At 52.5% G+C, this 57,671-nt stretch carries 54 protein-coding genes, 2 tRNA genes and 1 other annotated feature (1 of these 57 only partly in view); of the genes, 3 read left to right on the top strand and 53 right to left on the bottom strand.

What is annotated here, in order from left to right; translation table 11 throughout:
• On the bottom strand, positions 1-818 hold the start of the coding sequence (locus HGKM_RS04620; RefSeq protein ID WP_019134174.1) for an ABC transporter ATP-binding protein. Its footprint begins 1,090 nt before the window's first position; only the first 818 of its 1,908 coding nucleotides appear in the window; it begins with the start codon at positions 816-818; its stop codon lies beyond the left edge, outside the window.
• Positions 808-2,559 carry an ABC transporter ATP-binding protein gene (locus HGKM_RS04615; RefSeq protein ID WP_019134173.1) on the bottom strand — a complete coding sequence of 584 codons (1,752 nt, stop codon included), beginning with the start codon at positions 2,557-2,559 and terminating at the stop codon, positions 808-810. The genes HGKM_RS04620 and HGKM_RS04615 overlap by 11 nt, the downstream gene beginning before the upstream one ends.
• Positions 2,560-2,720: 161 nt before the next feature.
• Between HGKM_RS04615 and HGKM_RS09055 the strand changes: the two genes are divergently transcribed.
• Entirely contained in the window at positions 2,721-3,794 is a 1,074-nt protein-coding gene (locus HGKM_RS09055) for a Maf family protein (protein WP_019134172.1), read from the top strand.
• Positions 3,795-3,828: 34 nt separating this feature from the next.
• On the opposite strand, the gene pepV is transcribed toward HGKM_RS09055, so the two are convergent.
• The 26 genes from pepV to HGKM_RS04480 form a co-directional block, all read right to left on the bottom strand.
• Positions 3,829-5,199: a dipeptidase PepV gene (gene pepV, locus HGKM_RS04605; protein ID WP_019134171.1), complete on the bottom strand. Its 1,371-nt coding sequence runs from the start codon at positions 5,197-5,199 to the stop codon at positions 3,829-3,831.
• A 47-nt stretch (positions 5,200-5,246) separates the two neighbouring features.
• Positions 5,247-6,443: a dicarboxylate/amino acid:cation symporter gene (locus HGKM_RS04600; RefSeq protein ID WP_019134170.1), complete on the bottom strand. Its 1,197-nt coding sequence runs from the start codon at positions 6,441-6,443 to the stop codon at positions 5,247-5,249.
• 123 nt (positions 6,444-6,566) lie between these two features.
• Positions 6,567-7,766, bottom strand: coding sequence for a coenzyme F420-0:L-glutamate ligase (locus HGKM_RS04595; RefSeq protein WP_019134169.1), 1,200 nt, complete (start codon positions 7,764-7,766; stop codon positions 6,567-6,569).
• Between the two features lie 28 nt (positions 7,767-7,794).
• Complete coding sequence (locus HGKM_RS04590; protein ID WP_019134168.1) at positions 7,795-9,303, bottom strand: IMP dehydrogenase; 1,509 nt, start codon at positions 9,301-9,303, stop codon at positions 7,795-7,797.
• Between the two features lie 17 nt (positions 9,304-9,320).
• A complete protein-coding gene (obgE, locus tag HGKM_RS04585; RefSeq protein WP_019134167.1) occupies positions 9,321-10,595 on the bottom strand; it encodes a GTPase ObgE in 1,275 nt (424 codons plus the stop codon).
• Positions 10,596-10,680: 85 nt separating this feature from the next.
• On the bottom strand, positions 10,681-10,971 hold the full coding sequence (rpmA, locus tag HGKM_RS04580; protein ID WP_019134166.1) for a 50S ribosomal protein L27: 291 nt from the start codon (positions 10,969-10,971) through the stop codon (positions 10,681-10,683).
• 1 nt (position 10,972) lies between these two features.
• Entirely contained in the window at positions 10,973-11,320 is a 348-nt protein-coding gene (locus tag HGKM_RS04575) for a ribosomal-processing cysteine protease Prp (protein ID WP_019134165.1), read from the bottom strand.
• Positions 11,320-11,628: a 50S ribosomal protein L21 gene (gene rplU / locus HGKM_RS04570; protein WP_019134164.1), complete on the bottom strand. Its 309-nt coding sequence runs from the start codon at positions 11,626-11,628 to the stop codon at positions 11,320-11,322. The genes HGKM_RS04575 and rplU overlap by 1 nt, the downstream gene beginning before the upstream one ends.
• Before the next feature lie 8 nt (positions 11,629-11,636).
• Positions 11,637-11,721, bottom strand: a sequence feature (ribosomal protein L21 leader region).
• 34 nt (positions 11,722-11,755) lie between these two features.
• A complete protein-coding gene (locus tag HGKM_RS04565) occupies positions 11,756-15,118 on the bottom strand; it encodes a penicillin-binding transpeptidase domain-containing protein (RefSeq protein WP_019134163.1) in 3,363 nt (1,120 codons plus the stop codon).
• Positions 15,119-15,153: 35 nt separating this feature from the next.
• Positions 15,154-15,654, bottom strand: a complete 501-nt coding sequence (mreD, locus tag HGKM_RS04560) for a rod shape-determining protein MreD (protein ID WP_019134162.1) — start codon at positions 15,652-15,654, stop codon at positions 15,154-15,156.
• Positions 15,647-16,561, bottom strand: a complete 915-nt coding sequence (gene mreC / locus HGKM_RS04555) for a rod shape-determining protein MreC (RefSeq protein ID WP_019134161.1) — start codon at positions 16,559-16,561, stop codon at positions 15,647-15,649. Before mreC ends, mreD begins: the two co-directional genes overlap by 8 nt.
• On the bottom strand, positions 16,548-17,579 hold the full coding sequence (gene mreB / locus HGKM_RS04550) for a rod shape-determining protein (protein WP_019134160.1): 1,032 nt from the start codon (positions 17,577-17,579) through the stop codon (positions 16,548-16,550). Before mreB ends, mreC begins: the two co-directional genes overlap by 14 nt.
• A 168-nt stretch (positions 17,580-17,747) precedes the next feature.
• Positions 17,748-18,443 (bottom strand): RadC family protein, encoded by a 696-nt coding sequence (gene radC, locus HGKM_RS04545; protein ID WP_019134159.1) that lies wholly within the window; start codon positions 18,441-18,443, stop codon positions 17,748-17,750.
• 30 nt (positions 18,444-18,473) lie between these two features.
• Entirely contained in the window at positions 18,474-18,980 is a 507-nt protein-coding gene (locus HGKM_RS04540; protein ID WP_019134158.1) for a Gx transporter family protein, read from the bottom strand.
• Between the two features lie 9 nt (positions 18,981-18,989).
• The gene (locus HGKM_RS08550) at positions 18,990-19,280 is read right to left on the bottom strand and encodes a NusG domain II-containing protein (RefSeq protein WP_081585134.1); all 291 of its coding nucleotides are present in this window, start codon (positions 19,278-19,280) and stop codon (positions 18,990-18,992) included.
• A 238-nt stretch (positions 19,281-19,518) separates the two neighbouring features.
• Positions 19,519-20,376 carry an RnfABCDGE type electron transport complex subunit B gene (locus HGKM_RS04530; protein ID WP_081585133.1) on the bottom strand — a complete coding sequence of 286 codons (858 nt, stop codon included), beginning with the start codon at positions 20,374-20,376 and terminating at the stop codon, positions 19,519-19,521.
• Between the two features lie 10 nt (positions 20,377-20,386).
• Positions 20,387-20,965 (bottom strand): electron transport complex protein RnfA, encoded by a 579-nt coding sequence (locus HGKM_RS04525; protein WP_019134154.1) that lies wholly within the window; start codon positions 20,963-20,965, stop codon positions 20,387-20,389.
• Complete coding sequence (gene rsxE / locus HGKM_RS04520; protein ID WP_019134153.1) at positions 20,965-21,615, bottom strand: electron transport complex subunit RsxE; 651 nt, start codon at positions 21,613-21,615, stop codon at positions 20,965-20,967. Before rsxE ends, HGKM_RS04525 begins: the two co-directional genes overlap by 1 nt.
• Positions 21,615-22,184, bottom strand: coding sequence for an RnfABCDGE type electron transport complex subunit G (locus tag HGKM_RS04515; RefSeq protein ID WP_019134152.1), 570 nt, complete (start codon positions 22,182-22,184; stop codon positions 21,615-21,617). The genes rsxE and HGKM_RS04515 overlap by 1 nt, the downstream gene beginning before the upstream one ends.
• Entirely contained in the window at positions 22,177-23,178 is a 1,002-nt protein-coding gene (locus HGKM_RS04510; protein WP_019134151.1) for an RnfABCDGE type electron transport complex subunit D, read from the bottom strand. Before HGKM_RS04510 ends, HGKM_RS04515 begins: the two co-directional genes overlap by 8 nt.
• 11 nt (positions 23,179-23,189) lie before the next feature.
• Positions 23,190-24,521: an electron transport complex subunit RsxC gene (rsxC, locus tag HGKM_RS04505; RefSeq protein ID WP_034578982.1), complete on the bottom strand. Its 1,332-nt coding sequence runs from the start codon at positions 24,519-24,521 to the stop codon at positions 23,190-23,192.
• A gap of 76 nt (positions 24,522-24,597) precedes the next feature.
• Positions 24,598-24,682, bottom strand: a tRNA-Leu gene (locus HGKM_RS04500).
• A gap of 224 nt (positions 24,683-24,906) precedes the next feature.
• Positions 24,907-25,566, bottom strand: coding sequence for a lytic transglycosylase domain-containing protein (locus tag HGKM_RS04495; RefSeq protein ID WP_019134149.1), 660 nt, complete (start codon positions 25,564-25,566; stop codon positions 24,907-24,909).
• Entirely contained in the window at positions 25,553-26,191 is a 639-nt protein-coding gene (gene coaE, locus HGKM_RS04490) for a dephospho-CoA kinase (protein ID WP_019134148.1), read from the bottom strand. Before coaE ends, HGKM_RS04495 begins: the two co-directional genes overlap by 14 nt.
• Positions 26,178-28,835 (bottom strand): DNA polymerase I, encoded by a 2,658-nt coding sequence (polA, locus tag HGKM_RS04485; RefSeq protein ID WP_019134147.1) that lies wholly within the window; start codon positions 28,833-28,835, stop codon positions 26,178-26,180. Before polA ends, coaE begins: the two co-directional genes overlap by 14 nt.
• Before the next feature lie 44 nt (positions 28,836-28,879).
• Positions 28,880-28,964 (bottom strand) — tRNA-Leu (locus HGKM_RS04480).
• A gap of 239 nt (positions 28,965-29,203) precedes the next feature.
• Between HGKM_RS04480 and HGKM_RS04475 the strand changes: the two genes are divergently transcribed.
• On the top strand, positions 29,204-31,066 hold the full coding sequence (locus HGKM_RS04475; protein WP_019134146.1) for an ATP-dependent helicase: 1,863 nt from the start codon (positions 29,204-29,206) through the stop codon (positions 31,064-31,066).
• On the opposite strand, the gene HGKM_RS04470 is transcribed toward HGKM_RS04475, so the two are convergent.
• From HGKM_RS04470 to gltA, 13 genes are all read right to left on the bottom strand, one after another.
• The gene (locus tag HGKM_RS04470) at positions 31,063-31,620 is read right to left on the bottom strand and encodes a metallophosphoesterase family protein (protein WP_019134145.1); all 558 of its coding nucleotides are present in this window, start codon (positions 31,618-31,620) and stop codon (positions 31,063-31,065) included. The genes HGKM_RS04475 and HGKM_RS04470 overlap by 4 nt on opposite strands.
• Positions 31,621-31,676: 56 nt before the next feature.
• A complete protein-coding gene (locus HGKM_RS04465; RefSeq protein ID WP_034579612.1) occupies positions 31,677-32,372 on the bottom strand; it encodes a pseudouridine synthase in 696 nt (231 codons plus the stop codon).
• A 68-nt stretch (positions 32,373-32,440) separates the two neighbouring features.
• The gene (locus HGKM_RS04460; protein WP_019134143.1) at positions 32,441-33,139 is read right to left on the bottom strand and encodes a response regulator transcription factor; all 699 of its coding nucleotides are present in this window, start codon (positions 33,137-33,139) and stop codon (positions 32,441-32,443) included.
• Positions 33,140-33,184: 45 nt separating this feature from the next.
• The gene (locus HGKM_RS04455; RefSeq protein ID WP_019134142.1) at positions 33,185-33,685 is read right to left on the bottom strand and encodes an ECF-type sigma factor; all 501 of its coding nucleotides are present in this window, start codon (positions 33,683-33,685) and stop codon (positions 33,185-33,187) included.
• Positions 33,686-33,980: 295 nt separating this feature from the next.
• The gene (gene groL, locus HGKM_RS04450) at positions 33,981-35,603 is read right to left on the bottom strand and encodes a chaperonin GroEL (protein WP_019134141.1); all 1,623 of its coding nucleotides are present in this window, start codon (positions 35,601-35,603) and stop codon (positions 33,981-33,983) included.
• Between the two features lie 40 nt (positions 35,604-35,643).
• On the bottom strand, positions 35,644-35,919 hold the full coding sequence (locus HGKM_RS04445; RefSeq protein ID WP_019134140.1) for a co-chaperone GroES: 276 nt from the start codon (positions 35,917-35,919) through the stop codon (positions 35,644-35,646).
• Between the two features lie 189 nt (positions 35,920-36,108).
• A complete protein-coding gene (gene srtB / locus HGKM_RS04440; protein WP_019134138.1) occupies positions 36,109-36,873 on the bottom strand; it encodes a class B sortase in 765 nt (254 codons plus the stop codon).
• A 35-nt stretch (positions 36,874-36,908) separates the two neighbouring features.
• Positions 36,909-37,640, bottom strand: a complete 732-nt coding sequence (locus HGKM_RS04435) for a hypothetical protein (protein ID WP_019134137.1) — start codon at positions 37,638-37,640, stop codon at positions 36,909-36,911.
• 81 nt (positions 37,641-37,721) lie between these two features.
• Positions 37,722-39,488: an oligoendopeptidase F gene (gene pepF, locus HGKM_RS04430; protein ID WP_019134136.1), complete on the bottom strand. Its 1,767-nt coding sequence runs from the start codon at positions 39,486-39,488 to the stop codon at positions 37,722-37,724.
• Between the two features lie 94 nt (positions 39,489-39,582).
• The gene (gene mutY, locus HGKM_RS04425) at positions 39,583-40,704 is read right to left on the bottom strand and encodes an A/G-specific adenine glycosylase (protein WP_019134135.1); all 1,122 of its coding nucleotides are present in this window, start codon (positions 40,702-40,704) and stop codon (positions 39,583-39,585) included.
• 57 nt (positions 40,705-40,761) lie between these two features.
• Positions 40,762-41,961 (bottom strand): FHA domain-containing protein, encoded by a 1,200-nt coding sequence (locus HGKM_RS09050; protein ID WP_019134134.1) that lies wholly within the window; start codon positions 41,959-41,961, stop codon positions 40,762-40,764.
• Positions 41,918-42,994: a P-loop NTPase family protein gene (locus HGKM_RS04415; RefSeq protein WP_019134133.1), complete on the bottom strand. Its 1,077-nt coding sequence runs from the start codon at positions 42,992-42,994 to the stop codon at positions 41,918-41,920. Before HGKM_RS04415 ends, HGKM_RS09050 begins: the two co-directional genes overlap by 44 nt.
• Before the next feature lie 141 nt (positions 42,995-43,135).
• Positions 43,136-45,436, bottom strand: a complete 2,301-nt coding sequence (gltA, locus tag HGKM_RS04410; RefSeq protein WP_019134132.1) for an NADPH-dependent glutamate synthase — start codon at positions 45,434-45,436, stop codon at positions 43,136-43,138.
• A gap of 276 nt (positions 45,437-45,712) precedes the next feature.
• Between gltA and HGKM_RS04405 the strand changes: the two genes are divergently transcribed.
• Entirely contained in the window at positions 45,713-46,393 is a 681-nt protein-coding gene (locus HGKM_RS04405) for a TVP38/TMEM64 family protein (protein WP_172634692.1), read from the top strand.
• A 39-nt stretch (positions 46,394-46,432) separates the two neighbouring features.
• Here the strand turns inward: HGKM_RS04405 and msrB are convergent, their stop codons facing one another.
• The 12 genes from msrB to HGKM_RS04345 all read right to left on the bottom strand — a co-directional run.
• Positions 46,433-47,416 (bottom strand): peptide-methionine (R)-S-oxide reductase MsrB, encoded by a 984-nt coding sequence (gene msrB / locus HGKM_RS04400; protein WP_019134130.1) that lies wholly within the window; start codon positions 47,414-47,416, stop codon positions 46,433-46,435.
• Positions 47,417-47,427: 11 nt separating this feature from the next.
• Positions 47,428-47,895, bottom strand: coding sequence for an SsrA-binding protein SmpB (smpB, locus tag HGKM_RS04395; protein WP_019134129.1), 468 nt, complete (start codon positions 47,893-47,895; stop codon positions 47,428-47,430).
• 6 nt (positions 47,896-47,901) lie between these two features.
• Positions 47,902-50,424: a ribonuclease R gene (rnr, locus tag HGKM_RS04390; protein WP_019134128.1), complete on the bottom strand. Its 2,523-nt coding sequence runs from the start codon at positions 50,422-50,424 to the stop codon at positions 47,902-47,904.
• Positions 50,425-50,598: 174 nt separating this feature from the next.
• Positions 50,599-50,823: a preprotein translocase subunit SecG gene (gene secG / locus HGKM_RS04385; protein ID WP_019134127.1), complete on the bottom strand. Its 225-nt coding sequence runs from the start codon at positions 50,821-50,823 to the stop codon at positions 50,599-50,601.
• Between the two features lie 71 nt (positions 50,824-50,894).
• Positions 50,895-51,530, bottom strand: a complete 636-nt coding sequence (locus HGKM_RS04380; RefSeq protein ID WP_019134126.1) for a helix-hairpin-helix domain-containing protein — start codon at positions 51,528-51,530, stop codon at positions 50,895-50,897.
• A gap of 18 nt (positions 51,531-51,548) precedes the next feature.
• Positions 51,549-51,920 carry a ribosome silencing factor gene (gene rsfS, locus HGKM_RS04375; protein ID WP_019134125.1) on the bottom strand — a complete coding sequence of 124 codons (372 nt, stop codon included), beginning with the start codon at positions 51,918-51,920 and terminating at the stop codon, positions 51,549-51,551.
• 13 nt (positions 51,921-51,933) lie between these two features.
• On the bottom strand, positions 51,934-52,485 hold the full coding sequence (gene yqeK, locus HGKM_RS04370) for a bis(5'-nucleosyl)-tetraphosphatase (symmetrical) YqeK (protein ID WP_172634691.1): 552 nt from the start codon (positions 52,483-52,485) through the stop codon (positions 51,934-51,936).
• A 79-nt stretch (positions 52,486-52,564) separates the two neighbouring features.
• Complete coding sequence (nadD, locus tag HGKM_RS04365; RefSeq protein WP_034578977.1) at positions 52,565-53,173, bottom strand: nicotinate (nicotinamide) nucleotide adenylyltransferase; 609 nt, start codon at positions 53,171-53,173, stop codon at positions 52,565-52,567.
• An 8-nt stretch (positions 53,174-53,181) separates the two neighbouring features.
• A complete protein-coding gene (locus tag HGKM_RS04360; RefSeq protein WP_019134122.1) occupies positions 53,182-53,472 on the bottom strand; it encodes a YhbY family RNA-binding protein in 291 nt (96 codons plus the stop codon).
• A gap of 100 nt (positions 53,473-53,572) precedes the next feature.
• Positions 53,573-54,448, bottom strand: coding sequence for a hypothetical protein (locus HGKM_RS04355; protein ID WP_019134121.1), 876 nt, complete (start codon positions 54,446-54,448; stop codon positions 53,573-53,575).
• Positions 54,441-55,499: a TadE/TadG family type IV pilus assembly protein gene (locus HGKM_RS04350; protein ID WP_019134120.1), complete on the bottom strand. Its 1,059-nt coding sequence runs from the start codon at positions 55,497-55,499 to the stop codon at positions 54,441-54,443. The genes HGKM_RS04355 and HGKM_RS04350 overlap by 8 nt, the downstream gene beginning before the upstream one ends.
• Positions 55,496-57,671, bottom strand: a 2,176-nt coding sequence (locus HGKM_RS04345) for a DUF5702 domain-containing protein (RefSeq protein ID WP_172634690.1), incomplete at its 5' end; no start/stop codon positions are given. The genes HGKM_RS04350 and HGKM_RS04345, both read right to left, overlap by 4 nt.

Raw genomic sequence — 57,671 nt, 5'->3', positions numbered from 1 at the left:
ATGACGTTGCCGATATTCATGATGATGGGCCCCAAGGCATTGGCGTAGCCATTCGCCTTGGAGGAAACCTCAAAGAGGGCTTGGTTCTTCTCCTCCATCTTCTGAATGGCCTGGTCCTCATGGTTGAAGACTTTGACCACTTTTTGCCCGGTCATGTACTCCTGGAGAAAGCCTTCTATGTCCCCCAACTTTTTCTGTTTTTCACGGAAGAAGCGGGCCGATCCCCCGGCCACCTTACGGGTGACCAGGAACATGACCCCCACACCGATAGAGACCAGGAGGGTCATGGGAAGGGAGTAGTAGATCATGATGGCAAAGAGGGTCAGGACGATGGCTCCGGCTCGAACCATGGAGGGAAGACCGCCGGAGACCAGCATCCGGAGGGTCTGAACATCGTTGGTATAGTAGGACATGATATCCCCATGCTTGTTCTGGTCGAAGAAGGACAAGGGGAGGTCCTGCATGTGGTTGAACATCCGCTGGCGGAGGGAGTGGAGGAAATGCTGGGTGACCAGGTTCATAGCCTGAGTCTGGAAGGTGATGAGGATGACCGAAAGGAGGTAGAGGGCAACCAGGACAGCCAGAAGAGGGAAGATAGCCTCTTTGGCCTGGTCCCAGGACCGGTTGCCGGTGGCTAAAAAGTCTGTGAGAACGGCCAGGATCTTCTGCTGGAAGATAGCGGGAAGGGCCGTGATGACCGAAGAGAGGATGGTGGAAATGAAGACCAAGGGGAGGAGGATGGGGGCCCCCCGAAAGAGGTCTTTCAGTAGTCGGCGGAGGATCCGGGGATTGGCCTGTTTTTTCGTTTTATTGGACATGGACCCCACCTCCTTGCTTTTCATAGGTTTCCCGATAGGATGGGACCTTCTTCAAGAGCTCCTCATGGCTTCCCATAGCCAGGATCTTTCCGGACTGCATAACGATGATCCGGTCAGCATCCTTGACTGAAGAGATTCGCTGGGCAATAAAGATTTTCGTTGTCCCCGGAAGGGATTCCTTGAGGGACTTTTGGATCAGGGCATCCGTCTTGGTATCGACGGCGGATGTGGAGTCATCAAAGATGAGGATCTTGGGCTTTTTCAAGAGGGCCCGGGCAATAGTCAGACGCTGGCGCTGACCGCCGGAGACGTTGGTTCCCCCCTGTTCGATGTAGGTTTGATAGCCCTCAGGGAAGGACCGGATGAAGGCATCCGCCTGGGCCAACTTGGCCGCCCACTCCACTTCTTCGTCGCTGGCCCGGGGATTGCCCCAGCGGATGTTATCAGCGATGGTCCCGGAGAAAAGGACATTCTTTTGGAGAACCAAGACGGCCTGGTCCCGGAGGCTTTCCAGGTCGTAGTCCCGAACATCCCTTCCCCCGACTTCGATGGAACCCCGGCTGACATCGTAGAGGCGGGGAATAAGCTGGACCAAGCTGGATTTCCCGGACCCGGTTCCTCCCAGGATTCCCACGGTCATACCCGACTCAATCCTGAAGTCAAGGTCGGAGAGGGTGTAGGCTTCCGCCTCCTCCGAATACTTGAAGGAAACCCGATGGAAGGCGACTGAACCGTCAGCAAGCTCTTTAGCCCCACCCTCCGGAGAATGGAGGCTGGACTCTTCCGCCAGGATTTCGTTGATCCGGCGAACGGATTCGGCCGACATGGTCAGGAGGACAAAGACCATGGAAAGGAACATGAGCTGGATCATGATCTGCATCCCGTAGGTCAACATGGCGGACATTTGTCCGACGTTGAGGTCGACCCCACCGGAGGAAACCACCATTTGGGAACCAACGGCGAAGATGAAGAGCATGTTGAAGTAGATGGCCATCTGCATAACCGGGGAAGAAAAGTTCACGATGGTGTCGGCCTTGGTGAAGATCTTCATCATATCCTCTGAAAAGCCTTTGAACTTCTCCTTCTCATAATCCCCCCGGGCATAGGCCTTGACCTCTCTGGCAGCCTGAACATTCTCCCCGACCACCCGGTTAATCACGTCAAACTGACGGAAGCCCTTTCGGAAATAGGGCATGGCAAACTTGATGATGAGGAAGAAGGCAACCGCTAAAAAGGGAATGATGATTAAAAAAGAATAGGCCAGGGACCCGGCCATCCGGAAGGCCATGATGAAGGCAAAGATAATGACCAGGGGGGCTCGGACGGACTCCCGGATTAAGATCATAAAGGACATCATGACATTGTCGATGTCGGTCGTCAGTCGGGTGATCAGGGAGGGGGTGGAGAATTTATCGATATTGCCGAAAGAATAAGTCTGGATCTTTCGGAAGAGGTCTCCTCGAAGGTTCTTGGCAAAGCCGGATGAGGCCTTGGCTGAGGTAAAGCCGGCTAGGCCCCCCGCCGTCAGAGAGAGTCCGGCCATAACCAGGAGAAGGAGGCCGGTCCGGGATACGGCCCCCATGTCCATATTCTGTCCCTGGAGATTATTGATGAGCTGGGCGGTAATGAAGGGAATCAGGGCATTGAAAACAGCCTCGAGAATAATAAAAAAAACAGTCAAGAGGCTCAAGGTCTTGTATTCCCTTAATGAGCCTAAAATATTTTTTCCACCTTTGATCATATCAACCTCAACGTTCTATGCTTTTCTAAACAGGATAAGGACAAAAGAATTACCTTCTACATACCCCGGCCGGGGATTCAAAAACAAGAGGGCTTTCTTGGGTTACAATAAATAAAGACGATTCCAAGCCATAAGAGTTCATAAAAAAGGGGGTTCCTCTCATGCATGGCATTTTTGACTATATTCATGGCGGCCACCTGGATGACTTTGACCGGGTGGTTGTCTGCAGCCAATCTCACCGGCGGAGGGAGCTTTTGGCCTACCTCAAGCCCATCTGTCGGAGCCTGGATCTGGATGAGCGGACCATTGAAGACCGCTATATGACCCTCTACCGGTCCGACCCCTTTACTCACCGGGTGGGGAAGACGGCCTGCGAGCTGGCCGGAGCTAAATGTGGCCTGGGCGATGGGCCGGAAGAAGAGGGCGGGGCTCTGGCCGGAAGCCTCTACATTGGGGCCGACACCATGGTGGTCATGGATGAGAAAATCCTCCACAAACCCCGGGACCTTGAAGAAGCGGAAACCATGTTCCGGTCCTATTTCGGCCGAACCCACCATGTGGTAACCGGAGTCTGCCTCCGGACCATTTCAGGATTCCAGTCCTTTTATGCCATTACCGCCGTCTCCTTTGTCCCCTACTATCCGGCCCTGGAAGCCGCCATCCGGGACTACCTGACCCATGGCCGGGTCCTCGATAAGGCAGGGGGCTACGGGATCCAGGACCTGGACCCCCGCTTTGTCGCCTCCATTGAAGGGGACATCCAAACCGTGATCGGCCTTCCCCTAGCCGAGGTCGCCCGGCGAATCGCTCCTTATTCCCTCGATCCCGAGCCCGAGGACTTCATATCCTTGGATGACTTCACCCGGATGGTACAGGACCTGGTGGATGACCTTCCCCCCTCCTTTTTCGAGGGCCTGAACGGGCTGGTTCAAATCCACCCGGAAGTCAAATACCATCCTGAAGCACGGGATGATGACCTCTGCATCATGGGCGAGTACGTCCGGGATAAGTTGGGCCGGCGGATCAAGCTTTACTACGGGTCCTTTCGGACCCTCTATCCGGGCTGGTCGGGTCCGGCCTTAAAGGACCGGGTGAATGAAGTCCTGGTCCATGAGTTCCGCCACCACCTGGAAGCCCGGGCTGAACTTCGGGACTTGGAAGTGGAGGATGAGGCCTTCCTCCGTGACTATCGGACCAACCATCACTACACCATCATCCATAGGCCGGAAAACTAACGACCCTTTAGAAAGGATAGGCTCAGGTCCGGTTTTAGACTGTCTCCTGACCAAGGGCCAGCATGGCCTGGCCAACTATGGTCAGGGATTTCATGAGCTTTTTCACCTCAACCCTTTCATTGGGCTGGTGTTCCAGGGGGGTGTCACCCGGGAAATTGGGGCCGAAGGCAACCATATTCGGGAAGACCTTGGCATAGGTCCCCCCGCCGATGGCCAGGGGCTCTGAGAGGTCGCCCGTCATGGCCCGGTAGACGCCCAGGAGGCGTTGGATGAGGTCCGAGTCCTTGGGAACATAGAGAGGGTCATTGGTCTCCCGGTCCAGGACTTGGAGGCCATGGGCCAGGCTGGCGGATTCCAGGGCTTCCTTGACCTTATCATGGTCCCCGTTTTTGGGATAGCGGATGTCCAGGCCAAAGGAAAGTCGTCCTTCTTCCAAGCGGAGGGTTCCCAAGTTGACAGAGGTCTCCCCGGTCTCAGGATCCTGGAAGTGGATGCCTAGGCCCTGGCCCTTGGTCTCCCGTCCAATTTTCTCCAAGATAAAGGAAGAGACCTTGGCAAAGTCTCCCCCAATTTGAATTTCCTCCACTGCCTCGAGAAGGGTGACCAGGGCATTTTTCCCCAGCTCGGGCATGGATCCGTGGGCCCCTGCCCCCTTGGCTTCGATGATGGTCTTCCCTTCTTCCTGGCGGACGGAAACTTCATCTGTTTCCCTGATTTTCCAATTTCCTTCCAGGACCAGGCGGGCGGAATCCGGAACGACGTTAAGAGCCCGGCCGGCTTCAAAGGCCAGAACCGGGATCTCCCCTTGGTGGAAGTTCGGACTTCCGATGTGGACATGGGTGGTTCCTTTTTCAAAGAAGATCAGGGGGAAGTCGGCGTCGGGGGTGAAGCCCATAACCGGCATCTCCTGGCCGGACTCCACATAGTGGCGGACGCAGCGGGACCCGCTTTCTTCATTGGTCCCAAAGATAACTCGGATCCGACGGTCTGTGGCCAGGCCCAAGTCTTTGATGGCTTTTAGAGCATAGAGGGCGCCGATAGCCATTCCCTTGTCATCAGCGGTTCCCCGCCCGTAGATTTCTCCATCAACGACTTCTCCTAAGAAGGGGTCATGGTCCCACTTGCCGTTTACGGGGACGACATCCAGGTGACCAAGGACAGCTACCATGTCATCGCCTTCCCCATATTCCGCATAGCCCACCATGTCATCCACATTGTGGGCTTCAAAGCCCATGGACCGGGCCAAATCCAAGGCATACTCCAAAGCCTTCTTGGGTCCCGGTCCGAAGGGTGCTCCCTCTTCGGGAGCACCCATGACGGAGTTGATTTTTACTGCTCCCCCGATTCCTTTCAAGACCTCGTCTTCCATAAATAGGATTTTTTCCGTTAATTTCTCTTGAATCATTCGGTTTCCCTTTCTAAAAGGCCCGGCTCCAGCCGAACCGCTTCCATCTACTTTACTGCCGCTTCTTTATTCTCCCCTTCCCGGCCCGGAACCTTCTTGAACAGTCCGGTGACCATGAGGGCGATAGCCCCGTCCCCGGTGACATTGCAGGCGGTCCCGAAGGAATCCTGGAGGGCGAAGATGGAGAGCATAAGAGCTGTTCCGTTGTTATCAAAGCCCAGGACGGAGATGATGAGCCCCAAGGAAGCGACAACCGTCCCTCCCGGAACGCCGGGAGCGGCTATGGCGAAAATGCCGAGGAGGCAGGCGAAAGTGACCATGGTCATGGGGTCCGGCAGATGGCCATATAAGATCTGGGAGACGGTCATGACGAAGAAGGTCTCCGTCAAAACGGACCCACAAAGGTGGGTGTTGCAGCAGAGGGGGATGCAGAAGTCCCGGATTTCCGGGTCCAGGGTCTTGGCCTTAGCCGCGGACTTTAAGGCAACAGGGAGGGTAGCGGCTGAGGACATGGTCCCTAAGGCGGTGACATAGGCCGGCGGATAATGGCGAAGGACCTCCATAGGGTTGGTCCGAGAAAAGGCTCCCCCAATACTGTAAAGAAGGGTAAGCCAAATATAGTGGCCCACAATGACGATCAGGATGATCTTGAAGAAGATGGGGAGCTCTTTGATGATGACCCCCTCATAGGCCAGGCTGGCGAAGGTGGTGAAGATATAGATAGGAAGAACGGGAACGACCACATTTTCTACGATCTTCAAGACCATGTCATTAAAATCTTCCAGAAGCTTGGTCCAGGACTCCGACCGGGTCCAGATGACCGAGAGGCCGATGAGGACGGAGGTAATCAGGGCCGTCATAACAGGCATGATGGGGGTGAACTTGAGTTCGAGGAGGGCCTCCGGGAGGGCACGGCCCGACCCCACCTCCGAAACGATGTTGAGGTTCGGGATAATCAGGTAGCCGGCGGCCATGGAGAAGAGGGCGGCCCCGACTGAAGATAGGTAGCAGATGATGAGGGTCACGGTCAGGACCTTGCCTGCGCTGTGACGGAGGGAGATGATAGCCGGGGCAATAAAGCCCAGGATGATCAGGGGGACCATGTAGCCGATGAAGTCCCCGAGGATGTTCTTGGCTGTCAAAATGACCAGGATGATGCCTTCTGAAGCATAGGTCCCGACGAGTACGCCGGCCACAATGCCCAAAATAAGCTTAAAAACAAGGGTTTGGGTAATTCTTTTCATGATGTCCTCTCTTCCTTTTTCTCCCGGGTCCGGTCGGGAAAGGATAGTCGCTGAGTGTACAGAAAACCCTTTGCTTGCCCGGAGCTGCCCGGCTTCCACAAAGGGTTGGAATTTTACAGGAAACTAATCTTCAAGGCCTGTGGTAAAGTTATCGAAATAGCCTTGGATGAAGACAACCGGGGTCCCCTTGTCACCGGAGCCGGAAACGAGGTCAGCGAGCGAACCCAGGAGGTCAGTCAGGTGACGGGGGGTGGTTCCTTCGGATTCCATGGCCCCCTTCAGGTCCTTGTCCTTGGCCTCGATTTTCTTGGCGATGGCCTGGCGGAGTTCTTCGCCCTTAAGGTCAGCGAAGTCGTTGTCAGCCAGGTACTTGAGCTTGAGCTCATTGGGGAGGCCGGAAAGGCCATGAGTAAATCCGGGTGAGACGACCGGGTCAGCAAATTCCCAGATCCCGCCGCGGGGATCCTTGAATCCTCCGTCTCCATAGATCATGACCTCGATATTCTTCCCGGTCACTTCCTTTAATTGGTCGGCCAGGCCGTCAACGAAGTTTTGGCAGTCTCTGGGGAAGAGTTTGACCTTCTCCTCGGAAGCCTTGTTCGAGCCCAAGAGGCCATACTCTTCATTGCAACCCGACCCGTCCACCGGTTGGGTCATGATATCATCCAGGCCATAAACGACTTTGGCCCCGGCTGCCTTGAGCCGGCGCTTGGATCTTTCCTTGGTGTGGATGTCGCAGGTGATCACCTGGTCGGTGTATTCCAGAAGGGCCTTGGGTTGGTTGGCCAGGAAGATGACCAATTCGCAGTCCTCAGCCTCCACGATATCCCGATAGAATTTGATGTAGTCCACGCCGGTGAAGGGGTGGCCCACCTCGCCGAAAATTTTATAAAAGTCCTCTTCAGAAAGGATGTCATTATAGGGGTCCAGGCCGGCCTCGTCCATCTCCTCTACAGTGATGAGCTGGTTCCCCACCTCATCCGAGGGATAGGTCATCTGGAGGTAGATCTTGTCCATGGCCCGGGCAATGGCCTTCAGGTTCATAGAAAAGCGGTTGCGAGAGAAGATGGGGTTGAAGAGCCCGACGACGCCACCGGGGAACTTCTTACGGATATCCTGTGCGATTTGGTCCACGCTGGCATAGTTTCCCTGAGCCCGAGCAACAATGGCTTCGGTCATGCAAAGGACGTCCCGGTCATGGAAGGAAAATCCCCCTTCTTTGCTGGCTGCTTGGAGTGATTCGACCACCATGCTGGCAAGGTCATCCCCCTCCCGGATAATCGGGGTCCGGATCCCCCTTGCCACAGTACCGATCATTCTCATTGGTGATTCCTCCTTATATGTTTTTACTTTAGTTATATTTCAGCGAAGAGGCGTTCTTGGTCAGAACGTCGTGGGCTCCGCCCTCCACGATAGAAGTCGAAGAGACCAGGGTGAGCTTAGCCTTTTCATGAAGTTCCTCAAGGTTGAGGGCACCGCAATTGCACATGGTCGCCTTGACCTTGGCCAATGAGGCATCCACGTTATCCTTCAGGGTGCCGGCGTAGGGAACATAGGAGTCCACACCTTCTTCAAACTTTAGCCCCTGCTTTCCGCCCAAATCATAGCGCTCCCAGTTCCGGGCGCGGGCAGATCCTTCTCCCCAATACTCCTTCATCATAGTCCCGTTGATATTGATTTTCGCGGTTGGGGACTCATCGAAGCGGGCAAAATACCGGCCCAACATGCAGAAATCCGCCCCCATGGCCAGGGCCAGGGTGATGTGGTGGTCATAGACGATACCCCCGTCCGAGCAGATGGGGACATAAATCCCGGTTTCTTCAAAGTACTTGTTCCGCTCACGGGCCACATCGATGACAGCGGTGGCCTGTCCACGGCCGATCCCCTTGGTTTCCCGGGTGATGCAGATGGACCCGCCGCCGATCCCGATTTTAACGAAGTCAGCACCGCAGTCGGCGAGGAAGCGGAAGCCTTCCCCATCCACTACGTTGCCGGCCCCGACCTTGACCTTATCGCCATATTCCTGGCGGATCCATTCAATGGTCAGCTTCTGCCATTCGGAGAAGCCTTCGGAGGAGTCGATGCAGAGGACGTCTGCCCCGGCTTCCACCAGGGCAGGAACTCTTTCCTTGTAGTCCCGGGTATTAATTCCTGCCCCCACCAGAAGTCTTTTATGTTCGTCTAAAAGCTCATTGGGGTTTTCCTTGTGGCGGTCATAGTCCTTGCGGAAGACGAAGGCGACCAATCGGTCCTCTTTATCGATAATGGGCAGGGCATTGAGCTTCTTATCCCAAAGAATATTGTTGGCTTCGGAAAGAGTGATTCCCTCCTGGCCAAAAACCAGCTGATTGAAGGGGGTCATGAAGGTCTCCACTTTTTCCGTCCCATCCATCCGGGAGAGTCGGTAGTCTCTGGAGGTGACAATCCCCACTAACTTTCCATGCTGGGTCCCATCCTCCGTCACCGCCATGGTGGAGTGGCCGGTCTTTTCTTTAAGAGCCAGGACATCCTCCAGGGTGGAGTCAGGGGAAATGTTGGAATCGGAGGGGACGAAACCGGCCTTATAATCCTTGACCGACTTGATCATCCGGGCCTGACTTTCAATGGACTGAGACCCGTAAATGAAGGAGAGGCCTCCTTGACCTGCCAGGGCGATGGCCAGGGTGTCGTTGGAAACCGACTGCATGATAGCTGAGACCATAGGAATGCGTAGAGAAAGAGCCGGTTCTTCGCCCTTCTTGAAGCGGACCAGGGGGGTGGTTAAATCCACCCGATCGGGAATATTTTCGCTGGACGAATAGCCCGGAATCAGCAAATATTCATGAAATGTGCGTGATGGTTCGGTTAGGTAGATTGCCATATTTCCTCCTTCTTGCTTTACAGCCAATCAAACTGAAATCCTTCCACATCAATCGTATCATTTTCTGTGGGATTTTTTTCTCGAATTTGGTCCATGACCCCCATATCCTCCAGGCGACGTTCAAAGAAGCGAACGGACCCTTCGTCGGTGATGATGAGGCGTCGGACCAGATCTTTCACCGGTTCCCCGGTGACAAAAATTGTATCCTCCTTCCGCTCCACCGTAATGCCCTCATCCCGCTTGAAGAACTGGTTGACGTCCACCAGGTCCTCATCAAAGGAAGCCAGGGTTCGGGGGAGGCCCTCCAAGGCATCGGCAATGGCGTATTTGAGCTCTTTAATGCCTTGGGTGGTCGCTGCGGAAAGGGGGAGGATCCGGGCGGATGTCTCCCCGATTTCCCCTTTGAAACGGGTCAAGCCCTCTTCCCCACCGGGCAGGTCCATCTTGTTGGCTACAATGATCTTGACCCGGTCAGGAAGGGCTTCGTTATAGGAAGCCAGTTCCTCTTGAATGAGGAGGTAGTCCTGGTAGGGGTCCCTTCCCTCAGATCCGGCCATGTCCAGGACATGGACTAAAACCCGGGTTCGCTCGATGTGGCGAAGGAAGTCATCCCCCAGGCCCGCCCCGGATGAGGCTCCTTCCACCAAGCCGGGAATATCCGCCAGGACAAAGGAAAGGTCGTGGTCGATATCCACCACGCCCAAGTTGGGTGAAAGGGTGGTGAAGTGGTAGTTGGCAATCTTGGGCCGGGCATTGGAGAGGATGGAGAGGATGGTGGACTTTCCCACATTGGGCAAGCCTACCAGTCCCACATCCGCAATGAGCTTGACTTCCAAAACTACGCCCAACTCCTGGCCATGCTGGCCGGGGATGGCGAATCGGGGAGCCTGGCGAACGGAATTCTTGAAATGGGTATTCCCCTTTCCTCCCCGTCCGCCTTTGACGGCCAGGAAGGTCTCTCCGTCTTCGGTCAGGTCGGCGATGGGAAGGAGGGATTCTTTTTCCCGGATGACCGTACCGACCGGGACCTTGAGGTAAAGGTCCTGGCCCGACTTTCCGGCCATCTTCTTTCCCATTCCGTTCATGCCCGACTCCGCCTTGTAGGTCCTCTTATACTTAAAGTCCAGGAGGGTGGCGACATTGTTATCGGCCATAAAATATATGGATCCTCCCCTCCCTCCGTCACCCCCGTCGGGGCCTCCAGAAGGAATGAAGGCTTCCCTCCTCCAGGAGATAGCGCCATCGCCTCCCCTTCCCGCCTTCAGTTGTATGCTTGCTTTGTCAATAAACATAGGCCCTCCTCTTTGGTCAGGGTCTGGGAACAATTAAGAAAAGGAGCCGCCAAGGCGACTCCTTTCATCCTCTGCCCGGTTCGGCTTAGGCAGTGGCAACTTCTTCAATGGGGTAGACGGATACTGTCTTCTTCTTTCCGGCTGTCTCAAAGCGGACAATGCCGGGAGCAACAGCAAAGAGGGTGTCATCCCCGCCCCGCTTTACGCCCAGTCCGGGATGGATCCGGGTGCCGCGTTGGCGAACAATGATCTGACCGGGCTTGACGACAACGCCGTCATGCTTCTTGACGCCCAGGCGCTTGGATTGGGAATCACGGCCGTTTTTGGATGAAGAAACTCCCTTCTTCGAAGAGAAAAGTTGAAGATAAAATTTCATCTTAAAGGTCCTTTCTATATTGAATGTTAATAGATTCAGGGTGCTCTTTGGCCAGCTCTTTCATATTGAAATGGAAGGCCTCCAAAGCAAAATTACTGTATGGGATGGTGGATTGACCTTCCTTGTCAGAGAGGAAGACATCCATCTTTCCTTCTTCAAACTCGACCCTTATCCCTTCCAGTCCAAGGACTTCCTGGAGGGCATTCACCGTTCCGATGGCAAGGGTGGAAGCGGCACAGCAGACGAGGTCTTGACCATGGGGACCGGCGTCCGCATGTCCCCTCATCTGAAAGCCCCGGTAGGTCCTCCGGGAGGAGGTCGGGTCGGAGAAGAATGTCAGCCGGATCATTAGCCCTGGATTTGATCGATGGAGATCAGGGTGTAGGGCTGACGGTGACCCTGTTTTCTCTTATAACCTTTTTTCGCCTTAAATTTGCCGACAATGACTTTCTTTGCCTTATCCTGGGCCTTGATCGTGGCTTCGACCTTGGCTCCTTCAAGGAAGGGCTTACCCACTTTCAGGCTGTCGCCCCCGATGACCAAAACCTGGTCCAGGGCAATCTTGTCGCCCACTTCGCCCTTGACCTTTTCAATCCGCAGGACTTGGCCTTCCTCAACTTGGTATTGCTTACCACCGGTTTTAATAACTGCGTACATAGCTTTCTCCGTTCTGTTAGACTCGCCAATGGAGGTATTGAGGAGAAATCTCTCAATTTACTGGAAACCTCTTCTGAGCGGTTACACATCAAGTAATTATAGCAGAATTTCCCTCGGTGGACAAGGCCTATTCTGCAAGGTTGGGGCTTTCTTCACTATCCCCCGGTTTCACCTCCTGGACATCAATGTTCCTGGCCTTCATGGGCTCATAGGTGGAATAGCCTGAATAGGCAGCTGGATTATAGGATTCGTTGGAGGGGTCGGCCTTCAGGTAGGCAGCCGCATGGTCCCTGAGGATGGGGACGGCGTTGACGGAAGAGTCCCCTACCGGGTAGAAAATGACCGTGGCAATCTTGGGGTCTTCAAAAGGAGCAAAGCCCATGATCCAACAATAAGGGGCGTAGTATCGCCCTGTCCTGGGGTCGATCTGCTCCCGGGTGGCTGTCCCGGTCTTGTGGGCCAGGTGGAAGGGGACCGTGTTATTGACCCGGTAGAAGCTGGCCGAAGCCTGCCTCATCCCTTCCTGGACCTCTTTAAAGACCTGGGCAGGAATCTTCGCTTCCTGCTTCTTGGGCGATTGCTTGTATACCATGGTCTTGTTGTCAGAACCTCGAATTTCCCGCACCAGGGTGAAATCATAGGACTGACCCAGGTTGGCTATGGTCTGATCCACCTTAAGCATGGTCACAGGAGAATAAGCGTTCTGGCCCTGGCCGATCATGGTGTTGACTGAGTCAGCCGAAGTCCATTGAATCTGGTTGAAATAGGAATACTTCAGGATGTCGGCCAGGCCCTCCCTTTCCCCTTCCAAGGGGGTCATGGGGTCATAGCCCAGTTCATCCAAACGCTCAATGACGGCATTTCTTGAAATGGGTTTTTCCTCATCCAACCAAGCCAGAATCCGCTGGCTGTCTTCTTTAATGATGGATGGATTCTTCTTTAATCCCTCCTTTTTGTAATTGGCCAGGTTGGCATCCAAAAACCGGCGAAGAAGGGTCTTGGACAAGGCTACCTTCTTATCCTTTGAAGGAATGGATGAAGGGGCCTCTCGGGGGATGTTGATTTCCAGCCCGGACGGCCGGTCCATCCCCAATTCCCTGGCGGTCTGCCCCAGCTCATCAATCTCCAGCTTGAAATCGGGGGCAGCATTGCCCTTGGGATCGTAGCCCAGGCCAAGAACGTAAAAGTAGTAGTTGCAGGATTCCCGGAGAGCCGAATAAAGATTCATGGGGCCGTGGGACCCTCCCTGGTGGAAGATCCAGCAGCGGAAGCGCTGGTCCCCGATATCCATATAGCCGGTGCAGTTGACTGTCGCACGGGGGTTTAAGCCGTGCTCCACGCTGGAAATCCCCACAACAGACTTAAAGATGGATCCCGGCTGGACAGCAGATTGTGTGGTTAGGTTGAGGAGGGGCTTAGGCTTGTTTTCATCCGGGTTTTCCTCATCATTCAACCTCTTCCAGTCGGATTGGGAAATCCCGGTGACGAAGAAGTTGGGGTCATAGTCCGGATAGGAGACCATGGAAAGAAGCTCACCTGTCTTGGGGTCAACAGAAATGGAGGAGCCGGAATTCAAACTGGAGGACCGGGTGATTCCGCTGTAGTTCCCCCATGGGGATTGGTAGGTCAGGCCGTGCTTGATGGAGATGAGACCGTTTTTGATGATCTCCTCCGACTGACGCTGGAAGTTGGCGTCAATGGTCAGGTAGAGGTTGTTTCCGGCCTTGGGTTCCGTCCGAGAGAGGGTCTCCGTCCGGTTCCCATTGGAATCGATCATGACCACCTGCTTGCCGTTGACCCCGTGGAGGGTGTCCTCAAAGGCCTCCTCCACCCCGGTCTTTCCCACCAGCTCATTGGGCTGGTATTTCTTCTCTTTGATGAACTTCTGTACTTCGGCCTCGCTGGCGATTTTCCCAATGTAACCCAGGACGTGGGAGGCCAGGCTGCCGTTAGGATAGAAGCGGATGGATTCCCGGGAGACCATGATCCCGGTCAGGTCAGGGATATTCTCCTGGATCTTTGCCACAGCTCTGGGGGAAAGCTCATAACAAAGGTTGACCGGGGTGTAGGCGTAGTCCGCCTGCCAGATGATCCGGCCTTCCGTGACCAGCTTCCCGTAGTCCCAAATGGCATCGCCGGTGGTAGGCAGGCTTCTTTTCTCCAAAAGGGTGGGAAAAGCCATCTCCGGCCCCATGTCCTCCAGCTTGTAGCGCTTGAGGAAGTCGGCATGGTCTTTTTCCAATCCATAAGTCCATTTTTTAATATCGATGCCCGGATAGAGACCCGCTCCGAAGAGAGCATCCTGGGCCAGGCCCTTGAAGTGATCGTCGACGATGAGGTCTTCCAAAAGATTATGGGCCTTGGCCAAGCGGATGAGCCGGTCCAGGGGCTTTTCTTCCGTATCCTCGGTTTTTTCATATTCGATCGATACCGACTTGGCATCCGGCTGGATTCGGTAGTTGAGGTTGAGGGACTTCTCCAAGGGGGTCAGTTGGTTGATTAGGGCTTCTGCAGGAATTTCAAAATTATTCTCCTCCCCTACCGCCATGGAAGTCAGGAAGTCCTTCAAGGCTGAAGCCATGACCATGGTGGTAAAGTCCTCCTTGGCCGTAGAGGTCTCCGTCACCCGGGGAAAGCGCTGGTGGAAGATCCCCTTCTTTCGGAGGAGGGCTTCTTTATAGGTGAAGGCATAGGGAGACAGGGTCAGTTTCCCCTCCGCCTTTTTTTCTTGCATAAGTTCAAAGGCCATTTTTCGGGCGGCAGGATGGCCCATGATTTGGGTCAAAATGGTGGGATTTTCCTTGACCATATCGGACAGGAAGGCCATGGGGTCGTCGGAATTCTTAATCTTCCCTGCCTCTACAAATTGGTCATACTTGGGGTTTTCCTTGTCAAAAACCAGCCGGTTTCCCTCTCCTTCAGCTATGTGCAAGGGCAGGGCATGCCCCTTGAGGGAAAAGGCCTTGAGGGCACGGTCTGCAATGGAAACCCGGTAAGTCCCCTCCTTACCCTTGTATTGATAGACCTTTTTCAGCCACTCGTCGGTCAGTCCCTTATCAATCATGGTCTTTTCCGCCAGGCTTTGGGGGGTCATGGATTCTTTAAAGTAATCCTCGGGATCCTTGTAGCAGAAAATATAAGAGGAAAGGGGGAATTCATCTAAATAATCCACCCCATCCCCGTCCATATAAAGGACCAGCTGGGAGAGGGTTTGGTTCCTCTCTTCTTTATCCAGGTCCAAGAACTCATCCTTGTAGGACTGGACCGCATAGGAGATCCGAGTTCCTGCCAAGAGGACCCCATTTCGGTCATAGATATTCCCTCTAGGCGCGGTAATTTGGATTTCCTTGGTCCGCTTAGAAGCGGAAATCTTCCGATAGTAGTCCCCATTCAGGATCATGAGGTCGAAAAGTTTCCAGACCAGGGCACCCATGAGGATGAAAAGGAGAGCAATAATGATATTGGAGCGAACATTGCGGGTCTTTTTCATGGTTACAACCTAACTAATTGCGGGATCCGTCGGAATTAAAGGCCGGTAAATTTCCGGATAGGACGGGAGGGAATGGCCCGTGATAAGGCAAATAGGACCAGGAGGTAAAGGATGCCGTTTAAGAGGCATTCGGCCAGCAGGGGACCCTTCCAGTAGTGAATATAGGTAAAGGGGATCCGAAGGACCAGGTAGATCAGGCTGGAGATGAGCCAGCGGAAAAGCGTAGCCAGGACTGTCACTAAAAGGCCGGTTGGGAGCCGGTTGGCAGTGTTTTTCATGGACTTGCCCACCAAGCTTCCCAGGAGAAAGTAGATGAGGGCTTGAACACCGAGGACGGGGGCGAACATAATATCTTCCAGAAGGCCCAGGCCCAGACCGGTGTAGCCCGCCCATACCGGCCCATAAAAGATGGCCAGGACGATAGTCAAGGGGATATTGATATTGGGGCTGGCTCCCAAGATTTCCAGGCGAGAGAGAATGGTTGCCTGGAGAATCTGGCTTACCAGGATCACCAAAACAAAGCGTTTTTTATTCATTGTTGCCTCCTTGGTCGCCGGAAACGGGCTTGTCAGCAGAGGGCTCTCCCTCTCCGGTATGGATGGGGTCCTCCGGATGGAAGACCAAGAGGTCATAGAGGCGGTTAAAATCGATGACGGACCGGATGGCCACATTTTTAGTCAATCCGTCTTTAGCCGTTTCCACCTTGGAAACCTTGCCCACATAGATGCCCCGGGGATAAACGCCTCCCATGCCGGAGCTGACCACCGCTTCCCCTTCTTTGACCGGGGTGGAGGGGTCCAAAAGATAGCCGAAAAAGGATTCGGCATCCCGGGAATTGATGATCCCGTAGCCAGTGGATTCGGCAAAAAGAACGGAAACATTGTTGGCCTGGTCCATCAGAGAAGAGACCTTGGCATAGTTGGGGCCGACTTCCACCACCTTGCCCACCAATCCTGCTGAAGAATAGCCGTCTTCCGTTTTCACCCCTTCGATGACCACATCTCCCTCCCTAATCCCTGACACCATCCCTTTGTTGATGGTGAAGCGGACAAAGTGATTAGAGGGGTCCATGCCGGAGACATGGGCAGCCACCATCTTATCCGGATTCAGGGCACGTAGGCGGGCCGATTCCTTGAGAACCTCAGAATCCGCCACCACACTGCCCAGGCGCTGAACCTTTTCCTCTAGGGCCTTGTTTTCCTTCACCAGCTGGTCAATTTTGGCCTGGCTGGCCCGGTCCCCAAAGACCCGGTCATAGAGGTCCTGGGCGGACTGGGAGACGGTATAGAAGACGGAATTAACCGGTGAGATCACTGTATTGAGGATCTTGGATGGGAGGGCGGAAGTCTGGGGGTTTCTCTGGGAAAAGAGAATTAAGAGGATAAGAAGACCTAAGGTGATGATAAAAGAATAGGACTTCTTTTTTCTTTTATATCGAATCATTTTTCTTCCCCTTTAGGTCTTTATCCAGCTTTTTCATGATAATCAGAGAGCCTTGGATGGCGTCTTCTGAAGGCGTCTTGGAAATATGGACCGGCATGAGGAGGGTCTCCTGGAGGTAGTCGCCGATCCCGTCGAGGAGGGCCAGCCCCCCGGTCAGGTGGATACCCCGGCTGATCACGTCAGAGGCCACTTCCGGCGGAGTCTTCTCCACTGTCCGACGGATGGTGTCGATGAGGTCGCCGGCATAGGCAACCAAGTCCTCATAAAGATCCGAGGCATAGATATCCACCGACCGGGGCATGCCGGAGAGGGCATCCCGGCCACCCACTTCCATAGCCGTGGTCTGCTTTTCCTTGCGGAAGGAAGCGATCCCGTTTTTAATATTCTCTGCCGTATTATCTCCAATGATGAGGTTATAGCTTTCCTTAAGACGGTTCTTAATCCGGTTGTCCAGGTCTTCCCCACCTTTCATGAGGAGTTCAGAGGTGATGACTCCGTAGCCCGTGACGATGGCGGACTCGGCCGTGCCTGCCCCCAGGTCCACGATCAAGGCGGCCTGGCTGGGCCGGTCGGGGTCGATCAGGCGGGCCCCATAAGCAGAGGCCACGGGCTCCTCAATTAAAATGACATCCCGGGAGCCTGACTGGAGGACAGCGTCCTGGAGGGCCCTCTGCTCCACGTCGGTGGCCCCTGAAGGGATGGAGATAGCTACCCGGGGGGCGACCATGGAGATGCCCGGGCTGGCCTTGCGGATATAGTATTCCAGCAGGGCCTGGGTCAGTTCAAAATCGGAAATCACTCCGTCCCGGAGGGGGCGGATGGCGATGACATTGTCCGGCGACTTCCCGATCAGGTCCTTAGCGGCCTGTCCCACGGTAATCACTTCTTTTTTATCCAGGTCCAGGGCAACAACCGTCGGCTCGCGGAGGATGATTCCCTTATCAATCCTGGCGACCAGGGTGTTGGCTGAACCCATATCGATGGCGATATCGGGTGCTAGGATGCGAAAGTATTTCATAAATGGTGACTCCCCTATCTTTTCCTCAATCATCCGGGGCCGGTCGGCCCGACCCTGTGACGTTCTTATTATTGTATCTCATATCTTCCCTTTTATTGTAATGGATTGAGGAGATCCTGTGTTTCTTTCAGCAAAAAATCCAGACCTTGGCCTGGATCTTTTGGTCTTTTATAAGATTTTTCTTTCCTTCATGGAAACATAGGCCTTTTCTCCGATGACCATATGGTCGATGAGGGGGATCCCTACGATGTCGCCGACTTCCCGGAGGCGCTTGGTGATAGAGATATCCTCCCAGGAAGGCTCCGGGTCCCCCGAGGGGTGGTTGTGGGCGACCAGGATGGCGTTGGCCCCGGACCGGATGGCCCCTCGAAAAACCTCCCTGGGATGGACCAGGGTCTGGGTCAGGGTGCCCAGGGAAATGAGACTCTGGCGGAAGGGGCGATTTTGGGCATCCAAATAGAGGCAGATGAAACGCTCCTGCTTTTCCCCCTGAAAGAGGGTGGACAGGTAGTTGAAGACGGTCCGTGGGCTGGAGAGGGACATGGCCTGGAAGGACCGGGCAGAGGTCAGCCGCTTGCCGAGTTCCAAACCGGCAATGATCCGGCAGGCCTTGGTCCGACCCACTCCGTCGAAGTCGGTCAGCTCTTCCACCGTGGCGGTCAGGATCCAGGTCCTCAGCTTGTCCCGCCTCAAGATGGCGTCCGCCACCTCCAGAGCGTTTCGGGAAGGAGTCCCGGATCCGATCAGGATGGCCAGGAGTTCCTCATCAGAAAGGGCTTCTTTCCCCCGTCCTACCAGCTTTTCCATAGGACGGTCGTGGCTGGGATATTCTTTAATGGTTAAATTCCGTGATTTTTCCTTCATTTGGGCTTCCTCCTCAAGGAGGAGCCGGAACTAGTATGACCGGTAGACTTTCATCAGATGGCCGGTCACCTGGCGGGCAGCCAGGCCGATAAAGAGGCCGGAAGCCGCTCCCACCAGGGTCATGATGGGAAGGTAGTAGAAGATGGACGAATTTTCCAGGACAAAGGAAGCCACCAGGACCTGGCCCAGGTTATGGCTAAAGGCCCCCAGCTCACTGACCCCTACCAGGGATAGCGGGGGGACCAGGAAGCGGATAGCCAGGCTCATGACCAGGGAAGACAGGACGGAACCCGCCAGAGAGTAGAAAAAAGAGGTCACTGCCCCTGTCAGTAACATAAGGAGAAAGGACTTGAGGATGGCAATGGTAAAGCCTTCTTTGGGCCCAAAGGCGGCGATGGCCGTCAGGATGACCAGGTTGGATAGGCCCAACTTGGCGCCGGGTATGCCTACCGGGACGGGAAAATAGTGCTCGAATAAAGAAATCACCAGGGCCAAGGAGGTCAGGAGGGCCACAAAGACCATTTTTCTTATTTTCATGAAGGCCTCCTAATGCAAGATGATATCCGGATGGTCAGGATTGCCTTCCGGTCCCTTCGATTTCACTTCCACGACAAATCGGTTGGGGAGGCAGACGATCATGGCTCCCGGCCGGGAAATCTTTCCCTGGCGCATGCATAGCTTGTCCGGGCAGTCCGCCTCGGAAACGAAGGCTTGGCCATGATCAATTTGGATGATGTTGGTCCCGAATTCAGTTCGGTAGGTATATGTTTTTTTTCTTTGTTTTGGTCTAAAGGAATTTCGTCCACCAGCTTTCCATCCACCTGGACAGACAGCCATCGCTGGTCAAGGTCCCGGCTCCGGAAGATGGGTTCAATGAGAAAAAAGAGGCTCCCCCCCACTAAGAGCAAGATGAGGAGAAGGTCCGCTTTCGTCATCCAGTGTTCTTTTTTCATAATTATCCCCACTTTCTGACTCATTCTAGCAAAGGAAAGCCTCCCTTTCAAGAAAGGGAGGCGGGCCAAAAAGTCCAAAAAAATCCCTTCTTCGCAAGGAAGAAGGGATTTTTCTTTATCTCTTATTTGCTGGCTACTTCCACTTCGGATTCATCCTCGGGAATGACCGCATTGACGTCCGGATGGGGATCCAGGACAATGCACTTGCCGGGGCACTTGTCTGCAGCGGTTTGAGCTTTTTCCATGTCATAGCCTTCATGGAAGCTGGGCCGGGCCAGCTTGCCCTCCATGACGAACTCCTCGGGAGCCTGTCGGGTGCAGAGTGAGCAACCGATGCAGCCGATGGAGCAGTTTCCGGAAACTGGCTTGCCGAATTCGGGGTTGGAGCACTTAACCAAAGCCGGTGCATGGTAGGGAACCAGGTTGATGATGTGCTTGGGGCAAGTGTTGATGCACTTCATGCAGGCCACACACTTTTCCTGATCGATGGTGGCAAGGCCGTTGACCATCTTAATGGCTCCGTAATCACAGACCTTCTGGCAGGTTCTGCAGCCCAGGCAGCCGTAGAGGCAGGACTTGCAGCCCCCATATGACTTGGTCATGACCCGGCAATCGTCCACGCCGGAATAGTCGAAGAGTTCACGGGTGTGGTCCTTGTCCCCCTGGCAGAGGACGGAGGCCACCATCCGCTGGGAGGCGGAAGCATCCGTTCCCATGATGGCAGCAATAGCGGCAGCCGACTTCTCTCCGCCGACAGGGCATCCGTTAACGGGAGCCTTGCCCGTAGCAATGGCTTCCGCCATATTGTCGCAACCGGGATAGCCGCAGGCACCACAGTTGGCTCCGGGAAGAGCTTCCCGGACCTGGGTGATCTTGGGATCCACCTCAATATAGGTGAGTTTTGAAACAACCCCCAGCATTATAGCAAAGAGAGCACCGAGGATGGACATGATTATAACTGGCTGAATTAATTGATCCATTGTCTCCTCCTTATCCAAACATTCCGGAGAATCCGGAGAAGGCGATGGACATCAGGCCCAAGGTGATCATGGCCATAGGAACATTGCGGAAGGCCTTGGGGATTTGGTCGTTAATGTCATAGCGCTCACGGATTGCAGCGAGAAGGACGATGGCCATGAAGAAACCGATGGCGGCGGAGAGACCGGAGAAGATGGTTTCAATGAGGCCGTAACCGGTTTGAACGTTCAATAGGGCAACACCCAGAACCATGCAGTTGGTCGTAATCAAGGGGAGGTAGATGCCCAGGGCGCCATAGAGGCCCGGTGCAGACTTCTTCAGGAACATCTCAACGATTTGAACCAGGGTTGCAATCACCAAAATAAAGGCGATGGTCCGGAGGTAGATCAGGTTGGGTTGAAGAAGATAAGTATCAATCAACCAGGTGATGGCCGATGCAAAGGTCACCACAAAGGTGACCGCCATCCCCATACCCAGGGCGGATTCCACCTTATTGGTGACACCGATGGAGGGGCAGATCCCAAGGAACTGGGCGAAAACATAGTTATTAATGAAAATCGTCGAGAAGACAATCATAGGAATATTTTGCATTATGCTTCTCCTCTCTCAATGGCCGACAGGTCCGGTTCTACCGGCTTGGCCAGTTCCTCTTCTCTTCTCTTCTGCCGGTTATAGGTTGTCAGGGCAATAAAGATGCCCAGGATGATGTAGGCAGAAGCGGGTTGTTGGAAGAAGGGCAGGACATAGTCTTCGGGAATGAATGACATGCCGAAGAAGGACCCGTTGCCCAACAACTCACGGACAATGGCGACAGCGGTGATGACCAAGGTATAGCCAAAGCCGTTGCCCAGACCATCGATCAGAGAATCCACCACACCATTTTTGTAGGCGAAGGCTTCTGCCCGGCCCAAAATAATGCAGTTTACAACGATCAGGGGCAGGAAAATCCCCAGGGCATTATAAAGGTCGGGAACAAAGGCATGGAGGGCCATCTCCAGGATGGTAACAAAGGAGGCCACAACCACGATAAAGGAAGGGATACGAATTTCATCAGGAATAAAATTACGGAGGAGGGAAATAACCACGTTGGAAGCGGTCAAAACCAAGAGGAGGGAGATTCCCATACCCAGGGCGTTGATGGCTTCTGTGGATACAGCGAGAACGGAGCAAAGGCCGATCAGCTGAACCAGAACGGGGTTGTTTTTCAGGATACCGTCGGTAAATAATGTCTTTTTACTCATTACTTAGCCTCACTTCCACTCAATTGACCCAGGACCCGGGAGACTTCATTCATCCCCCCCAGAACAGCATTGGTGGTCTTGGTCGCACCGGAAAGGCCAGGAATAGTTGATTCGCCGGCACTTTCACCGCGCTTGATTTCACCCGTCAGAATGGAACCGACCATGGCTTGGGCATAGGCGTCATCCGCAACAGCGGCACCAAAGCCCTTGGTCTCTGTTTGGCTGATAACTTGGAAGCCTGTTACTGCTCCATCCGTTGTTACTCCAACAACATAAGTAACCGGGCCGTCATAACCACTTGGGGATTCCACGTTGAAAATATAACCCTTAGTTTCTCCCCCAACCTTGGCTTCCTGGATGTCAAGAATGTGCTTGTTGAGAAGAGAATCATCGCCAACCGGCTGGACCTCTTCCGCATCCGGAAAGACCTTTTTGTAGGCCGCGATGGTTTCTTGTTTTTGCCGTTCAGCGATGACCGGAGCCGTCTGGGAGTTGGTATAAGCAAGGATCAGGGTCGCCACTGCACAAATAATAAGGAGTCGAATGGCATATTGAATAGACTTATTCATCTTTCACCCTCCCAAATGTTTTATTCTTTACGAACTTGTCAATCAGCGGTGTGGCAACGTTCATTAAGAGAATAGCGTAGGATACACCTTCCGGGTAGCCTCCGAAGTTTCGGATCAAGGCGGTCAGGAAGCCCGCACCCAAGCCGAAGATAAGCTGGCCTTTTGAAGTGACAGGGCTGGAGGCGTAGTCGGTCGCCATAAAGAAAGCACCCAGGATCAATCCACCGGAGAGGATCTGATAAGGAATGTCGCCTAGACCGTTAGTTCCATTGATCATGCCGAAAATGAAGGTAAAGACAGCAAAGGAGCCAATGTAGGCCAAGGGGATCCGGAGTTGGATAACGCCACGAATCAATAAGTAAATCGCACCGAGTAAGAGGGCAGCAGCGGAAACTTCACCCAACATACCGGGCACTTTACCCAGGAATAAATCCATGAGGCTGGGGACGACGACATCACCGGAAGCAGCGCCGCCTTGGATGGCCTTGATGGCTGCCAGGGGGGTTGGACCGGACAGGGTATCTGCCTTAAAGGGCAGGGGAGTAGCTGTCATTTCCTTGCCCCATTGGGCCAGGAGGAAAGCACGACCGGCAAGAGCGGGGTTCATGAAGTTAGAACCGAGTCCGCCAAAGAGCTGTTTAACAACGACGATGGAGAAGACAGCGCCGACGGCTGCTTTCCAAAGGGGGAAACCTGCAGGAAGGTTAAAGGCTAATAGAATTCCGGTTACCACAGCGGAGAGGTCGTCAATGGAAACCCTCCGACCCATGACCTTCTGACAAAGGGCTTCCGCAGCCACAGCAGCGATCACACAAACAGCGATCAGTGAAATGGCGGCAAAGCCGAAGAAGACACAGGAGGCAACAATCGCCGGAACCATGGCGATGATGACATCGAGCATGATCCGCTGGATGGAGTCCTCCGTCCGCACATGCGGCGAGGAGGTCACCTTCAAGAGGGACCCTTCCTGGACAGGAGTATTTACGTTTGGCATGAAATCCTCCTCTACTTTTTCTTCCGGTTCATCGCCATGACTTCTTGCTTCCCAAAGCGGATCAATTCAGTCAGAGGACGGTGAGAGGGACAGATATAAGAGCATGACCCGCATTCGATGCAGGCCGTGACATCATTGGCCTGGGCAATATCCCAGTTCTCCATCTTGGAGGCGGAGGCAATGATCAGGGGTTCAAGGAAGACCGGGCAAACTTCCACGCAACGGTTGCAGCGGATGCAGGGATCGATCCTCTGGGGCTCCGCTTCTTCCTTCGTCAAAACGAGGATTCCGTTGTTCCGTTTGTCCGTGACCGAATCCACGCTGGCCTGGGCCACTCCCATCATGGGGCCGCCAAAGATGATTTTTCCGGCTTCCGTGGCCAATCCCCCGGCATAGTCCAGGACTTCGCCGATAGTGGTTCCGAAACGGACAACCAGGTTCTTGGGTTCATTTAAAGCGTGCCCGGTGACGGTCACCACGCGCTCATATAGGGGCTTTCCATAATACACCGCGTCGACAATGGCGCAAGTGGTTCCCACGTTATCGACAATGCAGCCAACAGCGGCAGGCAGGCCTCCCATGGGGACCTCCCGTCCGGTGACAGCGGTAATGATCCGCTTTTCATCGCCCTGGGGGTACTTGGTCTTCAGGACGGCCAGGGCCATGTTCTCTCCCTTGCCTTCCAAGGCCTTTTCCACAGCAGCGATGGCATCCGGCTTGTTGTCTTCGATCGCAATAAAGCCTTTTTTTGCACCGGCAATCTTCATCATTAAAGCCAGTCCGGCGACAATCTTTTCCGGTTTGGTCCGCATGGTGACATCATCACAGGTTAAATAGGGTTCACATTCAGCACCGTTAATAATGATGGTGTCAACCGGGGTATCCTTGGGCGGCTGGAGCTTGACGTGGGTCGGGAATCCGGCCCCGCCCATGCCGACGATGCCGGCTTCTTTTATGTAATCCAGCATCTCCTCTACCGAGAGATCATCCTTAGACCGGTCCACCTCTTCATAACCCAGGCTGTCCTGACCATCGTTCTCAATTTCGATGGCCTGAACCAGTTGACCGGTTGCCGAACGGTAGTTCACGATTCCAAGTACTGTGCCCGAGACCGAAGAATGAACCGGGGCGGAGACGAAGCCACCTGCCTCTGCGATCTTCTGGCCCATTTTGACCTCATCCCCCTTCTTTACCAGGGGTTTAGCCGGCGCACCGATATGTTGGGACATGGTGAGGGTCACCTTTCCCGGTGCAGGCATGGGGCTTGGAAGCGAACCACTCGATAGTTCCTTGAACTCTTCGATATGCGTACCGCCTCGGAAAGTCAAATTTTCGAGTTTCATTTGCCACACTCCTCTCATCTACCTTTTAAATAAAAAATGGCGGAGAACGGGTCAAGCCGTTCTCCGCCTAAAAGGATGCAGAAGATGGGATTCGAACCCACAAGAGCTTTTGGCTCACCACCCCCTCAAGATGGCGTGTCTGCCAGTTCCACCACTTCTGCATGCAAAAAAATATAGCGACTTGACTATTATAACACAAATAGAAAGTCTGACAAGTTATTTAAGAATATGCCAACAAAAAAATAAACTCCCCAGCCATTCGTTTGTTTGAACTCCATTTATTCTATATTTAATTCTCAAATTCTTCAAGCCTAATAAAAAATTTGTACGATAGGAAGAGCCGGGCAATCGGCCCGGCTCTTCTTGACCCTTTTTTCTTGGGATCTTATTTAACTTTTTGGTGGGCCCAATTGGCCGTCCGGCACAAATTCGTCCAGGCCAGACCGAACCGGTTCATTTTCCCCGTATCCTCCGGCAGCTGGTCCGGATAAAATACGGAATAAATCGAAAAGGCCTTATCCACTTTTTGGACGTACTTTTGGGTGATGGGAACGGGAATCTTCTTCATCGATTCCAATTCCCAGGTGATGGTTCCCTCCTCCAGCCATTGATTCACCTTAGTGTGGCCGACGTTATAGGCCGCAGCCGCCAGGTGACGGTTCTGATACTTTTGGATCAGGGAAGCCAAGTGGTGGCAGCCCAACCTGATGTTGGTGACGGGGTCAAGGACGGCCTCTTCCGAATAGTCTATGCCGACCTCCTTGCACATTTCTTTTGCCGTCTCGGGCATAAGCTGCATGAGCCCCAATCCCCCATCCTTAGCAATAACATCCGCCCGGAAGTCCGACTCCGTTTTGATGATGGCGGCGACAAGGCGGGGGTCCAGGTTTTCTTCTTTGGCCACTTCCTCGATCTCCCGTCCATAGCGGACCGGATAGTTGGCGGTTCCGAGATAGGACATGGCGTAGGACCCGGCCAGGGTAAGCAGGCTGACAATCAAGAGCAAGATCAGTAAGTGTTTGAGCAGTTTTCTAAGAAATTTCATGGTGGTTTCTCTCCAAAACAAGGGCTTGTTGGATGTTCTCATAAAGGGCCCTTAGCCCTCTTTCATTATATATGATTTGGTCCGACTTCGGGATTTTTTGATCATCCCCCATCTGGGCCCGGATTCTGGCCCTGGCCTCCTCGGAAGTCAAGCCATCTCTTTCGCCCATCCGGCGAATCCGAACGTCCTCCGGGGCAACAACGAGCCAGATGGAATCGAAGGCCAAGGCCTTTGCCCTGTCCCAGGTCTCAAAAAGGAGAGGGAGGTCGAAGAAGAGGAGGTCGTCTTTGACTCCCTCTTCTTCAGCCAAGACCGCCTCCCTTTCCAGCTCCCGGTAAATCAGGGGGTGGGTCAGGGCGTTAAGTTGAGCCAGAGCTTGGGGATTTTGGAAAACCAGGTCTCCCAATTTCCTTCGATCTAAAAATCCGTCATCATCCAAAATACCGGGTCCAAAGAATTCCACCAAAGCCCGAAAGGCCTCCTGTCCAGGGGCCATGAGCCGGTGGGCAAGCTTGTCACCATCCAAAACCCTGTAGCCCTCCCGGATCAAATAGGCCGTACAGGAGGACTTACCCGAAGCGATGCCCCCCGTCAGGCCGATCCGCCTAGTCCTATTTAGCTTCATACCAGGACTTCCCTATGTTGGTATCTGCCAGGAGGTTAACCGCCAGGTCGGAGACCTCTTCCATGATCTTTTTAATCTTTTTCGCCATGGTCTCAGCCTGGCTTTCTTCCACTTCCACAATCAGCTCATCGTGGATTTGGAGGACCAAACGGGCCTTTCCTCCATCGTCCTGGAGGGCCCGGTCCACCTTGATCATGGCCAGCTTGATAATATCCGCTGCTGTCCCTTGGATGGGGGTGTTTAGGGCAATTCGCTCTCCAAAGGATCGGACGTTGAAGTTGGATGAGGCCAATTCAGGGACTGTCCGTCGACGACCGTAGTGGGTCTCCACATAACCCTTTTCCTTGGCTTCCTCCACGATATTGGTCATGTAGTTTTGGATCTCCGGATAGGTGGCTTTATAGCCGTCAATGTATTCCTTGGCCGCCTGGCGGCTGATTCCCAGGTTCTGTGAAAGGCCGTAGTCAGAGATTCCATAGATAATGCCGAAGTTGACCGCCTTGGCGGATGAACGTTCGTTCGCTGTGACTTGGTCGGGATCCTTGCCCAGGATTTCCGAGGCCGTCTTAGTATGGATATCATGACCTTCCTTGAAGGAGCGGATCATAGTGGGGTCTCCGGAAAGGGAGGCCAGGACCCGGAGCTCAATCTGGGAATAGTCCGCATCCACCAATAACTCCCCTTCCTCCGCTACAAAGACGGCCCTGAGCTTCCGCCCCTCTTCCGTTCGGACAGGGATGTTTTGAAGGTTAGGTTCGGTGGAGGATAGGCGACCTGTAGCCGCCACATTTTGCTTGAATTGGGACCGGACCCGGCCGTCCGGATCGATATAGGGGCGGAAGCCGTCGACATAGGTGGACATGAGCTTGGACAGCATCCGGTATTCCAGAATAGCGGGAATAATGGGATGAGCATCCACCAAGCCTTCCAGAACATCCTTGGCCGTGGAATATCCGGTCTTGGTTTTCTTTCCCGGAGGAAGACCTAGGTCCACAAAGAGGAGGTCGGAGAGCTGCTGGGAAGAATTGATGTTAAAGGTCCTCCCGGCATAATCGTAGATTTCCTCTTCCATCTCCTTGAGCCGGTGGGAATATTCCTTATCCAAGGCATCCAGCTTAGCCTTATCCACGGCTACTCCTGTAATTTCCATGTGGGCAAGGACCTGGGCCAGGGGGTTCTCGATCTCCAAATAGAGCCGGTCCATCTTCATCTCTTTGATCTCCGCCCAGAGCTTATCCTCCCCTTCCATGACTACCCGGAGAAGGCCCCCGACATAATCCATCAGGTCCTGTCGGGGGATCTGGTTGAACTCCTTGCGCTTAGCCCCCTTTCCCAAGAGGTTCCGGCGGGAGAGAATGGAAATCCCGGAAATCCGCTGAGCCAGGTTGTCGATCTCATAAGAAGACCGGGTGGGGTCCAAAAGGTATTCCATAAGCATGATATCCCGGTAATCAGCGGTAAAGTCCAGGCCCATCTTTTTTAGAAGGACCATGGATTCCTTAATATCATAGGCAAGAAGGAGGGGGCCCTCCCCCGAAAAGAGGGGGCTAAAGCTTTCCCTGAAGGCTTCTTCCCGGCCATCCAGATCCAGGAGGAGGGCCTCCTGTCCACATTGGAAGCAGGCATAGACCGGTTTGGCATGGATATAGTTTTCTCCATCCCCCAGGATAGCAAATGAGGTCTTCTCCAGCTTGGCCAGCTTTTTAGCCAGACCGGGCCAGGCCGGGGGGGCAATCTCCTTGGTGGAAAAACTCAGAATTTCTCTTTTTTTATCATCCAGAGAATAGCGGTCGGCAAAGGTTCGAAATTCCAGTCGGCTAAAGATCTCTACCAGCTCCTCCCGGTCAGGATCTCCGGGTCGAAAGTCTTCTCGGTTTTCTTCCAAGGGCATATCCCGAAAGATCTCCCCCAGTTGCCGGGAGAGGAAGGCCTGGTCCTTGTTGTCTAAAAGATTCTCCCGAAGTTTCTTCCCCGACACCTGATCGATATTTTCATAGATCTTTTCAATGGTGGAAAATTCCTTAACCAGCTTAATGGCTGTTTTTTCTCCTACACCGGGAACTCCGGGGATGTTGTCGGAGGAGTCCCCCTGAAGCCCCTTGATCTCGATCAGGGCAGGAGGGCTGACCTGGTATTTCTCCATGATGTATTGGGGATCCACCTCTTCCACCTGGCTGATCCCTCGTTTCGTATAATGGACAGTGGTCAGGTCTGAAACCAGCTGAAAATAGTCCCGGTCCCCGGTCAGGAGGATAGACTCCACCCCTTCTTTTTCAGCCCGCTTGGACATGGTCCCGATGATGTCATCGGCCTCGTAGCCTTCCTTATCGATGGTCTTGATGGAAAGGGCCCGGAGGATGTCCTTGACCATGCCAAATTGAGGTCCCAGTTCAGGTGGCATGGCCTGGCGGGTTCCCTTATACTCCGCATAGATTTGGCTGCGGAAGGTGGGCTCGGAGCGGTCAAAGGCCACGAGGACGTAGTCCGGATGGATCTCTTCCATGGCCTTCCAGAACATGGTCATAAAACCGTAGACCCCGTTGGTATAGACCCCGTCCTGGGTCCTCAGGTCCCGGATGGCATAAAAGGCGCGGAAAAGCAGAGATGATCCGTCAATCATTAAGAAGCGTTTATTCCTGGCCATACTTCCTCCTTAAAAAAAATACCACGTCAACTGACGTGGTTTCATGCTGGTGGTGGGACTTGAACCCACACGCTGCATAACAGCAACAGATTTTGAGTCTGTCTCGTCTGCCAATTCCGACACACCAGCTTACCGAATCAGTGTAACAAAGTTGAAGATTGAATGCAATTATTTTTAGAAAATTGGATTTCCGGGCGTCCTATACCTTTTCAGCAAGGGACCAAGGTGGATGGAAGCCATCCCACTTTCCCTCATTCATCTATCCGCTCTTGCCAGGCCCCCGCCATCTTGAGTAAGATATACCTACCCGAAGTCCCGGCTCCCTACACGGATAGGGCCCGACTTCCCGGACACCAAGAGGAGGATGTATGGAATTCACCCGACCACAACAAGAGGTTATCTCTCATAAAGAGGGGCCCTGCCTGGTCCTAGCCGTTCCCGGCGCAGGAAAAACAACCGTACTCCTGGAGCGGGTCGACCGGCTATTGGCTTCCGGGATCCAGGCCCGAGAGATTGCCACCATTACTTTTTCCCGCCTCCAGGCCATGGACCTGGAAAGGCGTTTTCAAAAATTCTATGGCGGCAGACCCTCCCCCACCTTTTCCACCATCCACGCTTTTTGCTACCGGATCATCCAGGCCTTTGCCCAAATGAAGGGAGCCCGGATCGACCTGATTGAGGGGTCGGAAAATTGGAACAAGTATGACCTCCTCGCCTCCATCTACCGAACTTGTTTGGGACGGCCTCCCCGGGAAGGCGAGCTGGATGATTTTTTCCGGGTGGACGGCTATCTGAAAAACGCCCTGGTTTCCTATTCCACTTTTAAAAAGGAAACCGGTGACAGCCTCCCCCACTTCCTGAAAATTTCCGCCCAATATGAGGCCTTCAAGCGGGAAAGAAACCTGATCGATTTCGATGATATGCTGGTCCGAACTCTGGAAATTCTAGAAAGGGAGCCGGAGATCCTCAAGGCTCTCCAGGACCGTTTCACCTACCTCCAGGTCGATGAGGCCCAGGACACCTCCCGAGTCCAGCTGGAAATCATCCAAAGAATCTGCCTACCCCGAAATAACCTCCTCATGGTAGCAGACGATGACCAGTCCATCTATGGCTTCCGTGGGGCTTCACCTCTTTACCTCCTTCATTTCAAGGAGACCTACCCCCAGGCCAAGATCATCAAGATGGAGGACAATTACCGGTCCACCCCCAATATTGTTGCGGTTTCCAGCCGGCTGATCCAGGGAAATAAGAACCGGTATGTCAAGGAAGCCCAGGCCACCCGGGAGGGAGAAGAAAAAATTCGGGTCTATATTAAAAGCAACCTGGAAAAGGAACTTGATCTGATTGGTAAGAAAATTAAAGAGGACCTGGCCCTGGGCGACGGAGCTATCCTCTTTCGAAATAACATCTCCATGGTCGCCCTGGCCGACCGCCTGGCCCGGATGGGGATTGGCTTCCGAGCCAAGGGAAATGACGGAAGGTTTTTCACCCACCCCGTCCTTCGAGATGTCCTGGATATCCTCCACTTCGCCATGGACCCCACGGACTTGGACAGCTTCCAACGAATCTACTTCAAACTCAATGCCTATCTAAAAAAGGACTTCCTTCTCCAGGTCCGGTCCATGGACCCTATGACTCCCATTTTGGACCGCTTGGATGCTTTAGATGGAACCCAAAACCCCTTTTACCGGGACAAGCTGGACCGACTCCGGGTTGGCTTCCGCCGGATCCGCCAGTCCCGACCCAAAGAAGCCCTGGAAGAAATACGGGACCACTTGGGCTATGGCGACTACATGAGGGAAAGTAACCGGATGAGGATGCGGACCCTTAATACGGGAGACCGGGTTATGGAGAGCCTGATCTCCATTGCGGGGCCCATCCCCTCTCTTCCCGACCTGGAAAAAAGGCTCTTCCAGCTCCGGGCCCTCCTGCAGGAGGCGGATCGGAAGCAAGAAAAACTAACCCTTTCCACCATCCATGGTGCAAAGGGTCTCGAATACGATAGTGTTTGGTTGATTGACCTCATGCAAAACGAATTTCCATCGATAACCGCCCTGGCCTTGAGGGGCCGGGTCGGGTCAGGCCTGATGGAAGAAGAGCGTCGGCTCTTTTATGTAGGCATGACCCGGGCCCGTCATCGGCTCCGCCTGGTTGCCAGACGGGAGGTCAACGGGAGGAAGGTGGAGGTCTCCCAGTTTATTGAGGAAGTCCGGGGAAGAAGGTCCCCCTAAACGGAGCCCTCCGGCCTTTTCTCCCGATCCCGGTCCTTTTTATTGATCGCCACTAATTCATCAAAGGTTCGAGGTTTGAAGCCGACCACGTCGGCCCCGCAATTCAAGGCTTTAAAGAGAGACTTGGCCCTCTCCTGGTTGTCCGAAAGGTGGTTGTGGATATGGCCATAGAGATGCCAGGTCCCATAGTAATAACCATCCCATTCCAACAGTGGGTAGTGGAAGAGGACAAGCCGGTGTTTGTGGTCCTCCACGACCAGGTAGTCGCTGACTTCGACAAAACGGTCCCGGCAGGCAGGATCCTTTAACATGGGGCCATCATGGTTCCCACAAACCAGGTGAAGTCTCCCTTTGAGCCTTTCCAGATAAAAAAGGGGGTCCTCGGACCGGGAGACCAGGTCCCCAATGATATAAACATCGTCATAGTCTTTGACTACCTTGTTCCAGTTCTTGACCATGGTCTCATCCATCTCCTCCAGAGAGTGGAAGGGCCGACGACTATAGGCAATGACTTGCTCATCTCCGAAATGACAATCGGCGATGTAATAATTCATTTAGGTCCTCTTCTCATTGATATCCCGACCAATCAGCCGGTTGAAAACCGCATTCTTCAAAGAGCTTTAAGAAGGTCCACTTCCTCATCACTCAATGAGCGGTAGGTTCCCTCTTCCAAGTCCCCCAATTTCAAGGGGCCCATGGATATTCTCTTCAATTGTAAGACTTCCTTTCCCCGCTTGGCAAACATTCTTTTGACCTGGTGGTATTTTCCTTCGGTAATGGTTACCCGGCCAAGGGTCTTTTCTAAAATTTCCAACCGAGCCGGCCGGGTAACCATGCCCTCCGGAAGGAGAAGGAAGCCCTCTTGAAAGGCCCGGATGTCACTTTCATCCAAATCCTCATCCAGGCGGGCAAGGTAGGTCTTCTCTATTCCTCGTTTTGGAGAGAGGAGGCGATGGGCCAGGCCCCCATCGTTGGTCAAGAGGAGAAAGCCGGTTGTATCCTTATCAAGCCTCCCCACAGGAAAGAGTCCCTTGTGGAGGTCTTCCGGGCGGATAAGGTCCAGGACGGTCTTATTCCGGTCCTTGGTGGCTGAAATCACCCCTTGGGGCTTATGGAGGAGGTAATAAACATGTTGCTTCACTTCCAAGGCCTTCCCATCCACCAATAGGTCGGCCCCTTCTTCCACCTTTTTCCCGGGCTTATTGACCACTTCCCCATCCACCATGACCCGGCCCTCTTTGATGAGAACCCCGACTTCCTTCCGGGAGCCTACCCGAGCGTTGGCTAATAATTTATCCAATCGCATGGACATCCGGTCCTCCCTTTCTTCCCGATTCAAACTTTCTCATCAATGATCGCCTGCCATCTTCTGCCTTACTGACCCGGCCTGGTCCAATCCGCATTGTTATAGACATAGCCTTCTTTCCACCTGGTTTCCACCAAATCCTCCAGTCCCAAGCGAGAAAGTTTTTTTCTCAGCCGTTGGATATAGACATCCACCGTCCGGAGACGACTGGAGGAATCATCTGCCCAAAGCTTGGAGGCCAGGTCTTCCCGAGACAGGGTTAGACCCGCCTGGTCGGCCAAGGTGTAGAGAAGACGAAAATCCATCTCGGAGAGGGAAACCGTAAGATCGCCGGAAGAGATCTCATGGTCGACCAGTTGAAAACGAAGAGGGGGAATGTCCACTGTTAGGGGTTTCTGGTCCCCCTTCTCCCCCCGATTTCTTTGAAGGGCACGGATCCTGGCTTTGAGTTCCAGGATGTGAATGGGGGCCTTCATATAGTCATCCGCTCCGTATTCCAAGGCCAGGACGGCATCCTTGGGGTCTGTTGATTGGGATAAGACGATGACCAGGGGCCCATGGCCCTCCTTAAAGCGTTCAATAGTGTGGAGGAAGTCGCCATCATTTTGTCTTCCCGCCAGAAGGACTAGGTCCACCCCCTCCCGGTCTGCCAGAGCTTTGGCCTGATCCATGTCCCCAACCATATAAGTCTTGGAACCATCTTTTTCAAAGCTATAGGTTAAGTCGCTCGTCATCCCCTTGTCTAAATTGACCAGGAGTATCTTCATGGCCGGACCCTCCTTTCTCTCTTGTAATAAACCTATCTTACCATATTAGTTTTTCCCGATCAGGATCTCCCGGTCTTCCTCCGTAAAGAGACGGTCGAATTCGTCAGTCAGTTCATCCAGAACCAGGTCATGACGGCGATAGAAGGTGGACCGGGAGCAATAGAGGGCTTCACAGACCTTTTCCACCGGCAGGTGGCAGAAATACCGGAGTTCGACCAAACGGACATTTTCCTCCTGGAGGGAGAGAAGGAGGATTCGAACGACCTGGATCTGGAGCTCAATCCTGTGGATCTGGTCAAATACATTGGATTTTTCCACAAGGAGGGTCTCCTCAATAGAGGCATGGACGTTGCGGTTTCCCGATTTTCTTTCATAGTTTTCTGCAACAATCCCGCCCGTCGCCTTTCTCATCATGTAATCGGCCTTCCACTCCCTGATGGTGGGGTCTGACTTGATCCGGCTATACTTGTCCACATTGGACTGGTGTTGACGGAGGAGCTGAATAATCGCTTTTCTTGTTTCGGATTTTCGTTGGATATTATTCATAATTTTTCGTCCTTTCTGTTAGATTTTTGAAATCCGCCTCCCTCCTGAAAGTGGAGGGCTAGTGATTATTATTTTAATGAAATACAGATGAAATTAAATACCATGATGTTTCAAATATGTCCATTTTTTAATCAATAATGTGTTTAATTATGTTCAAAACGTATAGTTTTCATAAATTAGAATCTTTTGGGACAATTTGGGACAGTTTGGGCATCTGACAGCGATCCAAAGAAAAAAAACCAAGCAGGCCCTGAAGGGCCTGCCTGGCTTGGTTATTTATTCAGTTTGTTCCGGATTAATATGCACCGTAGCCGGGACCGGGAACCGGAGCCGGTTCTTCCTTTTCCGGAATATCGGTAACCGCTGCCTCTGTGGTCAGAAGCATAGCGACGATAGAAACAGCATTTTGAAGGGCGGACCGGGTGACCTTGGTCGGGTCGACAATTCCGGATTCGAACATATCGACGTATTCGTCCTTGTAGGCATCATAACCCATGCCGGCTTCCATCTCCATGACCTTGTGGAGGACCACGGAATCTTCATGTCCCGAGTTCTTCACGATCTGACGGAGGGGCTCTTCCAAGGCCCGGAGGAGGATGGCTCCACCCACTTTCTCATCGCCTTCCAGCTTCTCGGTGAACTTCTTGACGGCGGGGATAGCATCAACAAGGGCAACGCCACCACCTGCCACGATACCTTCTTCCACAGCAGCACGTGTAGCGGAGAGGGCGTCCTCGATTCTGAGCTTCTTCTCCTTAAGCTCCGTTTCCGTTGCAGCACCAACGCGGATGACGCCGACACCGCCGGACAGCTTGGCCAAACGCTCCTGGAGTTTCTCACGATCGTAGTCGGAGTCGGTAGCTTCAATCTGTTTCTTAATGTGCTCAACCCGCTCTTCCAGGGTCTTGGCATCGCCATGACCGCCGACAATCACAGTGTTTTCCTTATCAATATTTACCTTAGCCGCCTGGCCCAACTGGTCGATGGAGGCATTTTTGAGTTCCAGACCCAACTCTTCGGTAATGACCTGGCCGCCGGTCAGGATGGCAATATCCTGGAGCATTTCCTTGCGACGGTCGCCGTAGCCGGGAGCCTTGATGCCGACCACGTTGAGGGTTCCGCGGATCTTATTCAAGACCAGGGTAGCCAGGGCTTCACCCTCGATATCTTCTGCGATAATCAGGAGGGGCTTGCTTGACTGCATGACCTGCTCTAAGAGGGGCAGGATCTCCTGGATGTTGGAAATTTTCTTGTCGGTGATGAGGAGGTAGGGATCTTCCAGTTCAGCCACCATTTTTTCACCATCGGTGACCATATAAGGAGAGAGGTAACCGCGGTCGAACTGCATACCTTCTACCACTTCAAGGGTGTTCTCCATGGTATTGGAGTTTTCGACGGTGATCACCCCGTCTTTACCCACCTTTTCCATGGCTTCGGCAATCATCTGACCGATAGCCTCATCGCCGGAGGAGATGGAACCAACGGAAGCGATCGCTGCCATGGTGTCCACTTCCTTGGAGTGGTCTTTAAGAATCCGGATGGTTTCCTCGGTTGTCTTCTGCATTCCTTTTCTTAGGACCATGGGGTTGGCGCCGGCGGCCAGGTTTCTCAAGCCTTCCTGGACCAGGGCTTGGGCTAAAAGAGTAGCTGTCGTGGTTCCGTCACCAGCCACATCGTTGGTCTTCGTCGCCACTTCCTTGACCAGCTGGGCACCCATATTCTCATAGCGGTCTTCCAGCTCAATTTCTTTGGCGATCGTCACGCCGTCGTTAGTGATGACCGGTGACCCGAAGGACTTCTCAAGAACAACATTTCTCCCTTTAGGGCCCATAGTGATTTTAACCGTATCCGCCAGTTTGTTGACGCCCTCTTGCATAGCCTTGCGAGCATCATCGCTATACTTAATATCTTTTGCCATCTATATACCTCCTATTTCTCTATCTTAATATTCGATTCAATTAGTCCTGAACAATAGCCAGGACGTCTTCCATCTTGATGACGATATATTCATCGTCCCCAAACTTAACATCCGTACCGGCATACTTGGAATAGATGACACGGTCGCCTTCCTTGATATTGACTTCATCCTTTTCCAACTGGTCGGAAATGGCGACAACTTCAGCATACTGGGGCTGTTCTTGGGCAGATGCGGGAAGAACTATCCCGGAAGCTGTAGTTTCTTCTTTTTCCAATTTCTGGATAACAATTCTTTCTCCAAGTGGGATCAGTTTCATAAAAGCCTCCTTTAAGACACTTATCTTTCGCTTTATGATCTATCACTCATAATAATAGAGTGCTAACAACTGTCTCTATGATAACCAATGACAAAGAAAAAAGCAAGGGTTTTTCACTTTTTTTCTTTGCCTTCTCCCATCCGGGCAATAAAAAGGCCCCGGAGAGGGGCCTGGTTCAAGACATTCTATTTATTTCTCCTCATTGATCAGAACCGCCAAAATCACCAGACGTCGGGAGGCATCCTGGTCGGGAGTACAGGTGGACAGGGTTAAAATCCTATCCTGGGGCAAGATGGCCTGACCATAGCGGAAATCCACCTCTGACTTTTTAATCAAGTCATCGACGTGGTCCAGGAACTCACCCTCTTCCATATGGGGATTCCTGTAATCGGCAGCTTCGGGAAGGTAACTAATGGCCAGCAAGCGGTAGTGGTAGATCCCACGGTCATTAATCATCCGAAGGGTCTTAGGGGACTCATCCGCGTACTTTTGGTCCAGGAAATCCTGAAAGTAACCGAACATGGAGGTCGTCCCGATATTCATCATATGGCCATAGACCACCGTATTCTGGTCCTCCAGATTGGGGTTATTCCTATAATCCATAAAAGGAATCCCCTGGAAAGAGTATTTCTTATCCAGGCCACGGCGAAGGTAATAGTCATTATTCTTGGCTTGGACGACCGGATAATTGATTTTTGTCCCCTCCACCTGGAGATAGGCGATGACGTCCTCATTCTTCCCTCGGAGGTCCTTCATCAAAGCCCGGTAATCCAGCTTCTTTTCCTTTTCCGTCGTCTGCCCCGGCTTCTCTCTCTCTTCGACCATCTGCTCCAAGTTTCTGAAGGAATCATCGGAAACCTTCCTCCCCCAAAAATAAGAACCGATCTTCCACAGACAAAAGAGAATAATACATAACAGAACAAGCTCGATGAGCCGATAGATCCATTTTTTCATCGGCCCTCCCCTCTTTTCTTCAAGCCTCTCTTCCCTTAAAACTCCTTCTTATCATCTTGATTCTGGCCGGGGCCCTCTTGTGGGTGGACCGGCTCATCTTCCCCATAAAAAGCTTCTTCGGCCTCCCCAAACCTGTTCAAGTACCTTTCGAAGACGGCCCGGGCATGGTCGTTCGCGTAGGCATTGACACGGTTGCCGTCCCCCATGGATTTTTCGCCATTTCTTTGGATGAGGAAGTCATATTCATAGAGTCTCCGGGCAAAGTCAGGGCTGGCTACCTGGGCAGAGTCTTGGACCATCTGGTCCAGTTTTCCCTGTCTTTCTTCGATAATATAGTTGACCATCTCGCCGGGTGTGGAATAAACCTGCCGGTAAAGGCCCTTGAGGTCAAAATCCAGGCCCGTAAATTCATAAACGTCAATCGTCGTCAGGAAGCGGGTCAGGATGGTTTTCAGAACATCGTCGTTAAGGGCAACGCCCTGGTAGCCTTCTCCATTCTTCATATAGCGGACGGCTTCCTCCACATCCTGGCCGACATAGATGGCTTTCTCCAAGGACTCATTCCTGTAGGGGAAGTGACCCTCTTCCTCTTGGAAGAAGAGCCAATCCTTCATTTCTACCACTCTGCTTACCTTATCCAGAGTTTTGGCAATTTCCTCATCACTGACCAGGTGGTTGATATAGGCAAAGGCCTGGTCAGGTACCTGGTTTTCCACTTTTTTGTTATCACCGGTAAAGAAGCCGGCAATATTGTCCATGACACCCATCATTACCTCCTTAATTTTCTTCCTTACTCCCCGGAACAGGGGCGACAATCGGCGTTCTCCGCCCACTCTTAGCCAAGAAAGTTAAGCCAACTCATCAATGGCTTCCAACTTTTCAACCAAATCCCTGAAGACATCCAAGGCCAGGTCAACCGACTTAGGGTCCGACATATCCACGCCCGCCATTTTCAACTGGTCAATGGGGAAGTGGTGGGCACCGTCTTTTAGGAACTTATAATAATTATCTACCGCACTCTGGCCTTCTTCAATCACCTTCCGGGCCAGGGCTGTGGCTGCACAATAACCCGTAGCATATTTGTAAACATAGAAGTTAGAGTAGAAGTGGGGAATCCGCATCCATTCATGGGCGATAAGATCATCAGAGATCATGGCTTCTCCAAAGTAGGCCTTGTTGAGGTCTCCATAAATTTTGTCAAAGTCTTCCTGGGTCAAGGCCTCACCGGCTTCTACCCGGTCGTGGACGATCTTTTCGAACTCGGCAAACATGGTCTGGCGATAGACCGTCGACTTAAAGGAATCCAGGTGGTGGGCCAGGAGTTCCTGTTTTTCTTTCTCCGTATCCGCATGGTCCATCAGATAATAGAGGAGTAGATTCTCATTGAAAGTGGAGGCCGTCTCCGCCGCAAAGATCGTGTAGTTGTAGTAGAGGTAGTCGTTACTTTTCTTTGCAAAATAGGAATGCATGGAATGACCCATTTCATGGGCCAAAGTGAAAACCGAGTCCAGGGTCCCCGTAAAGTTCATCAAGATATAGGGCTGGGAATCAAAGGAACCGGAGGAATAGGCCCCGCCCCTCTTTCCATCCCTGGGATAAACATCAATCCATCCGTCTTCAAAGGCCGACCGGTAAATATCCTGGTATTCCTTCCCTAAAGGTGCAACGGAAGCGATGCAAACTTCTTTAGCTTCTTCAAAGGTATAGGTCTTGGAGGATCCCTTGACTAAGGGCAGGTAGACATCATACATATGCTGTTCCTCAAGGCCCAGAAGTTCCTTTTTCTTGACGTAGTAACGATGCATGAGATCCATATTCTTATGGATGGATTCAATCAGGGCATCATAAACCTTGGGATCCACATTGTCGTCAAAGAGCTCCATCTGGAGGGCCGAATCATAGTTCTTAATCCCGGCCAAGGTGGTCAGGCCCTTGACATTATTATAATAAGCTGTCGAAATAGTGTTCCCGAACTTTTTGAAAGTGGAATAAAGGTTCTCAAAAGCCTCTTTTCGGACGGCCGGGTCACTGTCTTGTTCCAGGGTGGTGAAGTTCTCCCCGGTCAGCTTCTCTCCCCCCTTGCTTTCCAAGGGCGGGAAGGTCAAGTCCGCATTGGTCAGGAAGTAATAAATGTTTTCAGGAGCTTCTTCCAAAAAAGACATCTTGGAAAGGATGTACTCCTGGTCAGCCGTTAATGTGTGCTCGCTGTAGCGGAAGATTCGCTCGAGCTTCTCATGATAGGGCGCAAGGTCCGGATCCTCCAGGAGTTTTTCCTGTTCTTCCTTGCCCAGGCCTAAAAGGTAGGGGCGGAAAAAGGAGAGGGAGGCATCAAAGTCCGTCAGGATGGTCATAGCCTCCTGGTTGAGCTTCTGGGCCGAGGATACTCGTGAATCCTGGTCTTGTTGCATATTGGTAAAGACGATGACATTTTCTGCCATCCTCATATATTTGTTGATGGCATCAAAGATCTCTTTGATATGGGCGCCCGGGTCCTGGGACAGGGTCCGGATCTTCTCCATGCCTTCCTTAACTTGATCCAGGTCTTTCTTCACTTCTTCCCCATCCCGGTACATCTCCGAGATCGTCCAACGCAAGTCTTGCTGTTTTTCTTCCATTGATGACTCCTATCCTTAAACTGAGTGACGATTACCCATGTATCTTATATTTTATTATATCAATAAGAAGAAAGAATGTGTTTGGGGATAGGGATCATGACTCGTCAACTTCAGCCTCTGTAAAGAAGGGAAGAAAGGCGGAGGGAATCGAATACTCATGGGCCAGGTCCTCCGGATCCGCCCATACCGCTTCGTCAAAGGCCTCCAGGCCTTCGCCATCAGAGGAAAAGGCGAGGAAGGCCCCATCCTTCTCCCCCACAAGAAAGCGGTTTGGTTCACAGTCTTCGAGCAAATAACAGATCATATCCCACTCCACATGGGAGAAAATATGGCGATAGGATCCATTGTAGCGGACCGAATAGGAAGATGAAGTTTGTCCCATCCTTTCTTCCATCCAGGCCAAAACTTCCTTTTCATCCCAGTGGCCGGCAAGCATAGGCAAGGACCATAGGCCGCCCAAAAGACCTTTTTGCGGGCGCCGAACTAAAAGAACATCTTCCCCCCGGCGAATAAGAAGGAGGGTCTTCTCCTCCTCCCTTCTCTTCTTTTTCTCTTTTCTCCGAGGGAATTCGCTCTGCCTGCCCTCCCGGAAGGCCAGACAACCTTCCTGTAGAGGACAAAGGCAGCATAGGGGCTGTCCCTTTGCCAGACAGATGCCTGACCCTAGGTCCATGAGAGCCTGGTTAAAATCTCCGGGCCGGTCCTCCGATAAAAATGACTTCAAGAAATCCTCCACCCTCCGCTTGCTGGAGGACTTTTCAATCTCCTCTTCCTCCATCGTCATCCGGGCACCGATCCTGTAGAGATTTCCATCAGGAGCCAGGTAGGGCTCCTGAAAAGCAATCGAAAGGATGGCTCCGGCCGTATAGGGACCGATTCCCGGTAGGGCCGTCAGATCCTCCCAGTTCCTTGGAATTCTTCCACCATGATCCTCAACCATAACCCGGGCCGCTTTTTTCAAATTTTTCGCCCGGGAATAATAGCCCAAACCCTGCCAAAGCTTGAGGAGGGAATCCTCATCCACTTCAGCCAGATCCTGAAGGTCGGGAAGGCGGGCCATAAAACGTTCATAATAGGGCAAAACCGTCTCCACTCGGGTTTGCTGGAGCATAATTTCCGAAACCCAAACATGATAGGGGGTGGGGTCCTCCCTCCATGGCAGGTGGGTCCTGCGGTGGGCATCGAACCAATCTAATAGTTTTTGGGTAATCGTCATCGGTCAATCCTCCTGGAAACCTAGTGTACCACGGATTGACCTCAAAAGATGAGAGGGCTAGGCAGAGAAGAAATGAAATTCCTCTTTTGCCAATGAGAATTGATTTTGGTCCTTGAGGGGGACTTGTTGGCCCGGATCCAGCCTTTTCCCTTCTAAAAAAGTTCCATTGGAAGAGCCCAGATCGACAAGGATGTAGTTTCCTTCTTCAAAGCGAATCTGAGCATGACTTCTTGATACGTAGGGGCTTTCCAAGCGAAGGCTGGTCGACTCCCCTGACCCCAGGTCAAAGGGGACCTTGTCCAAGGGGATGGCCCGCTTTTTCCGGTCCCACCAGAGGAAAGCGCCTGACCCCTTCAATAGCTGGGTTTCTCCCTCCTTTTTACGTTTTTCCGGAGGCGATTTTTCTTCTGCTTTCTTCTGCGACCGGAAAACCCGCCAATTCTCCATAGAGAAGTGGGTCAGGAGATAGTAGAGGGAGAGGTCATGTTTTTTCGAACTTTTGTCTTTTTTCTTCTTTCCTATTTTCTGATCATCGGCTTGAAAAAATGAGGGTTCTTTTTCATTTTTTCCGGCCCGGGTCATGGACCCCGCCTCCTCTTTTTCCCGGACCTTTTCTATCTTTGATTCCTTTTTTTTAATCAATTCTTCCGGAGAGGGATAGTCCTGAAAGAGAGGTTTGATGGGATCCTTCTTTTCGGAGGAAGTGGATGTCAAAAAGGCTTCAAGGTCCAATAGGGAGAAATCCTTCTTCCCCATAGCGGCGATAAGGCCGGGGAGGAAATCCAAGCCCTCCCTGGAGAAAGATCCTTCCACAATCATTTTTTTCAAGAAATGATCAAGGGGGACCTTTCCCTCGGCCAAGCTGACCGGTAGATAAATAATCCTGGGTCCCTGGGCCCCCATGAAGATGAGCCGATCAGTCCAGGAAATTTCCTCCTGGATCAGGAGGTAGTCCCCTGCCTCTTTTCCGGCGGCAGGAAGCTGACGGAGGAAGTGAAGAAAATCATTCTTTTTCCACTCCCTCCCCCCTGCCAAACTTTCCAAATCCTTCGAAAGGGGATAACGGAGGATGACCTCCTCTTCCATCCACTGGGCAGTCGGTCGGATGAAGTATTGGAGGTCATTTTTCTCCAACATAGACAAGGCCAGGGGGTCAAATTGATCGTTGATTTTCATCCGGTAACAAAAGCTTCTCTCTTCTTGAAGAGCATTGTTATCCCCTGTTCCGGAGGAGAGGGGCACCTCCATAAAGGTCATTTTCAACCTCCTTCCAAAAGTCATCTTTTTTCTTCTCAAAGGGATTGATCCAAGCGGCCCTAAACCCCTTTCTTCTTGCCGATTCCATTTTCCCTTCCCTGCCTTCCTTCCCTAAAAATAGAAGGTTGGGCCTTTGTTGGATCCTCAGGTAATCTTCCATCAAGCCCTCAAGCCGGCTAGGAGAAATTTTCCCCGGTAGGCAGAGATGGGCTTGGCCTCCGGCAAAGACGTCCTCATCATAGAGGAAGGCCTGGCCCGGCCAATCCACGACCACCCGGTCATAGTCGGATCCAAGGCAGGAGAGGACCGGCTTCAGGTCCCGATCCTCCAGCTTCCATCCATCTCCTGGGGATCGGGGAGGGGGAAAGTAAGAAAAACCTCGCGAATCAACAGCCTCCGCCATCTTGACCCTGAGGGACAGGTTCATTTTTTGACTGAGAAGGGCCAAATAGAGCGTTGACCAAGATCCTCCTTTCGAGACAGTTGGCATATCCGAAAAAGGATCCCTGTTCCAATAAAAGATCTTTTCCCCTAGACCCGCCCGATAGGCACAATAGGATTGAACAAGGGAGGAAAGGGGGAAGTCTCGAAAAGGGGTGAGGAAGAGGGAAACTTCATTTATCCCTTCCGCCTTGGTCTTTGTGGCCTGAAAAGACAGGGCCAAGAAAAGAGCTTCTTGAAGGCCGGTCAGGTCCTGATAACGGTAGATCTCTCCCGGCCCTCTTCCCGGCCTGGGTGTCCAAAGGCAAGTGACGACCTGGTCCGGTCCGGGTTTGTCCGGAAGTACCGGATCGTCTTCCGGATCCACCAACAAATAGAGGGGCCAAAGGGATAGGTCCGGAAGGTCTTCTTCCCCGGGAGGATGATCTGCAACAATGAGGTCGGGATGGAAGAACTCTTTAAGATCCCCCACCTGCTTCCAGTTGGTAAAAAAATGAATTTTCAATAGACCCCTGGTCTTCTCCTCCAAGCCTTCTTTACACCGTAGGGCATAGGACCGGTCCCGGTCAATAAAAGCAATCTGATAGGTCATACTTCCTCCTCTCTCCCCCATCCTAGCATGGGCCGTGTCCCACAAACCTCCCGCTTTTTATAAAATTTGTTCCTTTTGTCTTTAGGGCAAAAAAAAGGATAAGGCAAAAGCCTTATCCTTTCTTCTTGTCAAATCTTTCTGTTATAAGCTAGCCAGGTATTGGTCAATGCCCTTAGCTGCCTGACGTCCGGCGCCCATGGCCAGGATGACGGTAGCGGACCCTGTTACGGCATCACCGCCGGCAAAGACGCCCGGAATATTGGTGGCCCCGGTTTCTTCATCGATGATGATCCCATCCCAGCGGTTCTTTTCCAGGCCTTTCATGCCCTGGGTGGCGCGGGGGTTGGCATTGGTTCCCAGGGCCATAATCAGGGTGTCACAGGGAAGGACAAATTCCGACCCTTCAATGGGAACCGGCCGACGACGGCCGGATTCATCCGGCTCACCCAGTTCCATTTTGATGCACTTGATTGCGGAAATCCACCCCTGGTCATCCCCATAAATTTCAACAGGATTCTGGAGGAGGTTGAAAATAACGCCTTCTTCTTTAGCGTGTTCAATTTCCTCTCGACGAGCGGGAAGCTCCGCATCCGAACGCCGGTAAACGATCCGGGATTCTTCACCCAGGCGGAGGGCGGTCCGGGCCGCATCCATAGCCACGTTTCCTCCCCCGATGGTAATGACCCGGTTGCCACGGTTGACGCTGGTGTCGTACTTTTTATCAAAGGCGTGCATGAGGTTGGTCCGGGTCAGATACTCATTGGCGGATAAAACGCCGTTGAGGTTCTCTCCCGGGATATTCATAAAGCGGGGAAGACCGGCTCCGGAAGCGATAAAGACAGCATCAAAACCCTCCTCTTCCATGAGCTGGGGAATGGTGATGGTCTGTCCGACCAGGACATTCTTTTCGATTTCCACCCCCAGGCGTTCCACGTTTTCCACCTCATAGTTGACGACTTCATCCTTGGGGAGGCGGAATTCCGGGATCCCGTACTGGAGGACGCCGCCGGCCAAGTGGAGGGATTCAAAGATTTTGACCTGATGGCCCATCCTGGCCAGGTCCGTGGCACAGGCTAATCCGGCAGGCCCCGCACCGATGATGGCCACCTTCCGCCCCGAATCCTTCACATCCTCATCCAACTTCGGATGGATCTCATGGTCCTTGGCCCAGTCGGCGACAAAGCGTTCTAACTTCCCGATGGCCACAGCCTCTCCCTTGATCCCCCGGATGCAGGGTCCTTCGCACTGCTCTTCTTGCGGGCAGACCCGCCCACAGACAGCAGGCAGGGAGGTCGAAGCGGAGAGGATCTTGTAGGCAGCTTTGATATCACCCTTTTTAACCTGACTGATGAAGCCTGGAATGTCGATCTTGACCGGACAGCCTTCCACACAGCGGGGCTTCTTACACTCAAAGCAGCGGGAGGCCTCTAACATCGCTTCCTGCTTGGTATAGCCCAAGCAGACTTCCTGGAAGTTCTGGGACCTCTTCAAAGGGTCCTGCTCAGCGATAGGTACGCGGACCATGGGGTCAAAGTCAGCATCGCTCATCCGGTCCGAACATTGACCGTGGTGGTCCTGGTCCAACTCCGTCCGGTCCTTGATCCGGAGGGCCGCCCGGCCTTCCGGAGTGCGGTACATCTGGGCCCGCTTAAGAGCCTCATCGAAATCCACCAGGTGACCATCGAACTCCGGTCCGTCTACACAGGCGAATTTGGTCTCATCGCCGATGGTTAACCGGCAAGCCCCACACATCCCTGTTCCATCCACCATGATGGGGTTCATGGAAACGGTGGTGGGGATATCCAGCCCTTCCTTACCGGTGAGCTGGGTGACAAACTTCATCATAATCATGGGGCCAATGACGACCACATGCTGATAGTCTTTTCCTTCCTTTTTGACCAGGTCTTCCAAGCATTTCGTCACCAAGCCCTCCCGACCGTATGTACCGTCATCTGTGGTGATATAGACATTATCAGCCACTGCCCGCATCTTTTCTTCCCAGAAGATCAGGTCCTTAGTCCTGGCTCCCATGATGACGTCCACCTTGACTCCGTGCTCATGCATCCAGCGGACCTGGGGATAAACGGGAGCGATGCCGAGGCCTCCACCGATGAAACAGAGTTTCATCCGGTTGAGCTCATCCGGGTCTTTTTCCACCAGCTCTGAAGGCTGACCCAGGGGGCCAACGATATCAGCGATGTATTCGCCTTCTTTGACCCGCCCCAGCTTTTGCGTGGACTTGCCGATGGCCTGGACGGCAACCGTCACCGTCTCTCCATCCCTGTCATAATCAGCGATGGTTAAGGGGATTCTTTCCCCATACTGGTCAACTCTGACAATAAGGAACTGACCAGGCAGGCAGGATCGGGCAATTCTTGGGGCATGCAGGACCAAGGTGTAGATATGTTCCGATTCTTGGACACGTTTTAATACCTCAAACATTCACTCCTCCTTTTTTTCTCTATAATAATGGTGCATATTTAGCTAGTGGGATTGAGAATTCCGAAAACGATAGGAAACCGCTTTAATAGTACCACAAACCGCTATCAACTTGGCTGAAAGTCCGATATTCCGGGTATTTTTCATGCTTTATTTGGGGAGATGGATCCATATCATTTATAGACTGTATTACTAATATAGTATATAATCATTTCGAAAATTTGAAAGAAGATAGGAGATGATCTTATTTCAGCCGCCGGGAGAAAAGGGGTGATGAGTTTGGCCGATAGAAGAGAACCGGGCGAAGATAGTCAGGATATGATGCAAGCAAGAAAATGGCCCCATCATGAAATTGACCGTGAACGAATCAGTCGGGTGGAAAAGAAAATTCGTTATATCACCCTAATCGTTCTGGTTTTGGTGGCCATCTTCCTTTTTTATGGTTATAAAAGGGACTGGTTTTCCTCCGCTGAACCCCTCAAAGACTTTTTCCAGGGTTTGGGTCCCATCGGCTACATCCTCTCTGTTGCCCTGATCCTTTTCAATACGCTTTTCCCCGTTATTCCCGGTGCCCTTCCCGGATTAGCTGCTTATATGGCTTATGGACCTGTACTCGGCTATTTGACGGTCATGGCCTGCAGCTTAGTCGGATCCGTTGCTTCCTTCCTTATCTCCCGCCGCTATGGGGAGACCTTCGTCAAGGCCTTCGTCCCCGATGAGGTCTTTTACAAGATCCAATCCAAAATCAAGAATGAAAGAACCGCTTCCATCATCCTTCTTCTGGCCTACCTCATCCCCGGCCTGCCCGATGATGCAAGTACCATGATTATGGGCTTGAGCGATATGCGCCTCTCCCGCTTTATCCTGATCTGTCTAATCGGCAAGCCCCTCCCCACCTTCCTTTACCTCTTCGGGGTGACCTCCTTGGTAAACTGGATGATCTCCACTTTCTTAGCCTAATAAAAAAACGGCCCAGCGAAATGGGTCGTTTTTTTTGATCTATTTTTCAACGAAAGGAATCCACTTTCCATAGCCCTCTTCTTCCATCTTGGAAAGAGGGATGAAGCGAAGGGCGGACCCGTCAATACAGTAGCGGAGGCCACCCAAATTTTGGGGGCCATCAGGAAAAACATGGCCCAGGTGGGAGTCCGCCCCTTGGGACCGGACCTCAGTCCTTTCCATGGCTAGGGTTCGGTCCTTTTTATAAGCAAGGGATTCCTGAAGGATGGGCTTGGAGAATGAAGGCCAACCACAACCTCCGTCAAATTTATCCCGAGAAGAAAAGAGGGCCTGACCGGAAACAATATCGACATAAATCCCGGGTTCATCCAGCTGGTCATAGGGGTGGGAAAAAGGGGGATCGGTCCCCTCCTCCTGGGTAATGTGGTAGGCCTCCGGGCTGAGTTCTTTTTTCAAGGTTTCCCTGGCTGGCTTTTGATAATCGATGAAGTCCTCATCCAAAGGCCGGTCTGCTAAAGAAAGATTGATGTGGCAATAACCTCCGGGATTTCTTTCCAGGTAATCCTGGTGGGCTTCTTCTGCCCGAACCCAGTTTTTTAGAGCCTCCACTTCGATGACCGGCTTTTGACCCAGTCTTTTTTCCAAAGCCTCTAGGCAACGATGGATCCTAACCAGCCCTTCCTCAGGAAAATCCCGGTCATAGTAGATCCCGGTCCGGTATTGACGTCCCCGGTCATTGCCCTGCCTATTGATGGAGGTGGGGTCGATGATCCGGAAATAATGGGCCAGGAGCTCTTCCAGGGACAGGACCCCACTATTAAAGGTGACCTTGACCGTCTCCGCGTGGTCAGTCCGAGAGAGCTCGTGGTAGGATGTCCCCGCCTGGATCCCGTTGGCATATCCCACCTCCGTATCAAGAACGCCGGTTATCCTTTGAAAATACCCTTGCACTCCCCAGAAGCAGCCCCCGGCTAGATAGAGGACCCAGGGAGCCGGTTTATGGTCTTGTCTCAACAATCGCATCTTGAATCTCCTCATCTATAATTCTTCATAGCCCTTTCCGCCCGGCGCCTGTCATCTCCCCTCCGGAGGCTTTCCCGCTTATCGTAAAGCTTTTTACCCTTGGCCAGGGCAATATCTGCCTTAACCAAGCCATTTCGAAGGTGGATATTCAGGGGGACAATGGTATAACCCATCTTCTGGACACCCTCATAGAGCTTCTGGATTTCCTTCTTGTGGAGGAGAAGACGACGGGGACGGAGGGGGTCCTGGTCTTGGAGCCTCCCCTGTTTATAGGGGGTCACATGCATTCCCTCCATCCAAGCCTCCCCGTCTTTAATGCTGACATAGGCTTCTTTTATGGACACTTGACCGGCCTTGATGGATTTTACTTCCGTTCCCTGGAGGGATAATCCGGCCTCAAAGCTCTCCTCGATAAAATATTCATGGCGGGCCCGACGGTTATCGGCAAGCCGTTTTGTTCCTTCCTGACTCTTGGCCATGTCTTCCTATCTTCCTTTCTTCCGCTGCCTTCCCCCTCGGTTGGAGAAGGGCTTGCGGTTTTTCTGCCGTCCACCGGTCTTTTCCATCCGGGTCTGGAAAGACTTGGAGGGTTTTCCCCCCTTCATGCTCTTATTTCCTGTCCGGTGCTTGTCCCTCCCGGGGTGAGTCCTCCTTCTCCCACTGGACTCTTTGGAGGTTGTTCCCCCCTTTTCGCCCTCATCCGGCCAGAGGATCTTGAAGTCGATCTCCCGAGTTTCCGGATTGGACCCGGTTAAAAGAACCGAGACCCGGTCCCCATAATGGATCTTCCGGTTAGTCCTCTCCCCCCGAACGACGAAATGGTCCTCATCATAGGTATAGTAATCATCGGTCATATCCCGGAAGTGGGCCAGCCCTTCGACAAGATTGTCCAAGGCAACAAAGACGCCAAAATTGGTTAGGGAAGAAACTACTCCGGAGAAGGTGTCTCCGATATATTGGCGCATATACTCAGCGCACTTCATATCGACAACATCGTGTTCCGCATCTTCAGCATTCTCCTCAGTCTCCGTGATATGGATGCACTGGTCAAAGATTTTTTCCTTGACTTGACCGTCCTTTAAAGGATGACCGTCCAACCAGGCCTTGAGTAGGCGGTGGGCAATCAAATCCGAATACCGGCGGATGGGAGCGGTGAAGTGGGAGTAGTGGTCTGCAGCCAGGCCAAAATGCATGGTCGTGGAAGGGCTGTAAATGGCCTTTTGGAGGCTGGTCAGGACCACCATCTGGATGAAAGACTCCTCCTTCTTCCCTTCCGCCAGACGGAGGATATCCTGAAGCTCTCCCGGCTGGGCCTGGTCCGAAACCATGGGGTAGCGGTAGGCCTGGAGGACCCGGTTCAAGCGGTCGATGGCCTCCGGAGAAGGCAGGCCATGGATCCGGTAGATATAGGGAAGCTTGAGGTCATAGAAATGGCGACCAACAACCACGTTATTAAGGATCATAAACTCTTCAATGATCCGGTTGGCCACCCGTCTTTCCTCCTGGCCCACTTCCACCGGCCGGCCCTCCTCATCAAGGACCACCCGGATTTCCGGAAAATCGAAGTCGATGGTCCCCTCCTCCATCCGGTGGTGGTGGAGCTTGCTAAAGAGGACCTCCATCAAATCCAGTCGGTCGTAAAGGCTTCCGTCCTCGGTAAATACCTTACCGAATTCCAAATAATCGGATACGTCCTCATAAACCAGCCGGTGGTCGGACCGGATCACCGACCGGTAAAACTGGTAATCCACCAGCTTTCCTTCCTCATCCAGGGTCATTTGGGTGGTCATGGCCAGGCGATCCTGGCCGGGAAGGAGGGAGCAGAGGCCGTTGGACAGGTCTTCAGGCAGCATGGGGATAACCCGGTCGAGGAGGTAAACGGAATTTCCCCGAGCGAAGGCATCCTTGTCCAAGGCGCTTCCTTCTTTCACATAATGGGAAACATCGGCAATATGGACGTATAGGTTATAATAGTTCCCCCGCTTTTCGACAGAAATGGCATCATCAAAGTCCTTGGCATCGGCCCCATCAATGGTCACCGTATAGAGTTTTCTCAGGTCCTTCCTATCCTTGATTTCCTCCGGCTTGACCTCTTTGGGGAGCCGGGCAACTTCGGCCTTGGTCTCTTCGGAAAACTCATAGGGAAGGTCATAGGCCATGGTCACGGAGGTGATATCCACCCCCTTTCCATCCATTGGACCGATGACCATGAGGACATGGCCCTCCGGATTTTCCTTATCCTTTTCGAAACGGTCGACCCGAACCAGGACCTTGTCGTTTTCCTTGGCATTCATGGCGTTGTCACCATCGATATAAATGTCTTTAGAATAGGCCTTCTGGTCGGGTATGACGAATCCATAGCCCCCCATATCCTGGTAGCGGCCAACAATCTTCTTGGGATTCCTTTCCAAGACCTCCATGACCCGGCCCTCAGCCCTCTTCCCTTTGGAGGAGTCGCCCTGGTTGGTCACCTGGATACGGACCCGGTCCCCATGAAGGGCTCCGTTTAGGTCATCCGGGCCGATAAAGACATCCTCCATTTCAGGGTTATCCGAAATGAAGAAGGCAAAGCCCTTGGCATTCCCTTGGATCCTCCCCTCATTTTTCTTTCGGGGGCCCCGATTCTCCTGGCTCTCTTTACTCGGCTCCGGGACATCCTCTTCCCCTTCCACCGGGTCAGCCTCCCCCAGGATAGGCTTCCCCCCTTCCGGAGAAGGCATGGGCATATCTACCGTCTGGTAGAAGTCTTCCGGATCCAATCCGGAATTCCCCTCCTTCTTCTCTTTTTTATGGGATTTTTTGGTCTTTTTCTTGGATGAGCTGTAAGCAAGAACCTTGCCCCGCTTGGTCATCCTAACCACCTCCTGGTCCAGGAGGTCATCAATGATCCGGTAAAAGTCCAGTCTTTCTTGCCCTTCCAGGCCAAAGAAATCGGCCAGTTCCTGAACCCGAATGGGCTCATAATTCTCTGATTGCAAATAAGAAAGCAAGAATCTCTTAATATCCATACTACCTTCCTTTGTTCTATCCGGTCTCTTTTCCTTCAATTCTTTCCCTCTCGATACGAATTCTTCATCTCTTTTCTTACCCATTATGGGGAGGCTTAGCGGCCCGGTATAAGAAGGGAAACAAGAAAAGCCTCCAACGCAAGTTGGAGGCTTTGGGATTCCATGCTGGTAAAACTATTTTACAACGACAAGTCCGATCAGGCTAATGACGAAAATGATCGAAAAGATTGTCGTTACCTTGTTGAGCATAATGTCCTTGCCCTTGTAGGCAGAGGTCCCGAACGCATTGGCATCCTGGCCATAGGAAGTCCCGGCCCCGGTCTTCGGGTCCATAAGAGTCGTTGCTCCAATGATGGCCACACTTGCGATGACCAAGACGATAATGAAAAAAGTCTTCAAAGTCTTCACCCCTTACTTAAAAAGATTCCAACAACTCAAAAAATTATACCAGAGAAAGCAGGGCAAATCAACTACTTCACGGAAATCAGGTCCTTCATCTTGTCGAAAGTTTTTTGGCCGATCCCGGAAACGTTCATGATATCCTCGGGTTTGACAAAGGGAGACCGTTCGCGGTAGGAAATAATCTCCCGGGCACGACTTTCTCCGACCGAGGGAAGGCTGGTCAATTCCTCCAGGGAAGCCCGGTTGATATTCACCTTCCCGGCCTTCCCCTCTCCTCCACCGCCAGAAGGATGGGTTGTCAAATCCGATGGCGCCACCGCCTCCCCTTCCTTAGGGACATGGATCTTCATTTCATCGGAAAGCCTTTGGGCCAGGTTCAAAGACCCGGTATCACCACCGGATGTCAGGCCTCCTGCTCCCTCTATGGCATCCTTGACCCTGGCTCCTTCCGGGAATTCGTAGACACCCGGATTCTTCACCGCTCCGTCCACATGGACATAGAGCAGGGGGGCAGGCTCAGAAGACTCCTCCTGGCTCGCTTCCTGATGGCTTAACTCCTCTTCCTCAACGGACTCCTGAGAAGGAGGGTCTGTCCGCCCTTCAATGATCCCCTTGTCCTTCTTCCCTAGGCCGGTCCAAAGCCCATACAGGACCAAGCCCAGTCCGGCCACGACCAAAAGGATTTTTTCTTTTTTTCCTCCCAAGTTTCCCCTCTTTCTCTTCTATTCTTCCGTCTCTTCCTTCTCCTGCCCTTCTTTGTCCTTGGTCTCTTTAGACCAGAGGCCCTCCAGGTTATAAAAGTCCCTTTGATCCGAGGTGAAGATGTGGACCAGGGTCTCCCCGCAATCGAGCAGGATCCAGGACCCCTCCCTAAACCCATCTTTTCTCAAAGGGGGGATCTCATTCTCATAAAGGGAATCTTCAATCGCATCGGCAATGGCCTGGGTGTGGTTTTTATTTCGTCCCGTCATAATAATAAAATAATCGCAGATTACCCGTCCCGGATCCATTTCAAGGATCGTGATATCCTTGGCCAACTTATCATCTGCCACCTTCAAAATGAGGTCGTTTTTTTCCAGGGACTCTTTCTTCATGTCCGTCAATTTTCTATCCTTTCTTGGCTTCCTTCATCTCCTTCAAAAGGGCATTTCTGGCCACAATCGTTTGGGGGTTGATGGAGGAATCCGATTTAACCAAATATGAAATAGTATTATCCATGGCCTTCAGAACGCCTTCATTCAGACTTTGAAGGGCTGCTTCCTGAATGGCCGGCAGGGTGGGAAAGTCCCTTCCCGGTTCGATGAGGTCGGCCAGAAAGATGATCTTATCCAGCCTTGACATATGGTCGGATCCCAGGGTATGGGACTGGATGGCCCGGACGATGTCCATATCCTCCACGCCCAATAGGTAGCGAACAGCAAGCCCTCCCAGGTAGGCGTGAAAATAGGGACTGGGCTCCCAATCCTCTTCATTGACATAGCCCAACTCTAAGAGCCGGTTGAAATATCGCTTTTCATTTTTTTTGGCCATATCGTGGAGGAAGGCCGCCTGGGCTGATTTTTTTTCGTCCTCTCCGTAATAGTGGGCCAGGGCAATGGCTGTTCTAGTGACCCGAACCACATGCCGGTACCTATGGTCGGAGAGGCTGGACTCTAACATCTCATTCCACTCTTTGTATGGCTCCCTGTCCAGAAAATCCAAGGATACCTTCTCGACCATATCCAAAAATATTGAGCATTCATTCTCCAAGGTAGAGCCCCCTCTCAAGAATATACTTTTCCACCTTCTCAGGAACGGCATAGTGGATGGACCGCCCTGCCTTCACTTCCCGGCGGATCTCCGTTGACGATAGGCCGGTGATAAAACGAGAAAAAAGAGTAATTTGATAGCCTTGACGGCGGAGGGCCTCCGCTTTTTTTGCTGGATCCCCCTTTATCCCCATCCGGGTCGCTACCACCAGGTGGACCCGACTTAAAAGATCCTCAGGGCGGTGCCATGTTCCGATATCCATCAGGGAATCCTCCCCGACAATAAAACAAATCTCATGGTCAGGATTCTCCTTCTGGATTTCCTTGACCGTGTCTACCGAGTAGCGAACTTTTCCGCTTTCAATTTCCCGGTAGTCTATGGCAAAATGGGGGTTGTCTTTGATGGCCAGTTCCAGCATATCCAACCTTGCCCGGGCGCTGTCTCCCTTAAAGTCCTTGTGGGGAGGGCTGAAGGCTGGGAGAAAATAGACCCGGTCCAAGCCCAGGAGGGTCCGCGAAGTCTCGGCGATAAGGAGATGACCCATGTGTATGGGGTCGAAAGTCCCTCCATAGATCGCCAGTCTCTGTTTCTTTCTCATGGGTCAACCTATTTAGGAAGCTGGATCTTGGCATTCTTGGAAGACCGGTAAATGACAAGTTTAGAACCCAAATGAGAGACAAATTCCGCATCCAGGAGTTCAAGAAGCTGGTCCACCTCATCTTCAGGATCCACCCCGGCCGTATCCAAAAAGGTCATTTTGACGAGTTCATTGGCGGTCAGCTGGTCTTCCAATTCCTTAAGGGTGTTTTTTGTCACTCCCTCTTTTCCAATAATCAAGGTGGAATGCAGGCCGTTTGATAAAGACTTCAGATAGCTGCGTTGTTTTCCTGTAAGCATTTTCTCTCCTTATTTCCTCATATTCTTGGGGATAGGATCTCCCATCTTTCAACAATAGTATTTTAGTATAAAGAAAAGAAAAATACCAAAGTTTGACCTCCTAGGATTCCCCTGTCCCCTGGCTGAGGGCGGGAAAAACGATCCGGTACCATGCCCCCTCCTTTTGACCAAAGGCCACTCCCTTAGAGGAAAGAGGAGAAAGTCTCTCATATTCACAAGGAAGGATAGACTTTCCCTGGTAATCAAAGCCCCACAATCCCTGACTTTGCCTCCTTTCAAAGAAAAAATCTTTTTCTTCTTCCAGGATCTTTTCTTCCCCATCCGTCAATCCCCCGAACCGGCCTCTTTTATCCAAGCGAACCCAATAGTCCTTTCTTTTGGCCATAAATCCTCCTTGGATGGGGCGAATCTCCTCATAGCGGTCAAAGTTCAGGCCCTGTCCCGATCCATCCACAAGATAGGCTCCCTGCTTATCCCTGAGAATACTCACTCCATCAAACCAACCGGTTTGAAAAGCCGATTGACAGGGAAAAACCCGCTGTTTCCGGAGGAGGTCCAAGATGGAGCCTCGGTAATCCTTCTGAGGAAAGTCAGCCTGGTGGCTTTTTAAAAAAAGGTAGGCCCGGTCATAGGCCTGCTTTTCCTTCCAGGCCTGAAAAATCAACTGACTTCCTTCTCCCTTCTGTTGAAAATCCCGGTCCTTGTCCAGGAAGTTTTCTGCCCGGTTTAAATTTCCCATGCCCACCAAGGCAGTAAGCTCGCGGAAGGAGAAGAAGCTGCGATCCTCGCTTTTTAAGCCCTGAATCTTGGACAGAGCCTCTTTATAAAAGCCTTCCCCCAGAAGAATAGAAAGCTCCTCTTCCACCCGAGCCCTGGCTTGGGTCCGGGCCCGGACCTGGCCGAAACTGACCAGGGTCAAGCATAGGGTAACCACAATGAGAATAGCCGGATAGGCCCACCGCCTTTCCCTAATCATCCTTTCCCCCTTCAACGAGGGCTTTCTGGTCATAAATAAAGTCCACAGAAAGACCTTCTTTTCTTTCAAGATCCTGACCTAGAACCTCAAGGTCGGCTGAAAAAACTTTCGCCTCCTCCGGAACGATGATAAGCAAGCCGCCTGATTTCACCGTCTCTTTTCCTCCTTGACCGGAATTCACCTTTCCTATATCCCTCTTGGTTTTCCGGAGATAAGAGATTAACTTTTTTTCAAGACCATCTTTTTTTAACTGATAGCCCGATGGGTCCATCCCCTTTCCCAGGCTGTAATGGTCTGAAAAAATATTGAGGGAATAGATGGCCACTCCTTTCCCCCCGCTGTCGATAAAATCGATCCCCTGTCCGGGTGGAAGGGGCTGGGCTGATTGCTTTCGGTATTTTTCGGCAAACTTCCTCCCTCGGGAGAAATTGGATTCCTTCCATATGGACTCCTCTTTTTTCTTATTGCGATCGTCTTCGTCCCAGATCCCCACGACTGGCTCATCGGTTAAAAGCCAGATGCCTGTCTCCACATTTTGATGGACGATTTTCGGGCCGAAGGCCTGGAGGGGGCCCGGCAATCTTATCTCATAAGTGAGCTTTAATTGGATGATATCTTGATCATCATCAATTGTCGTTTCAAGAACAGGATCCCCCATCCATTGGGAAATGGCCGGGGAAAGTTTTTCTCCTCCTCCTTTTAAGGCCTTGCTGAAGGCCAGCTGGCTTGACCCTTTAAGGGCCAGGTCTTCTATCCCCCCCATATCCAGGCCCTTTAATGCCTCAGGGGGGCGGAGATCCACCGTATCTTTCAAATAGTTTCCAATCTGGTTGACCCCCTCCCTGAGGGAATGGACCATGGAGAGGTCGTCAGAGAGGTTGAGGGCCGTTTGATCCAGGGCATGCTGGGTGTAGGCCTGGATTTTCAGGAGGTGAAGGATGAGAATCCATCCGGTGATAAAAATCACCATGATCCCCATGATCAAAGCGGCCTCGATGGTCAGGGATCCCTCTTCCCTCCTTCCCCTTCTCAACAAGAGCTTATTCTTCATCCACCGCCTCCCCTGTCTTTAATTTCCTTCTCCCCATATCCTTCAATCCAAGTTTTTTTAATCTCATAGGACCCCTCCTGGAATGAGGTGGATGGTGCCCAGATGCTGTTTTTCCCGATCAGGGTCAGCTTGACCCGACCAAGCCCGGTCCAGCTAAGGGCCGTAGGGGCCAGGGTCAAGTCCGTATCCCCATTTTCCGCGTGGATGAGCTTGCAGGTGTTGACCAAGAGGGCCTCCTTTCCCGGTCCGGTCAAGGCCATAAAGAGAAAGAGCTTAATGTAGTCCTCATAGCCCATGCTGAGCCCAGCTCCGGTGGCAAGACCTGTTCCCAAATCTCCCCCGCCCATTTCTTTCTGAAATCCATCCAGCCATTCTCCCAGAGCCTTCTTGCTTTCCGCCTCACTCGTCTGACGGATGCTATGCAGCTTCCGGGTCCATTGATCGGAGATCCCGTCAATGCTTGACGTCGCCTGGTCGACCAGGGGATCCACAATCTGGTCAACCTTATCGTTTAATTCTTTCACCAAGTCAGCCGTTAGCCTTTTCTCCTTAGCTTTTTTCTCTCGCAATTCTCCTAAGGCCGCCATCAAGTCTCCCGTCTTCCCTCCCAAACGATGGCCTGCCCCTTGGATAGCCCTATCCAGGCTTCCCCCTGAATTCACACTCCCTATCTGCCCAATCAAGGCCTTGAGTTCACCGGCCTCCTTGTCCGGATCGGGCTTTTGAATTTTAGACAAGGCCTGGGTCATCCAGGTTTGAATGGGTGTTTTGATGGCATTCTTGGCCATCTCCTTTGCTGAAGAAGCAATGGCTGTCATCTTTTCATTGACCAGTTCCTTCGCTGCCTCCACAGACGAAGCCGCTTGAAACTCCCCGGCGTCAAAAAGGTCGCCTACTATGGATTGAGCCATAGGCTTGATCCCGGAGAGGGAAAAACGCCAGGAGGATGGGCTTTTCAAGACAGGTACTTCCATGCCCGCTAAGAGGTCATCCATATCGAGCTTGGTTTCTCCAATGGCAAGAATTCCTAAAAAAACGGATTGGACAAAGGGAACTCCAAATCCCGACCAGCCGGCGATGGCCGTTGCCAGGGGGGCCGTCTGTTGATAAAGGTCGGCGGAAGTGAAGGCATAGGCCGCATTCATCATCAAGCGAAGGCCGGAGATCGCCAAGGCAGCCCTTTGGAGGTTATCCAAAAAGGCATCCTTACCAAAGAGGATATATTCCAACTCACCCCCATAGAAAGGACGTTCTTTAAGAGGGTAGCCGGTAAGCGAAAGTCGGTCCTCCCCCTCCTTCTCCTCCATTTTTTGGGTCGTCCGGTGGCTAAACATTCCTGTCCAATAGAGATAGAGTTTGGCCCGAATCCCCGTTTCATCGATAAAGTCTTCATAAGAAAAGACCTGACTTGATTGCTTAAAACCGGAAAGGACCAGGTCCATGATGGTGGTATCTCCGGTCAGGCCCCCTATTGAAAGATTTTCTGACCCGCTCAGGAGCCCTCCTCCCACCGGATAGCGACTCAGGCTATCGGAAGGGATATACTGGGACAGAGAACCGGCCAAATTGGTCATTCTAAGTTTATCCGCCCATTTAGCCTGCTTCTTCAACTTCCTCTTTTGATTCCAGGCCCGGATAAATTCCAGGAGCCCTGCCCGCTTGTCCGGAGATAGGCTGGTCAGGGAGGACTGGGCATCCAAGACTTCCTCTGAAAATTCTTTCCCACCAAGAGAATTTTTCCCGGGCGCTTGGATTTCTCCCCTTTGTCCGGAAAGAATTAAAGATTTTTCCCGGTCCAGCCAGGTGGAAAAGCTGAGTTGGTCCAACTTCTTCCCCTCAAAACTGACCTCCTTCCAGGCTTCCAACTGGTCAGCAACCGTTTTTCCCATTTCTTCCATCTCACTGGCCAGGCGGTCAAAGTCCTCAAAGTTCTCCTGGCCGGCTTTTGCTTGAAAATCTCCCCGGAAGCCGGACGCCATCGCTCCCGGTGGGAGGTCCTTCACTGCGGCTTCCCAGGATCCCGCCTTCTCTTTCATCTCTACCGACTGTCCGCTGATCCTCTTCATGGCCTGGTTGACCTGGCTCAAATAAGAAACCAATGACATCAATCCAATTTTTGTATCCTGATAGGATTTCTTCAAGTCTTCAAATTGATCCCTTAGTCGGTCCAGG

It is taken from the genome of Kallipyga massiliensis ph2, assembly GCF_000311985.1.
Taxonomy (GTDB): domain Bacteria; phylum Bacillota; class Clostridia; order Tissierellales; family Peptoniphilaceae; genus Kallipyga; species Kallipyga massiliensis.
The sequence above is the reverse complement of the archived record's forward strand: the minus strand, read 5'-3'. Positions and strand labels throughout refer to the sequence as shown.

Coding starts and splice junctions, on each gene's coding strand:
- HGKM_RS04615 (WP_019134173.1), bottom strand. CDS start 2,559: ATGATCAAAGGTGGAAAAAATATTTTAGGCTCATTAAGGGAATACAAG.
- HGKM_RS09055 (WP_019134172.1), top strand. CDS start 2,721: ATGCATGGCATTTTTGACTATATTCATGGCGGCCACCTGGATGACTTT.
- pepV (WP_019134171.1), bottom strand. CDS start 5,199: ATGATTCAAGAGAAATTAACGGAAAAAATCCTATTTATGGAAGACGAG.
- HGKM_RS04600 (WP_019134170.1), bottom strand. CDS start 6,443: ATGAAAAGAATTACCCAAACCCTTGTTTTTAAGCTTATTTTGGGCATT.
- HGKM_RS04595 (WP_019134169.1), bottom strand. CDS start 7,766: ATGAGAATGATCGGTACTGTGGCAAGGGGGATCCGGACCCCGATTATC.
- HGKM_RS04590 (WP_019134168.1), bottom strand. CDS start 9,303: ATGGCAATCTACCTAACCGAACCATCACGCACATTTCATGAATATTTG.
- obgE (WP_019134167.1), bottom strand. CDS start 10,595: ATGTTTATTGACAAAGCAAGCATACAACTGAAGGCGGGAAGGGGAGGC.
- rpmA (WP_019134166.1), bottom strand. CDS start 10,971: ATGAAATTTTATCTTCAACTTTTCTCTTCGAAGAAGGGAGTTTCTTCA.
- HGKM_RS04575 (WP_019134165.1), bottom strand. CDS start 11,320: ATGATCCGGCTGACATTCTTCTCCGACCCGACCTCCTCCCGGAGGACC.
- rplU (WP_019134164.1), bottom strand. CDS start 11,628: ATGTACGCAGTTATTAAAACCGGTGGTAAGCAATACCAAGTTGAGGAA.
- HGKM_RS04565 (WP_019134163.1), bottom strand. CDS start 15,118: ATGAAAAAGACCCGCAATGTTCGCTCCAATATCATTATTGCTCTCCTT.
- mreD (WP_019134162.1), bottom strand. CDS start 15,654: ATGAATAAAAAACGCTTTGTTTTGGTGATCCTGGTAAGCCAGATTCTC.
- mreC (WP_019134161.1), bottom strand. CDS start 16,561: ATGATTCGATATAAAAGAAAAAAGAAGTCCTATTCTTTTATCATCACC.
- mreB (WP_019134160.1), bottom strand. CDS start 17,579: ATGAAATACTTTCGCATCCTAGCACCCGATATCGCCATCGATATGGGT.
- radC (WP_019134159.1), bottom strand. CDS start 18,443: ATGAAGGAAAAATCACGGAATTTAACCATTAAAGAATATCCCAGCCAC.
- HGKM_RS04540 (WP_019134158.1), bottom strand. CDS start 18,980: ATGAAAATAAGAAAAATGGTCTTTGTGGCCCTCCTGACCTCCTTGGCC.
- HGKM_RS08550 (WP_081585134.1), bottom strand. CDS start 19,280: ATGGCTGTCTGTCCAGGTGGATGGAAAGCTGGTGGACGAAATTCCTTT.
- HGKM_RS04530 (WP_081585133.1), bottom strand. CDS start 20,376: ATGGATCAATTAATTCAGCCAGTTATAATCATGTCCATCCTCGGTGCT.
- HGKM_RS04525 (WP_019134154.1), bottom strand. CDS start 20,965: ATGCAAAATATTCCTATGATTGTCTTCTCGACGATTTTCATTAATAAC.
- rsxE (WP_019134153.1), bottom strand. CDS start 21,615: ATGAGTAAAAAGACATTATTTACCGACGGTATCCTGAAAAACAACCCC.
- HGKM_RS04515 (WP_019134152.1), bottom strand. CDS start 22,184: ATGAATAAGTCTATTCAATATGCCATTCGACTCCTTATTATTTGTGCA.
- HGKM_RS04510 (WP_019134151.1), bottom strand. CDS start 23,178: ATGCCAAACGTAAATACTCCTGTCCAGGAAGGGTCCCTCTTGAAGGTG.
- rsxC (WP_034578982.1), bottom strand. CDS start 24,521: ATGAAACTCGAAAATTTGACTTTCCGAGGCGGTACGCATATCGAAGAG.
- HGKM_RS04495 (WP_019134149.1), bottom strand. CDS start 25,566: ATGAAATTTCTTAGAAAACTGCTCAAACACTTACTGATCTTGCTCTTG.
- coaE (WP_019134148.1), bottom strand. CDS start 26,191: ATGAAGCTAAATAGGACTAGGCGGATCGGCCTGACGGGGGGCATCGCT.
- polA (WP_019134147.1), bottom strand. CDS start 28,835: ATGGCCAGGAATAAACGCTTCTTAATGATTGACGGATCATCTCTGCTT.
- HGKM_RS04475 (WP_019134146.1), top strand. CDS start 29,204: ATGGAATTCACCCGACCACAACAAGAGGTTATCTCTCATAAAGAGGGG.
- HGKM_RS04470 (WP_019134145.1), bottom strand. CDS start 31,620: ATGAATTATTACATCGCCGATTGTCATTTCGGAGATGAGCAAGTCATT.
- HGKM_RS04465 (WP_034579612.1), bottom strand. CDS start 32,372: ATGCGATTGGATAAATTATTAGCCAACGCTCGGGTAGGCTCCCGGAAG.
- HGKM_RS04460 (WP_019134143.1), bottom strand. CDS start 33,139: ATGAAGATACTCCTGGTCAATTTAGACAAGGGGATGACGAGCGACTTA.
- HGKM_RS04455 (WP_019134142.1), bottom strand. CDS start 33,685: ATGAATAATATCCAACGAAAATCCGAAACAAGAAAAGCGATTATTCAG.
- groL (WP_019134141.1), bottom strand. CDS start 35,603: ATGGCAAAAGATATTAAGTATAGCGATGATGCTCGCAAGGCTATGCAA.
- HGKM_RS04445 (WP_019134140.1), bottom strand. CDS start 35,919: ATGAAACTGATCCCACTTGGAGAAAGAATTGTTATCCAGAAATTGGAA.
- srtB (WP_019134138.1), bottom strand. CDS start 36,873: ATGAAAAAATGGATCTATCGGCTCATCGAGCTTGTTCTGTTATGTATT.
- HGKM_RS04435 (WP_019134137.1), bottom strand. CDS start 37,640: ATGGGTGTCATGGACAATATTGCCGGCTTCTTTACCGGTGATAACAAA.
- pepF (WP_019134136.1), bottom strand. CDS start 39,488: ATGGAAGAAAAACAGCAAGACTTGCGTTGGACGATCTCGGAGATGTAC.
- mutY (WP_019134135.1), bottom strand. CDS start 40,704: ATGACGATTACCCAAAAACTATTAGATTGGTTCGATGCCCACCGCAGG.
- HGKM_RS09050 (WP_019134134.1), bottom strand. CDS start 41,961: ATGACCTTTATGGAGGTGCCCCTCTCCTCCGGAACAGGGGATAACAAT.
- HGKM_RS04415 (WP_019134133.1), bottom strand. CDS start 42,994: ATGACCTATCAGATTGCTTTTATTGACCGGGACCGGTCCTATGCCCTA.
- gltA (WP_019134132.1), bottom strand. CDS start 45,436: ATGTTTGAGGTATTAAAACGTGTCCAAGAATCGGAACATATCTACACC.
- msrB (WP_019134130.1), bottom strand. CDS start 47,416: ATGCGATTGTTGAGACAAGACCATAAACCGGCTCCCTGGGTCCTCTAT.
- smpB (WP_019134129.1), bottom strand. CDS start 47,895: ATGGCCAAGAGTCAGGAAGGAACAAAACGGCTTGCCGATAACCGTCGG.
- rnr (WP_019134128.1), bottom strand. CDS start 50,424: ATGGATATTAAGAGATTCTTGCTTTCTTATTTGCAATCAGAGAATTAT.
- rsfS (WP_019134125.1), bottom strand. CDS start 51,920: ATGAAGAAAGAGTCCCTGGAAAAAAACGACCTCATTTTGAAGGTGGCA.
- yqeK (WP_172634691.1), bottom strand. CDS start 52,485: ATGTTAGAGTCCAGCCTCTCCGACCATAGGTACCGGCATGTGGTTCGG.
- nadD (WP_034578977.1), bottom strand. CDS start 53,173: ATGAGAAAGAAACAGAGACTGGCGATCTATGGAGGGACTTTCGACCCC.
- HGKM_RS04360 (WP_019134122.1), bottom strand. CDS start 53,472: ATGCTTACAGGAAAACAACGCAGCTATCTGAAGTCTTTATCAAACGGC.
- HGKM_RS04355 (WP_019134121.1), bottom strand. CDS start 54,448: ATGATTAGGGAAAGGCGGTGGGCCTATCCGGCTATTCTCATTGTGGTT.
- HGKM_RS04350 (WP_019134120.1), bottom strand. CDS start 55,499: ATGAAGAATAAGCTCTTGTTGAGAAGGGGAAGGAGGGAAGAGGGATCC.